The organism is Halomonas sp. HNIBRBA4712, from assembly GCF_043558675.1.
Lineage (GTDB): Bacteria > Pseudomonadota > Gammaproteobacteria > Pseudomonadales > Halomonadaceae > Vreelandella.
On sequence record NZ_JBIFXR010000009.1, the window covers coordinates 1 to 53,989 of the forward strand.

Annotated in this window: 56 protein-coding genes and 3 tRNA genes (1 of these 59 cut by a window edge); 25 read left to right on the forward strand and 34 right to left on the reverse strand. The window is 61.7% G+C overall.

All coding sequences use genetic code 11. The features are described 5' to 3' along the window. Nucleotides 1-237 precede the first annotated feature (237 nt). Nucleotides 238-1,299: a histidinol-phosphate transaminase gene (hisC, locus tag ACGK9R_RS15205; protein WP_394582780.1), complete on the reverse strand. Its 1,062-nt coding sequence runs from the start codon at nucleotides 1,297-1,299 to the stop codon at nucleotides 238-240. A gap of 213 nt (nucleotides 1,300-1,512) precedes the next feature. Here hisC and ACGK9R_RS15210 point away from each other — a divergent pair, with 213 nt between their 5' ends. From ACGK9R_RS15210 to mnmH, 4 genes are all read left to right on the forward strand, one after another. After that, complete coding sequence (locus tag ACGK9R_RS15210) at nucleotides 1,513-1,968, forward strand: copper resistance protein NlpE N-terminal domain-containing protein (RefSeq protein ID WP_394582782.1); 456 nt, start codon at nucleotides 1,513-1,515, stop codon at nucleotides 1,966-1,968. 98 nt (nucleotides 1,969-2,066) lie between these two features. Then, nucleotides 2,067-3,440, forward strand: a complete 1,374-nt coding sequence (radA, locus tag ACGK9R_RS15215; RefSeq protein ID WP_394582784.1) for a DNA repair protein RadA — start codon at nucleotides 2,067-2,069, stop codon at nucleotides 3,438-3,440. Between the two features lie 131 nt (nucleotides 3,441-3,571). Then, on the forward strand, nucleotides 3,572-4,609 hold the full coding sequence (gene selD / locus ACGK9R_RS15220) for a selenide, water dikinase SelD (protein ID WP_394582786.1): 1,038 nt from the start codon (nucleotides 3,572-3,574) through the stop codon (nucleotides 4,607-4,609). Continuing rightward, nucleotides 4,610-5,704, forward strand: coding sequence for a tRNA 2-selenouridine(34) synthase MnmH (gene mnmH / locus ACGK9R_RS15225; protein WP_394582789.1), 1,095 nt, complete (start codon nucleotides 4,610-4,612; stop codon nucleotides 5,702-5,704). Here mnmH and ACGK9R_RS15230 read toward each other — a convergent pair. Then, nucleotides 5,701-6,381 (reverse strand): type 1 glutamine amidotransferase, encoded by a 681-nt coding sequence (locus ACGK9R_RS15230; RefSeq protein WP_394582791.1) that lies wholly within the window; start codon nucleotides 6,379-6,381, stop codon nucleotides 5,701-5,703. The two genes, mnmH and ACGK9R_RS15230, sit on opposite strands and share 4 nt — an antisense overlap. A gap of 132 nt (nucleotides 6,382-6,513) precedes the next feature. Here ACGK9R_RS15230 and ACGK9R_RS15235 point away from each other — a divergent pair, with 132 nt between their 5' ends. After that, the gene (locus ACGK9R_RS15235) at nucleotides 6,514-7,107 is read left to right on the forward strand and encodes a YjaG family protein (RefSeq protein WP_394583035.1); all 594 of its coding nucleotides are present in this window, start codon (nucleotides 6,514-6,516) and stop codon (nucleotides 7,105-7,107) included. Between the two features lie 9 nt (nucleotides 7,108-7,116). Here the strand turns inward: ACGK9R_RS15235 and ACGK9R_RS15240 are convergent, their stop codons facing one another. The 5 genes from ACGK9R_RS15240 to hisB all read right to left on the reverse strand — a co-directional run bounded on the left by ACGK9R_RS15240 (nucleotide 7,117) and on the right by hisB (nucleotide 10,513). Beyond that, nucleotides 7,117-7,629 (reverse strand): hypothetical protein, encoded by a 513-nt coding sequence (locus ACGK9R_RS15240; protein WP_394582793.1) that lies wholly within the window; start codon nucleotides 7,627-7,629, stop codon nucleotides 7,117-7,119. 65 nt (nucleotides 7,630-7,694) lie between these two features. After that, nucleotides 7,695-8,474, reverse strand: coding sequence for an imidazole glycerol phosphate synthase subunit HisF (gene hisF / locus ACGK9R_RS15245; protein ID WP_394582795.1), 780 nt, complete (start codon nucleotides 8,472-8,474; stop codon nucleotides 7,695-7,697). Next, entirely contained in the window at nucleotides 8,471-9,217 is a 747-nt protein-coding gene (gene hisA, locus ACGK9R_RS15250) for a 1-(5-phosphoribosyl)-5-[(5-phosphoribosylamino)methylideneamino]imidazole-4-carboxamide isomerase (RefSeq protein ID WP_394582798.1), read from the reverse strand. Before hisA ends, hisF begins: the two co-directional genes overlap by 4 nt. Before the next feature lie 11 nt (nucleotides 9,218-9,228). After that, nucleotides 9,229-9,870: an imidazole glycerol phosphate synthase subunit HisH gene (gene hisH, locus ACGK9R_RS15255; protein ID WP_394582801.1), complete on the reverse strand. Its 642-nt coding sequence runs from the start codon at nucleotides 9,868-9,870 to the stop codon at nucleotides 9,229-9,231. A gap of 49 nt (nucleotides 9,871-9,919) precedes the next feature. Then, nucleotides 9,920-10,513 (reverse strand): imidazoleglycerol-phosphate dehydratase HisB, encoded by a 594-nt coding sequence (gene hisB, locus ACGK9R_RS15260; RefSeq protein ID WP_394582803.1) that lies wholly within the window; start codon nucleotides 10,511-10,513, stop codon nucleotides 9,920-9,922. Nucleotides 10,514-10,729: 216 nt separating this feature from the next. Here hisB and ACGK9R_RS15265 point away from each other — a divergent pair, with 216 nt between their 5' ends. From ACGK9R_RS15265 to ACGK9R_RS15295, 7 genes are all read left to right on the forward strand, one after another. Continuing rightward, complete coding sequence (locus ACGK9R_RS15265; RefSeq protein ID WP_394582806.1) at nucleotides 10,730-11,200, forward strand: acetyl-CoA sensor PanZ family protein; 471 nt, start codon at nucleotides 10,730-10,732, stop codon at nucleotides 11,198-11,200. Continuing rightward, nucleotides 11,200-13,527 carry an AsmA family protein gene (locus ACGK9R_RS15270; RefSeq protein WP_394582808.1) on the forward strand — a complete coding sequence of 776 codons (2,328 nt, stop codon included), beginning with the start codon at nucleotides 11,200-11,202 and terminating at the stop codon, nucleotides 13,525-13,527. The genes ACGK9R_RS15265 and ACGK9R_RS15270 overlap by 1 nt, the downstream gene beginning before the upstream one ends. An 80-nt stretch (nucleotides 13,528-13,607) precedes the next feature. Next, nucleotides 13,608-14,699, forward strand: a complete 1,092-nt coding sequence (gene mutY / locus ACGK9R_RS15275) for an A/G-specific adenine glycosylase (protein WP_394582811.1) — start codon at nucleotides 13,608-13,610, stop codon at nucleotides 14,697-14,699. Nucleotides 14,700-14,737: 38 nt separating this feature from the next. Continuing rightward, nucleotides 14,738-15,013, forward strand: a complete 276-nt coding sequence (locus tag ACGK9R_RS15280; protein ID WP_394582814.1) for an oxidative damage protection protein — start codon at nucleotides 14,738-14,740, stop codon at nucleotides 15,011-15,013. A gap of 145 nt (nucleotides 15,014-15,158) precedes the next feature. Beyond that, nucleotides 15,159-15,234, forward strand: a tRNA-Phe gene (locus tag ACGK9R_RS15285). 6 nt (nucleotides 15,235-15,240) lie between these two features. Further along, nucleotides 15,241-15,315 (forward strand) — tRNA-Gln (locus tag ACGK9R_RS15290). 70 nt (nucleotides 15,316-15,385) lie between these two features. After that, nucleotides 15,386-15,461, forward strand: a tRNA-Thr gene (locus tag ACGK9R_RS15295). Between the two features lie 116 nt (nucleotides 15,462-15,577). Here the strand turns inward: ACGK9R_RS15295 and ACGK9R_RS15300 are convergent. The 3 genes from ACGK9R_RS15300 to ACGK9R_RS15310 form a co-directional block, all read right to left on the reverse strand. Continuing rightward, nucleotides 15,578-15,877 (reverse strand): tyrosine-type recombinase/integrase, encoded by a 300-nt coding sequence (locus ACGK9R_RS15300; protein WP_394582817.1) that lies wholly within the window; start codon nucleotides 15,875-15,877, stop codon nucleotides 15,578-15,580. A 338-nt stretch (nucleotides 15,878-16,215) separates the two neighbouring features. Further along, nucleotides 16,216-16,527, reverse strand: a complete 312-nt coding sequence (locus tag ACGK9R_RS15305) for a hypothetical protein (protein WP_394582820.1) — start codon at nucleotides 16,525-16,527, stop codon at nucleotides 16,216-16,218. Continuing rightward, on the reverse strand, nucleotides 16,527-16,736 hold the full coding sequence (locus tag ACGK9R_RS15310; protein ID WP_394582823.1) for a helix-turn-helix domain-containing protein: 210 nt from the start codon (nucleotides 16,734-16,736) through the stop codon (nucleotides 16,527-16,529). The genes ACGK9R_RS15305 and ACGK9R_RS15310 overlap by 1 nt, the downstream gene beginning before the upstream one ends. A gap of 113 nt (nucleotides 16,737-16,849) precedes the next feature. On the opposite strand from ACGK9R_RS15310, the gene ACGK9R_RS15315 reads away from it, so the two are divergent. From ACGK9R_RS15315 to ACGK9R_RS15325, 3 genes are all read left to right on the forward strand, one after another. Further along, the gene (locus tag ACGK9R_RS15315; RefSeq protein ID WP_394582826.1) at nucleotides 16,850-17,134 is read left to right on the forward strand and encodes a hypothetical protein; all 285 of its coding nucleotides are present in this window, start codon (nucleotides 16,850-16,852) and stop codon (nucleotides 17,132-17,134) included. Nucleotides 17,135-17,340: 206 nt separating this feature from the next. Next, nucleotides 17,341-17,637, forward strand: coding sequence for a hypothetical protein (locus ACGK9R_RS15320; RefSeq protein ID WP_394582829.1), 297 nt, complete (start codon nucleotides 17,341-17,343; stop codon nucleotides 17,635-17,637). A gap of 22 nt (nucleotides 17,638-17,659) precedes the next feature. Next, nucleotides 17,660-18,580, forward strand: a complete 921-nt coding sequence (locus tag ACGK9R_RS15325) for a hypothetical protein (RefSeq protein ID WP_394582832.1) — start codon at nucleotides 17,660-17,662, stop codon at nucleotides 18,578-18,580. 316 nt (nucleotides 18,581-18,896) lie between these two features. Here ACGK9R_RS15325 and ACGK9R_RS15330 read toward each other — a convergent pair whose 3' ends face one another. The 5 genes from ACGK9R_RS15330 to ACGK9R_RS15350 all read right to left on the reverse strand — a co-directional run bounded on the left by ACGK9R_RS15330 (nucleotide 18,897) and on the right by ACGK9R_RS15350 (nucleotide 23,405). Continuing rightward, nucleotides 18,897-19,736: a metal ABC transporter permease gene (locus tag ACGK9R_RS15330; protein WP_394582835.1), complete on the reverse strand. Its 840-nt coding sequence runs from the start codon at nucleotides 19,734-19,736 to the stop codon at nucleotides 18,897-18,899. Beyond that, nucleotides 19,733-20,617, reverse strand: a complete 885-nt coding sequence (locus ACGK9R_RS15335) for a metal ABC transporter permease (protein ID WP_394582838.1) — start codon at nucleotides 20,615-20,617, stop codon at nucleotides 19,733-19,735. Before ACGK9R_RS15335 ends, ACGK9R_RS15330 begins: the two co-directional genes overlap by 4 nt. Next, nucleotides 20,614-21,567 carry a manganese/iron ABC transporter ATP-binding protein gene (locus ACGK9R_RS15340; protein ID WP_394582841.1) on the reverse strand — a complete coding sequence of 318 codons (954 nt, stop codon included), beginning with the start codon at nucleotides 21,565-21,567 and terminating at the stop codon, nucleotides 20,614-20,616. Before ACGK9R_RS15340 ends, ACGK9R_RS15335 begins: the two co-directional genes overlap by 4 nt. Beyond that, nucleotides 21,567-22,448 (reverse strand): metal ABC transporter substrate-binding protein, encoded by an 882-nt coding sequence (locus ACGK9R_RS15345; RefSeq protein ID WP_394582844.1) that lies wholly within the window; start codon nucleotides 22,446-22,448, stop codon nucleotides 21,567-21,569. The genes ACGK9R_RS15340 and ACGK9R_RS15345 overlap by 1 nt, the downstream gene beginning before the upstream one ends. A gap of 591 nt (nucleotides 22,449-23,039) precedes the next feature. Next, nucleotides 23,040-23,405: a nucleoside deaminase gene (locus tag ACGK9R_RS15350; protein ID WP_394583036.1), complete on the reverse strand. Its 366-nt coding sequence runs from the start codon at nucleotides 23,403-23,405 to the stop codon at nucleotides 23,040-23,042. A 368-nt stretch (nucleotides 23,406-23,773) separates the two neighbouring features. Between ACGK9R_RS15350 and ACGK9R_RS15355 the strand changes: the two genes are divergently transcribed. Then, on the forward strand, nucleotides 23,774-24,280 hold the full coding sequence (locus ACGK9R_RS15355) for a nucleoside deaminase (RefSeq protein WP_394582847.1): 507 nt from the start codon (nucleotides 23,774-23,776) through the stop codon (nucleotides 24,278-24,280). An 11-nt stretch (nucleotides 24,281-24,291) separates the two neighbouring features. On the opposite strand, the gene ACGK9R_RS15360 is transcribed toward ACGK9R_RS15355, so the two are convergent. From ACGK9R_RS15360 to ACGK9R_RS15395, 8 genes are all read right to left on the reverse strand, one after another. After that, nucleotides 24,292-24,621: a DUF4124 domain-containing protein gene (locus tag ACGK9R_RS15360; protein ID WP_394582850.1), complete on the reverse strand. Its 330-nt coding sequence runs from the start codon at nucleotides 24,619-24,621 to the stop codon at nucleotides 24,292-24,294. Between the two features lie 61 nt (nucleotides 24,622-24,682). Further along, nucleotides 24,683-24,997 (reverse strand): hypothetical protein, encoded by a 315-nt coding sequence (locus tag ACGK9R_RS15365; RefSeq protein WP_394582853.1) that lies wholly within the window; start codon nucleotides 24,995-24,997, stop codon nucleotides 24,683-24,685. Nucleotides 24,998-25,071: 74 nt separating this feature from the next. Further along, nucleotides 25,072-25,785 carry a phosphatase PAP2 family protein gene (locus ACGK9R_RS15370; RefSeq protein WP_394582856.1) on the reverse strand — a complete coding sequence of 238 codons (714 nt, stop codon included), beginning with the start codon at nucleotides 25,783-25,785 and terminating at the stop codon, nucleotides 25,072-25,074. Nucleotides 25,786-25,971: 186 nt separating this feature from the next. Next, on the reverse strand, nucleotides 25,972-28,818 hold the full coding sequence (locus ACGK9R_RS15375) for a valine--tRNA ligase (protein ID WP_394582860.1): 2,847 nt from the start codon (nucleotides 28,816-28,818) through the stop codon (nucleotides 25,972-25,974). Nucleotides 28,819-28,958: 140 nt separating this feature from the next. After that, entirely contained in the window at nucleotides 28,959-30,014 is a 1,056-nt protein-coding gene (locus ACGK9R_RS15380; protein ID WP_394582863.1) for a YhcG family protein, read from the reverse strand. Between the two features lie 17 nt (nucleotides 30,015-30,031). Beyond that, nucleotides 30,032-30,463: a DNA polymerase III subunit chi gene (locus ACGK9R_RS15385; RefSeq protein ID WP_394582866.1), complete on the reverse strand. Its 432-nt coding sequence runs from the start codon at nucleotides 30,461-30,463 to the stop codon at nucleotides 30,032-30,034. A 101-nt stretch (nucleotides 30,464-30,564) separates the two neighbouring features. Next, nucleotides 30,565-31,674, reverse strand: a complete 1,110-nt coding sequence (locus tag ACGK9R_RS15390; RefSeq protein ID WP_394582869.1) for a branched-chain amino acid aminotransferase — start codon at nucleotides 31,672-31,674, stop codon at nucleotides 30,565-30,567. A 139-nt stretch (nucleotides 31,675-31,813) separates the two neighbouring features. Next, entirely contained in the window at nucleotides 31,814-33,331 is a 1,518-nt protein-coding gene (locus tag ACGK9R_RS15395; RefSeq protein WP_394582872.1) for a leucyl aminopeptidase, read from the reverse strand. Between the two features lie 121 nt (nucleotides 33,332-33,452). Between ACGK9R_RS15395 and lptF the strand changes: the two genes are divergently transcribed. The 4 genes from lptF to bfr all read left to right on the forward strand — a co-directional run bounded on the left by lptF (nucleotide 33,453) and on the right by bfr (nucleotide 36,730). Further along, complete coding sequence (gene lptF / locus ACGK9R_RS15400; RefSeq protein WP_394582875.1) at nucleotides 33,453-34,529, forward strand: LPS export ABC transporter permease LptF; 1,077 nt, start codon at nucleotides 33,453-33,455, stop codon at nucleotides 34,527-34,529. Continuing rightward, nucleotides 34,529-35,608 carry an LPS export ABC transporter permease LptG gene (gene lptG, locus ACGK9R_RS15405; protein WP_394582878.1) on the forward strand — a complete coding sequence of 360 codons (1,080 nt, stop codon included), beginning with the start codon at nucleotides 34,529-34,531 and terminating at the stop codon, nucleotides 35,606-35,608. Before lptF ends, lptG begins: the two co-directional genes overlap by 1 nt. Nucleotides 35,609-35,820: 212 nt before the next feature. Next, nucleotides 35,821-36,027 carry a (2Fe-2S)-binding protein gene (locus ACGK9R_RS15410; protein WP_394582881.1) on the forward strand — a complete coding sequence of 69 codons (207 nt, stop codon included), beginning with the start codon at nucleotides 35,821-35,823 and terminating at the stop codon, nucleotides 36,025-36,027. A 211-nt stretch (nucleotides 36,028-36,238) separates the two neighbouring features. Further along, complete coding sequence (gene bfr, locus ACGK9R_RS15415) at nucleotides 36,239-36,730, forward strand: bacterioferritin (protein ID WP_263585047.1); 492 nt, start codon at nucleotides 36,239-36,241, stop codon at nucleotides 36,728-36,730. A gap of 70 nt (nucleotides 36,731-36,800) precedes the next feature. On the opposite strand, the gene ACGK9R_RS15420 is transcribed toward bfr, so the two are convergent. From ACGK9R_RS15420 to sodC, 3 genes are all read right to left on the reverse strand, one after another. Further along, nucleotides 36,801-37,637, reverse strand: a complete 837-nt coding sequence (locus ACGK9R_RS15420; RefSeq protein ID WP_394582886.1) for a manganese catalase family protein — start codon at nucleotides 37,635-37,637, stop codon at nucleotides 36,801-36,803. Nucleotides 37,638-38,103: 466 nt separating this feature from the next. Continuing rightward, nucleotides 38,104-39,570: a carbon starvation protein A gene (locus tag ACGK9R_RS15425; protein ID WP_394582889.1), complete on the reverse strand. Its 1,467-nt coding sequence runs from the start codon at nucleotides 39,568-39,570 to the stop codon at nucleotides 38,104-38,106. Between the two features lie 222 nt (nucleotides 39,571-39,792). Further along, on the reverse strand, nucleotides 39,793-40,368 hold the full coding sequence (sodC, locus tag ACGK9R_RS15430) for a superoxide dismutase [Cu-Zn] SodC (protein ID WP_394582892.1): 576 nt from the start codon (nucleotides 40,366-40,368) through the stop codon (nucleotides 39,793-39,795). A 156-nt stretch (nucleotides 40,369-40,524) separates the two neighbouring features. Between sodC and ACGK9R_RS15435 the strand changes: the two genes are divergently transcribed. After that, nucleotides 40,525-41,283 (forward strand): pseudouridine synthase, encoded by a 759-nt coding sequence (locus ACGK9R_RS15435; protein WP_394582895.1) that lies wholly within the window; start codon nucleotides 40,525-40,527, stop codon nucleotides 41,281-41,283. A 62-nt stretch (nucleotides 41,284-41,345) separates the two neighbouring features. Continuing rightward, complete coding sequence (gene tcdA, locus ACGK9R_RS15440) at nucleotides 41,346-42,155, forward strand: tRNA cyclic N6-threonylcarbamoyladenosine(37) synthase TcdA (protein ID WP_394582898.1); 810 nt, start codon at nucleotides 41,346-41,348, stop codon at nucleotides 42,153-42,155. 55 nt (nucleotides 42,156-42,210) lie between these two features. Here the strand turns inward: tcdA and ACGK9R_RS15445 are convergent, their stop codons facing one another. Both ACGK9R_RS15445 and ACGK9R_RS15450 read right to left on the reverse strand, forming a co-directional pair. Continuing rightward, on the reverse strand, nucleotides 42,211-43,722 hold the full coding sequence (locus tag ACGK9R_RS15445; protein ID WP_394582901.1) for an AbgT family transporter: 1,512 nt from the start codon (nucleotides 43,720-43,722) through the stop codon (nucleotides 42,211-42,213). Between the two features lie 27 nt (nucleotides 43,723-43,749). Beyond that, complete coding sequence (locus ACGK9R_RS15450) at nucleotides 43,750-44,931, reverse strand: M20 aminoacylase family protein (RefSeq protein WP_394582903.1); 1,182 nt, start codon at nucleotides 44,929-44,931, stop codon at nucleotides 43,750-43,752. Between the two features lie 143 nt (nucleotides 44,932-45,074). Here ACGK9R_RS15450 and ACGK9R_RS15455 point away from each other — a divergent pair, with 143 nt between their 5' ends. Together ACGK9R_RS15455 and ACGK9R_RS15460 are read left to right on the forward strand one after the other, a co-directional pair. Then, on the forward strand, nucleotides 45,075-46,031 hold the full coding sequence (locus tag ACGK9R_RS15455; RefSeq protein WP_394582905.1) for a LysR substrate-binding domain-containing protein: 957 nt from the start codon (nucleotides 45,075-45,077) through the stop codon (nucleotides 46,029-46,031). Continuing rightward, a complete protein-coding gene (locus ACGK9R_RS15460) occupies nucleotides 46,028-46,249 on the forward strand; it encodes a DUF1653 domain-containing protein (protein WP_394582907.1) in 222 nt (73 codons plus the stop codon). The genes ACGK9R_RS15455 and ACGK9R_RS15460 overlap by 4 nt, the downstream gene beginning before the upstream one ends. Nucleotides 46,250-46,427: 178 nt before the next feature. On the opposite strand, the gene ACGK9R_RS15465 is transcribed toward ACGK9R_RS15460, so the two are convergent. Further along, nucleotides 46,428-47,114, reverse strand: a complete 687-nt coding sequence (locus ACGK9R_RS15465) for a DUF2946 domain-containing protein (protein ID WP_394582909.1) — start codon at nucleotides 47,112-47,114, stop codon at nucleotides 46,428-46,430. A gap of 214 nt (nucleotides 47,115-47,328) precedes the next feature. Here ACGK9R_RS15465 and ACGK9R_RS15470 point away from each other — a divergent pair, with 214 nt between their 5' ends. After that, nucleotides 47,329-48,696, forward strand: coding sequence for a PepSY-associated TM helix domain-containing protein (locus ACGK9R_RS15470; RefSeq protein WP_394582911.1), 1,368 nt, complete (start codon nucleotides 47,329-47,331; stop codon nucleotides 48,694-48,696). Nucleotides 48,697-48,801: 105 nt separating this feature from the next. On the opposite strand, the gene ACGK9R_RS15475 is transcribed toward ACGK9R_RS15470, so the two are convergent. From ACGK9R_RS15475 to ACGK9R_RS15495, 5 genes are all read right to left on the reverse strand, one after another. After that, complete coding sequence (locus ACGK9R_RS15475) at nucleotides 48,802-49,917, reverse strand: metallophosphoesterase (RefSeq protein ID WP_394582913.1); 1,116 nt, start codon at nucleotides 49,915-49,917, stop codon at nucleotides 48,802-48,804. 93 nt (nucleotides 49,918-50,010) lie between these two features. Beyond that, entirely contained in the window at nucleotides 50,011-51,426 is a 1,416-nt protein-coding gene (locus tag ACGK9R_RS15480; RefSeq protein WP_394582915.1) for an FAD-dependent oxidoreductase, read from the reverse strand. Continuing rightward, on the reverse strand, nucleotides 51,426-52,397 hold the full coding sequence (locus ACGK9R_RS15485; protein WP_394582917.1) for a polysaccharide deacetylase family protein: 972 nt from the start codon (nucleotides 52,395-52,397) through the stop codon (nucleotides 51,426-51,428). The genes ACGK9R_RS15480 and ACGK9R_RS15485 overlap by 1 nt, the downstream gene beginning before the upstream one ends. A gap of 3 nt (nucleotides 52,398-52,400) precedes the next feature. Continuing rightward, the gene (locus tag ACGK9R_RS15490) at nucleotides 52,401-53,354 is read right to left on the reverse strand and encodes a polysaccharide deacetylase family protein (protein ID WP_394582919.1); all 954 of its coding nucleotides are present in this window, start codon (nucleotides 53,352-53,354) and stop codon (nucleotides 52,401-52,403) included. Nucleotides 53,355-53,364: 10 nt separating this feature from the next. After that, nucleotides 53,365-53,989: the 3' portion of an isochorismatase family protein gene (locus tag ACGK9R_RS15495; RefSeq protein ID WP_394582921.1), read on the reverse strand. The gene runs 41 nt beyond the window's last position; 625 of the gene's 666 nt are visible here — the last part of the coding sequence; the start codon falls outside the window, past its right edge; it ends in the stop codon at nucleotides 53,365-53,367.

Consider the following 53,989-nt stretch of genomic DNA (forward strand, 5'->3'; position numbering starts at 1 on the left):
TCACGCCGCGGGGGATTTTTCTTGTGCGTGGAAAGGGGGCGTGGAAGGCAGGTACGAGAAAGAGGGCATGCGGGTCGTGGGAGGGCGCTTCAGCGGTGGTCCGACATGTCGGCGATGACGGTGGCACGGCCGTTCGCGCGCTGAAGCGCCCTCCCACAACCCCTCCCTGTCAGCCCGGAGCTCATTACGGGCCCTGACGCCTCGGCCCGCCCCGGCAGCCTTCTCACGATTCACGCCTCAGCGACAAATACTCTCCAGCGCTTCCAGCAGGCTATCCATTTCATCGTCGGTGCCGATGGTGATACGCAAAAAATTGGCCAGCGTATCGGTATTGAAGTGGCGCACCAGAATGCCGCGTTCGCGCAAGCCGGCGAACAGCTGCGCGCCTTCGAACTCGGGATGCTGTGCCAGTACGAAGTTGGCCTGGGAAGGCAGCACCTCGAAGCCCAGCGCTTCCAGGCGCTGCCGGGTGCGCTCGCGGGTGGCGATCACGCTGTTACGGCAGGCCTCGAAGTGGGCCTGATCCTTGAGAGCTGCAATGCCCAGAAGGCTCGCCAGGCTATCCACCGGGAATGAGTTGAAGGAGTCCTTGACGCGCTGTAGCCCTTCGATCAGCTCCGCGGAGCCGATCGCGTAGCCCAGCCGCAGCCCGGCGAGGCTTCTGGACTTGGAGAACGTGCCGGTAACCAGCAGGTTGGGATAGCGCTTCGTGAGCGCCACCGCGCTATCGGCGCCGAAATCGACGTAGGCTTCGTCGACCAGAACGACGCGATCCGTCACGCGCTGTAAAAGCGCCTCGATCGCTTCGAGCGGGTGGGCGTGGCCGGTAGGCGCGTTGGGATTGGCGAATATCACGCCGCTGCGTGGCGTATCGACACTCATCGCCTCGAGATCGACTTCCCACCGCTCGTCGAGCGGGTGCTGGCGAAGCTCGACGCCGTACAGTTTGGCGTACACCGGGTAGAAGCTGTACGTGATGGCCGGGGCATCCAGCGGTGCGTCATGGCAGAAGAACGCTTGAAAGGCGAAGGCCAGCACTTCATCGGAGCCGTTGCCGACAAACGTCTGCTCGAGCGCGACGTCGAACGTGTCGGCAAGCGTTTGACGCAGCGCGCGGGAGCTCGGGTCCGGGTAGAGACGCAGATGGTCGGTGGCGTAGTCGCGCAGCGCCTGACCCACGCCGGGCGCCGGCGGATAGGGGTTTTCGTTGGTGTTGAGCTTGATCAAGCGCTCAACGGGCTGCTCGCCGGGCACGTAAGGGGTCAGCGACCGAATGGCGGGGCTCCAGAATGGGCTCATGGGGATCACCTGGCTTGAGGACACGAGCCGTTATGTTCACCTGCGCCGTAAACGCGTGCAAGCGCTAACGGCACAATTGCATTATGCTGTTTTGGTTGACGATTGTTTGGCGCGAATAGAGCCGCCCAAGGGGTGGGCGCCGCACTTTGTAGCGGTTATGCTGTCACAAGCGCACGACACGAACGTATGCCCAACACGATAAGGAGAGATCCAATGCAACTCAGGAGTTTGCTAGCCGGTTCGGCCATGTTGGCACTACTGGCAGGCTGCGCGTCTGGCCAAACCGACCAGCAGGGTGCCGATTCTCCGGCCATGAGCGCGTCACAAGCGACCTACCAGGGCACGCTTCCGTGCCGCAACTGCGACGGCATCGACCTGAACGTCAGCCTGGAAGGCGAAGAGACCAGCGCCCCGCAGGAGCGTACCTTCGATTTGACGGCCAGCTATCGCAACCACCCCCAGACCCCGCCGGACGAAAACTACAGCGGTAACTGGGAAGTACTCAACGGCACGCCGTCGGACTCCAACGCCACCGTGTACGAGCTTACGCCCAACGGCGATGGTCAGATCTACTACTTTCTGAAGATCAGCGACAGCACACTCGAGCTGATCGACCCGGAGCGTCGTCGTTTCGAAAACGGCGAAATGCTGCGTCTGCAGCGCCGCTAACCCAGCGCAGGTAGTAGAAAGGTAGAAAGGCGGCCACGAGCCGCCTTTCGTGTTTTTACCCGGCGACCGGGCGAACGGCAAGACAGGAGCAGTGCGGCGTGGCCAAAGTGAAAAGCGCTTTTGTATGTACCGAGTGCGGGGCCGAGTACCGTAAGTGGCAGGGGCAGTGTTCGAGCTGCCAGGAGTGGAACACGCTGACTGAAGTGCGCTTGGCCAGTGCGCGCCCTGGCGCCTCTGCGCCGGCCCAGGGGCGAAGCGGTTACGCGGGGGATCTGTCTCGCGACGTGGTCGATTTGAGTAACGTCGACTTGAGCGAAGTACCGCGCCTGAGCTCCACCTTTGCCGAGTTCGACCGCGTGCTCGGCGGCGGCCTGGTGCCCGGCTCGGCGGTGCTGCTCGGCGGCAACCCCGGCGCCGGTAAGTCGACGCTACTGCTACAAACCGCCTGCAAGCTCGCCCAGCAGCGGCGTATCCTGTACGTGACCGGCGAGGAGTCGCTCTCCCAGGTCGCCATGCGCGCTCACCGCCTGCAGCTACCCACTACCGGTCTCAAGATGCTGGCCGAAACCAGCGTCGAGACGATCCTCGCCGTCGCCGAGCGCGAGAAACCGGAAATCCTGGTGATCGACTCGATCCAGACCATGCACCTCGAAGACATCAGTTCCGCCCCTGGCGGCGTGGCCCAGGTGCGCGAATCCTCGGCTGCACTCACCCGCTTTGCCAAGCAGAGCAACACGGTGCTGCTGCTGGTCGGCCACGTGACCAAGGATGGAACGCTTGCCGGCCCGAAGGTGCTCGAGCACATGATCGACGCCTCGCTTCTGCTCGAGGGCGGCGCCGACTCGCGCTTCAGGACCCTGCGTGGGCAGAAGAACCGCTTCGGTGCGGTGAACGAGCTGGGTGTGTTCGCGATGCTCGAGCAGGGCATGAAAGAGGTGAAGAACCCCAGCGCGATCTTTCTCTCGCGCCAGGAGGAGCAGGCGCCGGGCAGTCTCGTCATGGTGGTGTGGGAAGGTACGCGACCGATTCTGGTCGAGGTGCAGGCGCTGGTGGACGAGTCGGCGCTCGGTAACCCGCGCCGCGTGGCGGTCGGGGTCGACCAGAACCGGCTGGCGATGCTGCTCGCTGTGCTCAACCGCCACGGCGGACTTTTCACCGGCGACCAGGACGTCTTTCTGAACGTGGTCGGCGGGGTCAAGGTGCTGGAAACCAGCGCCGATCTCGCGGTGCTGCTGGCGGTGGTCTCGAGTCTGCAAAACCGGGCGCTGCCCAAAGAGCTCGTGGTGTTCGGCGAAGTCGGCCTTTCCGGCGAGATTCGCCCGGTGCCCAGCGGCCAGGAGCGCATTTCCGAGGCGGCCAAGCACGGCTTTCTACGTGCCATCGTGCCGCGGGCTAACGCGCCCAAGCAGGCGCCCAAGGGGATGGAGGTCATTCCCGTGGATAAACTCAGCGACGCGTTGGAAGCGCTATAAAGCGGCGCTTTATCCAACAGTGCGTTGCACGTTACACGGCGGGCTGTGCCAGACTCAGGAAAACGGTCCGCAAGCGGGGCCGATTCTCGAACGCCGATACGCGGCCACCCCCATTTTCAAGGAGAGATGCGATGAGCACCATTCGACTCACCCAGTACAGTCACGGCGCCGGCTGCGGCTGCAAGATCGCCCCGGACGTGCTCGACAGCATTCTGGCCAAGGCCGGTCCCAGCGCCAGCCATAAGCAGCTGATCGTCGGCAACCAGGGGCGCGAGGACGCCGCCGTATATGACCTCGGCGACGGCCGGGGCATGATTTCGACCACCGATTTCTTCATGCCCATCGTCGACGACCCGTTCGATTTCGGCCGTATCGCCGCGACCAACGCCATCAGCGATATCTACGCCATGGGCGGCACACCGGTCATGGCGCTGAGTATTCTCGGCTGGCCGGTGGACAAGCTCGCCCCCGAGATCGCCGGCGACGTGATCGCCGGCGCTCAGGGCGTGTGCCGCGAGCTCGGCGTGGCGCTGGCCGGCGGCCACTCCATCGACGCGCCGGAGCCGATCTTCGGCCTTGCGGTCAACGGCTTGATCGAGCTCGAAAAGCTCAAGCTCAACAGCAGCGCTAAACCCGGCGATCTGCTCTTTTTGACCAAGCCGCTGGGCGTGGGTCTTCTGACCACCGCCGAGAAGCGCGGCCTGCTGGAAGCCGGCCACCACGGCCTGGCCCGCGAAACCATGCTCAAATCCAACCGCATCGGCGTCGAATTTGCCGGGGTGAAAGGCGTGAACGCCATGACCGATGTCACCGGCTTCGGTCTCGCCGGCCACTTGAGCGAAATCTGCAGCGCCAGCAACGTCATGGCCGAGATCGATTTTCGCCGCCTGCCGCGTCTTTCCGAGGCCGAAGCCTACCGGCGCCAGAGCGCGGTACCCGGCGGCACGCTCAGAAATCGCGACGCGCTCGGCGCTCAGCTCAAGCCGATGGACGAGACCCACTGGCAGTGGCTGTGCGACCCGCAAACCTCCGGCGGTCTTTTGATCAGCGTCGACCCGGCCTGGGAGGATGACGTCGAGCGTATCGGCCGCGAACACGGGCTCGACCTTAAACCTTTTGGCACGCTGAAAGCGCGCGAAGGCGATGCGCTGATCGAGGTAATCGGATAGATGAGTCACGATATAACGGCGTCGCTCGAGCTGATCGCTCGGGGTACGCCGCTGATCGACGTGCGCGCCCCGATCGAGTTCGCTCAGGGAAGCCTTCCGGGCGCGGTCAATCTGCCGCTGATGGTCGACGAGGAGCGCCACCAGGTCGGCATCGCCTACAAGCGCCACGGCCAGGCGGCGGCCATCGCGCTCGGCCACGAGCTGGTCAGCGGCGAGGTCAAGGCGGCGCGCATCGCGGCCTGGCGTGACCACCTGGCGCACTATCCGAACGCGCTGCTTTGCTGCTATCGCGGTGGGCTGCGCTCGCAAATCAGCCAAGCGTGGCTTCAGGAGGCCGGGCTTGACGTGGCGCGTATCGAGGGCGGCTGGAAAGCCATGCGCCGCGCGCTTTGCCAGCGTATCGACCGTGGCGCCGAGCAGCCCATGCTGGTGGTGGCGGGGCTGACCGGCGCGGCCAAAACGGTGCTGATCAACCGGCTGTTCAACGGGCTGGATCTCGAGGCCTGCGCCAACCACAAGGGGTCGGCGTTTGGCCGTCAGGTCGACGCGCCCACCACCCAGATCGACTTCGAACACGCGCTGGGTCAGCGCCTGTTAGGCTTGAACGACCGGCTGGTGATGGAGGATGAGTCGCGCCAGATCGGCAACGCCAACGTGCCGCTGACCTTCTGGAACGCGATGAGTCAGGCGCCGCGCATTCGTATCGAAATGCCGCTGGACTGGCGCCTGGAGCAACTGCGCTACGATTATATCGAGGCGCTACAGGCGGCCTTCGTCGAGCGCTTCGGCTTTGATGAGGGTTTTCGGCGTATGCAGGAGCAGCTCGCTAATAGCTTGAAGCGCCTGGGCAAGCGCCTGGGCAATGCGCGGTTACAGCGGATCCAGCGTCTACAGCGCCTCGCCTTTCAGGCTCATGCAGACGGCAATACCCAGGCCCACGAGGCCTGGCTTGGCCCGCTTTTGACCGAGTACTACGACCCGCTCTACCGCTACCACCTGGAGCGGCGGGACAACGCCCCGCCGGAGCTACACGTGGGCGACTGGGAGAGCTGCCTGGACGCCGCCCGGGCGTGGAGCGGCGCTCAAGAAGATTAAGTCTTGGCCAACCACTGCAGCATTACCCGGTCGAGCAGCGGCGCCAGGCCGTGAAAACGCCCGGGCGCTTCCAGAATCGCCTCTTCGCTTTGCAGGTAGCGGGTGGCGCTGCTTGGCTCTGGCGGGTGGTTGAATAACCCGGCCACACTCTGGGCAGTGACCTCCAAATGGCACAAGAGCCCCACCACGCGGCCCGCATCCCAGGCAAAGCCCTGCAGCGGCGCGGCGTCGCTGCCGCCCAAAGGCAGGGCGTTCTCCGGCAGGCTGAACACCAGGCGGTGCCACATGAATGCCTCGAAGCGCTCGGGCAGATCGAACGGGCTTTCGGGGGCGAGTGTCACGCTGTGCCAGCCGGTTTCCGGGTAGGTGCCGGGTGCGATCACCGCCTCCAGCGCCTGGGCGATCAAAAGCGCCCCCAGGCCGATGCCGAGCACCGGGCGCTGGCCGTCCAGGTAGCGGTTGAGGAGTTTTTGCTCCGCTTTGAACCAGGCGGGCGGCGTCTTGAGCATCGCTTCCGGGCCATCCAGTATGATGAGCGCATCGCACTCACCCGGGCGCGGCGTCAGTTCGCCGTCGAATAGGTGAAAGACCGTGTAGCTGTGCCCCATGCTTGCAAGCCAGTCGGTGAGACGCGCGGGGCCGTGGTCCGGGCCGTGCTGTAGCAGATGAATATGCATGGTAATCTCCTCGCCGGCCGTCATCGCTTTCAAAGTCGCTTGCGCGAGTGTGCGACGATAACGCATCGCCCTGTTTTAACCAATATCGTTTCAACCTTATCGTTTCACCCTACAAAGGCTCAGGAAATCAATATCGTGGCCAAACCGTCCGGATTTTATCAGCTCCTTCAAACGCTCCCGCTGACCGCCCAGCAGGCCTTCATGGCCGCGCTTTGCGAGCGGTTGATTCCCAACTACACGCTGTACGAGCAAACCACCGGCCACGGCGATAGCCACACGCTCAAGACGGTGCTGAGCCTGGTCTGGGAGCGGTTGCAGGTGCCCGGCGCGAGTATCGACTTCGCCCGCCAGGCGGAGAAGCTCGCCGAGTGCGAGCCGCTGCCGGAGGATGAAAGCTTCGGCGCCCGGCGCGCGCTCGATGCGGTGGTCGCGGTGAATGCGCTGCTCGATACGCTTCAGGGCGAAGCGGGGGAGGCGGTGCTCGACGTCAGCCGCACCTCGCGCGCCGGCGTGCGCGCCTTCATCGAGCTCACCGAAGGCGAAGTGGATGCCAAAAAGCTCGCCCTGATCATCCGCGACCATCCGCTCATGGAGGACGAAAACGATTTTCAGGACGCGGTGCTCGAAGCGGTCAGCGGCCCACTCGACAAGGCTGCACTCAAGGAGCTACGCCGGCTTGGGCGCAACGGCGGCGTGAGCAACCTGGGGCTGAGTCTCGAGGAGTGAGGCTCGAGGTTAGAAGCGTACGCCCGCGGTGATCATCATGCCCGCGGTGCCGAACATGATCAGGTCGGTTTCAAGACGGCGCCACTGAAGACCAATGCTCGGCAGCGCCGCCGGGGCGATCTCGTAGTGGTTGAAGGGGATCTTGTCGCGATACTCGCTCTTGTACCCCTTGAGCGCCCCCGCGGTCAGCTTGGCGCGCAGGTGCACGCCGCTTTCAAGCGTTGCCAGCGGGAACTCGCGCCCGGCGTAGACGTACCAGGTGGGCTGATCGAACGAGTTCTTGAACCAGGCCGCCCCCAAAAGCCAGCGCTCGGGATTGTGAAGCTCGAGGCTGATCAGATCCTGCTGCTCGGTATGCTCCGGGTCGGGGCTGAAGTGGCGGGTCAGCAGGCTGGTTTGCACCAGGCCGTGGTCGAAGGCGAGCGCCGGCGGCCAGTCGGCCTGGGCCGTCGCGCACAGCGCAATGCTTACTCCCAATCCCAGCCCCAGCGCTTTCGCCGCCCGCGCAGGTGTGCATCGCATGAAAAGCCCCAGAGGCGCAAAGGGGAGAGGAGCGCCGACGCGGTCGCGCCGGCGCCTTCGAGCCGTCATGCCTGGAGGCGCATTTCGATACCGCGCTCGGCCATGAAGCGTTTGGCTTCGGGAATGGTGTATTCGCTGAAGTGGAAAATGCTCGCTGCCAGCACCGCGTCGGCGCCGCCTTTCAGCACGCCGTCGACCAGGTGCTCGAGATTGCCCACCCCGCCGGAGGCGATGACCGGCACGCTCACCGCCTCGGAAATGGCCCGCGTCACGCCTAGATCGAAGCCGCTTTTGGTGCCGTCGCGGTCCATGCTGGTCAGCAAAAGCTCGCCAGCGCCAAGCTCCACCATCTTCTTCGCCCACTCGACGGCGTCGAGCCCGGTGGGCTTGCGCCCACCGTGGGTGAAGATCTCCCAGCGCGGCGGCTCGCCCTCCTTCGACACCTTCTTGGCGTCGATCGCCACCACGATGCACTGGCTGCCGAAGCGCTCGGCGGCCTCACGCACGAACTCCGGGTTGGTCACCGCAGCGGTATTGATCGACACTTTGTCGGCGCCGGCGTTGAGCATGGTGCGAATGTCCTCGCAGGTGCGGATGCCGCCGCCCACGGTGAGCGGGATGAACACCTCGCCAGCAATGCGCTCGACCATCTCGACGGTGGTTTCGCGCTCGTCCGAGCTTGCAGTGATGTCGAGAAAGGTGATCTCGTCGGCACCCTGCTGGTTGTAACGTTTGGCGACCTCCACCGGGTCGCCGGCGTCACGGATGCCAACGAAATTGACCCCCTTGACCACGCGGCCGGCGTCGACGTCGAGACACGGAATGATGCGTTTGGCCAGGGTCATGCGCGGCCTCCGCGCAGCTCGTCGCTCAGGCGCTGGGCCTCGCGCACGTCCAGGCTGCCCTCATAAATGGCGCGGCCGGTGATGGCGCCGAGAATGCCGCTGTCGGCTACCTTGCAAAGCGCCTCGATGTCATCAAGGTTCGTCACCCCGCCGGAGGCGATCACGGGTAAGCCGCCTTCGCGGGCAAGTGCGGCAGTCGCGTCGACGTTGACGCCCTGCATCATGCCGTCTCTTGCGATGTCGGTGTAGACGATGCTCGACACGCCGTCATTGGCGAAGCGCTTGGCAAGCTCGGTGGCTTTTACGGTGGAGACTTCCGCCCAGCCGTCGGTGGCAACGAACCCGTCTTTCGCATCGAGGCCGACGATGATGTTGTCCGGGAACGCGCGGCACATTTCGCCGACGAACGCTGGCTCCTTGACCGCTTTGGTGCCGATGATCACCCAGGAGACGCCGGCGCTGAGGTAGTGCTCGATGGTGTCTGCGCTTCGAATGCCGCCGCCGATCTGGATCGGCAGGTTCGGGTAGGCGCGGGCGATGGCGGTGACCGCCTCGCCGTTGACCGGCTTGCCTTCAAAAGCGCCGTTGAGATCGACCAGGTGCAGGCGGCGCGCGCCGGCCTCGACCCAGCGCCCGGCCATGGCGACCGGATCGTTGCCGTAGGAGGTCGAATCCTCCATGCGGCCCTGCTTCAGGCGCACGCACTGGCCGTCTTTGAGATCAATGGCGGGAATGACTAGCATGTAAAATCCTCTCAGGGCGTCCAGGTGACGAAGTTTTCGAGCAGGCGAAGGCCGGCACGAGCGCTCTTTTCCGGGTGGAACTGCACGGCGAAAGTGGCGTCGCGCCCGATCGCCACGTGGGCGTTGACCCGGCCATACTCGGTGGTGCCGTAAACCTCTGCATCGTCGCTTGCGTTGACGTAGTAGCCGTGGACGAAGTAGAAGCGCTCGGCGTCGTCGATACCTTCCCACAGCGGGTGGTCGTGGTGCTGATGGAGCCGGTTCCAGCCCATGTGCGGCACCTTCAGGCGCTGGTCGTGTTCATCGCGCATGTCCTGGGGGAAACGGTCGACGCTGCCTTGGAAAAAGCCCAGGCAGTCGACGCCGCCGTTCTCCTCGCTTTTTTCCATCAGCATCTGCTGGCCCACGCAGATGCCCAGAAGCGGCTTTGCCTGGCGGGTGAGAATGTCGTCGACCAAACCGCGAAGTTCGGTGCGCTCGAGCTCGCCCACGCAGTCGCGAATCGCACCCTGGCCGGGCAGCACCACGCGGGTGGCGCCCAGAATACGTCGCGCGTCGCGGGTGATGACGACGTTTTCGTGGGTGACGTGTTCAAGCGCCTTGGCCACGGAATGCAGGTTGCCCATTCCATAATCGATGACGGCGATGGTCATGTCGCGCTCCTTGTGGTGAGTGGCGAACGGCCTGGGCCTTGTAGCGGCCTCACAGCGTTCCCTTGGTGGAGGGCATCTGCCCGGCCATGCGCGGATCCTCGGCAAGCGCCATGCGCAGCGCCCGGCCAAAGGCCTTGAAGATGGTTTCCGCCTGGTGGTGGGCGTTGTCGCCTTTCAGGTTGTCGATGTGCAGCGTTACCCGGGCGTGATTGACGAAGCCGTGGAAGAACTCGCTGAATAGCTGCGTATCCATCGTGCCGATGGTATCGCGGGTAAAAGTGGCGTTCATGAAAAGCCCAGCGCGGCCGGAAAAATCCACCACCACGCGGGAGAGCGCTTCATCCAGCGGCACGTAGGCGTGGCCGTAGCGAACGATACCACGCTTGTCGCCCACCGCTTCGTTGAACGCCTGGCCCAGGGTGATGCCTAAATCCTCGACCGTATGGTGGTCGTCGATGTGCAGGTCGCCCTTGACCTGCATCGAGATGTCGATCATGCCATGGCGCGCCACCTGATCCAGCATGTGATCGAGAAACGCAACGCCGGATTCACCCTTTAAATGACCCTTACCGTCAAGGTCGATCGTCACGGTGATCTGCGTTTCGTTGGTGTCACGGCTGACCGTGGCAGTTCGCGCTGACATGTTGCATCTCCTGCGCCTTTGCGCATCGTAAGCCGGGCGGCGTTTTACCCCACTCCGGGCGTGACATAATAGCGAGCCAAACGGGCATTATAGAGAATCGGTGACCCCATCCGCTACAATGCACGAAAGGTCGCTGTTTCAAAGGCCTTGATTCGGCGGCGCACGTAAGGTGGGCGCTTTCGAGCGAGAGGCGAAACGCACGGCGAGGAGGTCAGCATGGCGGTGACACTGGTATACGTCGACCGCTCCCGCTGGGGGCAAAGCGCATCGATACGCCAGGATCTGACGCGTATCTACGACGACGCCTTCGCCGAGCGGATAGGCGGTCAGGCGGCGGCTCCTTTTATCGAAGATCATCTGGCCGAAAAGCAGTTCTTTGCCTGCGCACGCTTTGATGCACGCCTGCTGGGCGCAGTGGCGATTTTCGAGGCCGATGATCGCGCCTGGTGGCTTTCAGAGCTTTGCGTGCGCGAAAGCGCCCGGCGCCGCGGCGTCGGCTCGCGGCTGATGGCGCTGCTCGCCGAGCAGGCCGGCGAGCAAAAGCGCACGCTGCGTATCGACACCGCAGCGCTGCCGCTTGCCGATCGTATCCTGCTTTCTCGAATCGGCTACCGGCCCCGCACTGGCGAGACGGGAGAGCACGGTTTTCACGAGTATGTCGAGCTAGACCCACAAGGGAACGGTTGATGAAACAGTTATTGCGTATCCTGCTGGCCGCGGTCGGCATTCTGGCCATGGTGGCCGTGGCCGCCGTGGTGTACGTCACCACCTTTCTCGACCCCGAGGACTTCAAACCGCGGCTGGTCGAAGTGGTCGAGGAGCAGACCGGGCTGAACTTGGCGCTGGAGGGGCCGATCACCTGGTCGTTCTATCCGCGTATCGGCGTCAGCGTCTCCCAGGCCCGCGCCTGGCTGCCCGATCAGTCCGTGGACGAAACCTCCTTCGCGGCAATCGACAGTGCTGAGGTCAGCGTCGCCTTCGCGCCGCTTCTGCGCGGCGAGATCGCCGTTGACGGGCTGACCCTGGACGGCCTGCGCCTGAATCTGGAGCGCGACGCGCAGGGCGAGGGCAACTGGCAGCTTCTCATGGAGCGGCTGGCCGAGCAGAACAGCGAAAGCGCTGAAACCGTGCTGGCGCCGGCCAGTGCCGGGCCTCACGTGGATGCAGGGAGCCTCTCGGTGGTGCTCAACATCGCAAGCGTCGAGGTCAAAAACGCCGATATCCGCTACCGTGACACCCCCAACCAGGCGCTGTGGCGGCTGCAGTCGCTCGATATCAACGGCAGCAACGTCAACCCGTCGCGGGCGTTTCCGCTCAAGGCGATGTTCACCCTGACCCGGCATAACCGGCTCGACGCTGAAGCGCTCGAACGCGCGCCGGCTTTCACCAGTGAGATGAACCTTGAAACCCGGGTGCTGCTGGGCCTGGACGACGAACGGGTGACGCTCGAGAACTTCCAGCTCTCGACCCGCTCGACCACCACGGCCGAAGGCGAGCCGCAGCAGGTCAATCTCAAGGCCGCGGAAATGATCGCCCGGCTGAACGAAGAGCGCCTGAGCGTCACCGGCGGGGTGATCGAAACCGGCCTGCGCCATCCGGAAAACTGGCAGGGCGGCCTTGCGCTGACGCTCGGCTTCGCGCTCGAAGGTGACTGGCGCGCCGAGACCGCCCAGCTACGCGATGTCCAGCTCACCGGGCCGGACGGGCTACGCCTGAGCGGCCAGCTCAACGTCGAGCAGTTTTTAAGCGATCTTCAGTATCAGGGTCAGATCAACGCCGCCCCCTTTACTCTGCGCCCCTGGCTTACGCGGCTGGGCGTATCGCTCAATACCGCCAGCGAAGCTGCGCTGAGCGAAGTCGCCATGACCAGCCCGGTCCAGGGCGATCTGACCCAAATCACGCTGCCGCAGCTTTCGCTGGTAGTGGATAGCAGTACCTTCACTGGCGAACTGGCCGCTGAGCTTGATGGCACTGCCGTGCAGTTTGATTTAAGCGGCGACCGGCTCAACCTGGATCACTACCTGCCGGGGCCGGTCACGTCGCAGCAGGCCGGGCTCGGGTTCGGCTTCGTTCGCCGCGCCGTGGCCCAGGCGGAAAACCCGCTGCTGCCTCAGGCCTGGCTCTCCACGCTCGATCTCGAAGGCGATTTGGCGCTCGACCAGCTCGAGCTTGGCGGGCTTTCCTTCGACGATACGACGCTATCGCTTCGCGGCGAGCAGGGCCTGCACCGGCTAACCGGCTTCGAGTCGCGCTTTTACGACGGCACGCTCAGCGCCACCGGCGAGATCGACGCGCGCGAGCCGGTGCTACAGTGGCAGTTCGCGCCAGAGGCTAGCGGCGTGCAGATCGCACCGATGATCGAGGCGCTTGGTGAAGAGCAGGCACCGCTTCGCGGGCGCTTCAACCTCGACGGCGAGCTCACCACCCGCGGCAACAGCCGCGACGTGCTGACCAGTAACCTCAACGGCACGCTCGATGCGCGTATTGAAGACGGCGCGATCTTCGAAACCAACGTCTCCCAACAGGTATGCGAGCTGGTGGCACAGCTCGAAGGCGAAGGCACGCTGCGCGACTGGCAGCCGGATACCCGCTTCGAGCGCTTCGGCGCCACGTTTAACGTGCGCAACGGCGTGGTGACCAGCGACGACCTGCTTATCACGCTGCCGGGTATCGATGTCGAAGGCGGCGGCGAGTTCAACCTCAACAGCATGAACTTCATCACCCGCGCCAACGCCCGGCTGGTAGACACCGCCGACGCCGCCTGCTCGGTCAATCCGCGCCTTCAAGCGCTGGCGCTACCGGTGCTTTGCGAGGGCCATATCGACGACGACAAATCCCAGTGGTGCCGGCTCGACCGCGACGCCTTCCAGGCCTCGCTGGTCGGGCTACTGCGCGCTGAGGCCGGCACCCAGGTCGAAGAGCGCCTGGGGGATACGCTCGACAACCTGAACGAACAGCTGGGTGACGAGAACGTGCGCCAGCTGCGCGAAGGGATTCGCAATCTGTTCGACTAAGCCCTTCACCGGATGACCCGCGCCGGCCTCGCGCCGGCGCTTTTTTTGCTACTCGTTTATCTTCGGAGCTTTAACGCCCCATGGCCGATACGCCCACGCCGTGCCTGACGGCGCCCGAATTCCAACGCCGGCTGCTTGCCTGGTTCGACCAGTACGGCCGCCATGACCTGCCCTGGCAGTCGCCGCGCAGCGCCTATCGTGTATGGGTGTCGGAAATCATGCTGCAGCAGACCCAGGTGACGACCGTGATTCCCTACTTCGAGCGCTTCATGGCGCGCTTTCCCACACTTTTGGCGCTGGCCAACGCCGACCAGGACGAGGTGCTGCACCTGTGGACCGGGCTTGGCTACTACGCCCGCGCGCGCAACCTGCACAAGGCCGCGCAAACCGCCCGCGACGAGCACGGCGGGGCGCTTCCGGTCGAAAGCGTCGAAGCGCTCACCGCACTACCGGGCATTGGCCGCTCGACCGCTGGCGCCATCATCGCCCAGAGCCAGGGCGCGCGCGCCGCCATTCTGGATGGCAACGTCAAACGCTCGCTGACACGGCTTCACGCCGTTCCCGGCTGGCCCGGCAGGCCAGCGGTAGAGCGCGTTCTTTGGCAGCTTGCCGACTACTTTACGCCCGATGAACGCCTGGCTGACTACACCCAGGCGATCATGGATTTTGGCGCCACGCTCTGCACCCGCGCCCGGCCGGACTGCGTGATCTGTCCGTTCAACGATGTATGCGCCGCCTATAAAGAAGGCGCGCCCCAGCGCTACCCGGAATCCAAACCGAAAAAGACGCTGCCTACCCGCGACACCCTGATGCTGGTGCTGCGCGATGGGCAAGGGCGCGTATGGCTCGAACAGCGTCCTCCGACGGGCCTCTGGGGCGGTCTCTGGAGCCTGCCGCAGTTCGACGACCGTCAGGCACTCAGCGACTGGCTGCAGGACAACGTCGACAGCGCCATCATCGAGCCGGTACTTCCGGACTTCACCCACACCTTCAGCCACTTTCGGCTTTCGATCACGCCGCAGCCGGTGCGCTGCGAAGGGCTTTCCGGGGTGCGCGAGAAGGGCGTTTGGGCGGACCCCGCCGACCCGCCGGCGCTGGGTCTGGCCGCGCCGGTCAAGTCGTTACTAGCGCAGCTGGCACCGTTTTCGCTTGATCCCACCCCGGGGCCGTGACCCATACTCTGGGCTACTCACATTCAAGGAGCACGTTCATGAGCAACACCGTTTTTTGCCGCAAGTACCAGCAGGAGCTGCCTGCACTCGCCTTCCCCCCCTTGCCCGGCGAGAAGGGCCAGGAAATTCAGGCCACGGTCTCCCAGCAGGCTTGGCAGGAGTGGCAGGCGCTGCAGACCCGCCTGATCAACGAAAAGCACCTCAACATGCTCGAGCCCGAGTCGCGCCAGTACCTGATGGCGCAGATGGAGCGCTTTTTCGATAACGAAACCACCGACCAGGCTGAAGGCTACGTACCCCCGAGCCAGCCCTGAACCCCCGTAGGGCGGGCGTTTGAGGTGGCAAAGCCTGACAGGGCGAGATGGCCGAGGTGTGTCATAACCTCGTGAACAGAAAGAAACTTTCACAAAGGTGTTGACGAAAAGCGAGGTTTTTAGTTTAATACGCACCGTTGGCAGCGGCCAGATAGCTCAGTTGGTAGAGCAGGGGATTGAAAATCCCCGTGTCGGCGGTTCGATTCCGTCTCTGGCCACCACACTGCTGGGGTATCGCCAAGTGGTAAGGCACCGGTTTTTGGTATCGGCATTCCCAGGTTCGAATCCTGGTACCCCAGCCATTGCCAACAAGATTTCTTGTTGACTGACTCGCTTGACGAAAGCAGTCAATTGTTCAAGAAAACGCGATGCGCCGACATAGCTCAGTTGGTAGAGCAACTGACTTGTAATCAGTAGGTCCCGGGTTCGACTCCTGGTGTCGGCACCATAAAAAATGGTTAAAAGCAGAAGCGTTCAAGAACATGATCAAGCCGCCTTCAAAGGCGGCTTTTTCGTATGTGTCCACAAAGTCTCCAACCGTTGGACACTCTGAAGTATCCCACCTCAAGCATTTATAGCTATTGGGTTGAATCTGGTAGCTTCTTCCAAATGATCCGGTGCGAAGTGTGCATAGTAGATAGTCATGGTGATCGGGTGACCGAGTATCTGCTGTAGCACCTGCATATTATCGCCATTCATCATAAAGTGGATCGCGAACGTATGGCGTAGCAAATGGGTAAGCTGACCCCCTGGTAGCTCGATTTTGAGGTCCTGGACCGCCTTGGCGGACGCTTTGCAACGATTATCCAAGAGGCTACCGAGCTTGCGCCGGGCACCGTAGCTGCTTGGCCAAGTCGGTGGCAATGGAGATTGTAAGGCTCTTGCCTGATTTCATGCCTACGAAGACGATACGACTCTTGCGCACGTTCTCGACTCGAAGCGACTGAGCTTCACTTCAGCGAGCGCCAGTTGATAAACATATTAGGGTGATCCAGTAGCGATCGTCTGATTCTTGAGCACTAAGGTGATCAATCAGCAGAGGGATTTGGTAGCCATCAAGGTATCCCTTCTCGCTTTCGTCGATGCGTACCTTTCGCACTTTCAAAAGGGGGTTAACATGGAGGTGTGAATAGCTGCTCGACGTTCACCGGGTTAGGGAAGGCGGTAGGTATCGAGGCGCTGTCGTTGGACTGGGTCAGGCCCTAGTGCTTGATGAGGTACGCCAGAGCGTGCCGCTCGCTATTGAAAGCGATGGTGTAGCGTGAATGATCGTCATCAGTTGCCTGATGGAGTCGGGCAATCGTGGTGTCGTCAAGATCGAGAACGAGCAGGTGGTCAGCAGGGACGATAATGAAGGCAAAAACGCCGCGAGGGGCTACGCGACGATGCAGGAGAACACCAGCAGATAGGCTTTGACCGTCGAACAGAAGCTTTTGGTAGCTGATAGTCACGCGGTCGGTTTCCAGCAACGTGCAGGGCTCAGCGAGCGTCACAACGGGGGCGATAGCGGTCATTAGTGCCAGTCCTCCGAGTTCAGGCATTCAGCGGTAAAGAGTGCGACGTTCACCAGCCGGCGGCGGCCGATCTTGATCAACGGGAGGTTGCCCTGGTTGAGTTGGCCGCGAACGGTGTCGGGGCTCAGGCCAGTGAGCTCGGAGAACCGCTCGACCGTCATAGCGGGCACCTGGGGTGCGGGGACGTGGGGCGTGTTGCTCGTTTCCATGCTGTACCTGCTCGCTGTGGCATGTTTCTGTTTTCTGGTATCGTGTATATGAAACCAGAAAGTGTACTCGTAATTGAGTATACTCATAAACAAGGTTACTCAGAGTTGAGTATATGTCAAGCGAGCTTGCCAGAAAAATTCGTGAAATTCGTGAAGTGGAAACTTCAGGGAGAGGCGAGTTTTCGCAACTAATTGGAATTGCTAAGAAAACGCTAGAGGGCATCGAGCAGACAGGGAGGGTACCGAAAGGGGATCTTCTGGAAGCTATTTGTCAGCAGTGGCCGAAGTACACGCTTTGGTTAATGACCAGTGAGACAAATGAGGAATGTGGCCAGGTAAGCCCCGAGATAGAGAGGGCGCGCCGCACGTTGAAGAAAACGGGGACGGATACCGACTAGCAAAGCGGGCTGTGAATAGCTGGTTTCACAGCGGCAAGGGTTGTGGGTAAGGGGGTAAGGGGAATGGGGGCAGGAGGAGCAGCACAAGAGGTATTCAGTCATCTAATGAAATTGGCCATCCTGTTCGCCGGGGTGGCCATTTTGTATGTATGGCTTGAGAATAAACTATTTAAGAAGCTCAAAAAGAAGAAAAGGGGTAGGAGATAATGCAGGGGATCGACAGAGGTTTTGCTAACGCATGGCGAGAGCTTGAGGCTGGCATGCAGCAGGCCATGTACTACGCGCTGCTAAGTGACATTTTTATGTTTATAGCAATATCAGTTTTTGTTGGTTGCTGTTGTGTAATAGCAGTTAACTTTAAACGATATGTTAATGAAAGCTCTAAAGTTAAAAGGGTAGAGAAGCAGTATTATTCAATTCGTGCTGAGCGTGAAAGGCTTGAGGCTAAAAAGCTAGAGCTTGAGCTTGGGCTAGTGGATGAGATAAATAAATTAGTTTCATGAATAAGAAAATAGGGAAGTAGCTATGAATGACAAAGACGTAGTTGTTGTTGAAGAATCTAGCCAAACTGAAAACAAGAAAGCCTTTATAGTTACACCTATTGGTAACGATAATACGAACATAAGGAGAGCAACAGATGGTTTAATAAAGTCAGTTCTGGAGCCAATTCTTTTTGAGTTCAATTATGAGCCAAAAGCTTCACATCAAGAAAATGATTTAGGTTCAATATCTATAAAAGTAATAAAACATTTGCTTGAAGATGACTTGGTAATTGTAAATCTATCTCACTTGAACGCCAACGTTATGTATGAATTGGGTATCAGGCACGCTACTGGAAAACCAGTAATACTTATTTGCGAGGAGAATACTGAACTACCATTTGATACGCGGGATCAAAGAACCATATTTTATAATAACGATATGATGGGCGGCATTGAGCTAGCCAAACGTTTAAAGGCAGTTCTTAGTGATGAGAAGAAGCTGTTAAGTAACGAGAGTAATCCCATATACATGGCAGCATATGATAGTGTTATTACTAAGTCTATAATGGAGAGAGTTAATAGGGCTAGTGTTAGTACCGAAGAAAAAAATCTAGTGGAACTAGTTTTAGGTAAAATGGAAAAAATAGAAAAGAATCTTTATAATAAAAACGCTAACCACTCAATGATTGAAAGTAAGTTTGATAATATTTTTTCAGCTTTCGTTATTTATATTAAGCACTCAATAGATAATATAGGCTTTATTCGTTATAAAGACTATTTATATGCAGGCTATGACAGTTCATTCTTACTAGAAATATCAAGGAAAGAGCTGATAAAAGAAGGTTTTATTGTTGAAGAAATATATGAAAAAGAAGGTGTTCATGTAATGAGAGTAAAAAACTCAGATATTCAAGAGGCATACAAGTTTGAAAGTATCATTAGAAACAACCTTCTTCCATTTTGAAGACAAAAGTGTCCAAAGAAACATGACAGAACGTGCCAAAATGATTTTTAAAGTGTGCATAAGTGCCTGAAAGTTGTGTTTTCATGCCAGTGCCTGACGCTAGGAGAAGTTCTTGTAATCAGTAGGTCCCGGGTTCGACTCCTGGTGTCGGCACCATAAAAAATGGTTAAAAGCAGAAGCGTTCAAGATCATGATCAAGCCGCCTTCAAAGGCGGCTTTTTCGTGTGCGTGATATTTGCCTGATGGTCGTCAAGCGTGGTTCAGGGGCGATTGTTTCTTATGCCCGCAAGCCCGGCCGGGCTTGCGGGGCTTGGGGCTATATTGCTGCTTCGCGCTTGGCCGTCTGGCGCACGGAGTAGATGAAGGTGATCACGAACACCAGTGTGTAGAGGAGTACGATGGTGGGGGCCGGGGCACTGTCGATGAAAAACGATAGATAGACGCCGAGAAAGGCGATCACGGTCGACATTACCACGGCGACGAGCAGCATGACGCTGAAACGGCGCGTCAGCAAAAACGCTACGGCGCCGGGGGCGATCAGAAGCGCGATGGCCAGGATGATGCCCGCGGCCTTGAGCGCACCGACGATGGTCAGCGAGATCAAGCACAGCAGGCCATAGTGCAGCCACCGGGTGGGCAGGCCTACGGCGCGCGCCTGGGTCGGGTCGAAGGCGTGTAGCAGAAAGTCCTTCCACTTCAGGCTAATCACGCCTACCGTCACCAGGGCAATGAGAGCGGACTCGAGGATATCCCCCCAGCCGACGCCGAGAATGTTGCCGAACAGGATGTGATCCAGATGCACCGTCGATTGAATCTCGACGTAGAGCACCAGCCCCAGCCCGAACATGCCAGAGAAGACGATGCCCATCACCGTATCCTGCTTGATACGGCTATTCTCCTTCAAAAAGCCGGTGGCCAGCGCGCACACCATGCCCGCCGTAAAAGCGCCGATGGCCAGCGGAATGCCAACGATGTAAGAGATTACCACGCCGGGAAACACCGCGTGCGAGATCGCATCGCCCATCAGCGCCCAGCCCTTGAGCACCAGAAAGCAGGAGAGCAGCGCCATGGGGATCGCGACCAGCACGGCGATGATCATCGCATTGAGCATGAAATCGAACTGGAAGGGGGCGAGTAGCCACTGACCGAGACTCATGACGCCTCCTCTGGTTGGGCCGGTGAGGGCGCGCGCAGGGCAAGTGCGGCTCGGCGGCGGGCGGCCAGCATGCCGTGCTTGGGCGCGAAGACGAACACCACCAGAAAGATCAGCGTTTGCAGCACGACGATGATGCCGCCGGTCGCGCCATCGAGGAAATAGCTGATATAGGCGCCGAAAAAGCTGGTCAGCGTGCCGATGGCCACGGCAAGCATCAATACTCTCGAGAAGCGATCCGAAAGCAGATAGGCGGTTGCCCCCGGCGTGACCACCATGCAGATCACCAGAAAAGCGCCGACGGTCTGCAGTGCGGCCACGGTCGAGGCCGAGAGCAGAGTAAAAAAGAGCACCTTGAGCGCCGTGGGGTTGAGGCCGATGGAGCGGGCATGGTTTTCGTCGAAAAACGTGACCATCAGGTCTTTCCACTTGATGAGCAGAACCGATAGCGATACCACACCGATGATACCCAGCTGTAGGGTATCGGACGGCGTGATCGCCAGCACGTTACCCAGCACGATCGACTGAATGTTCACCGAGGCCGGGGAGAGCGACACCATGAAGAGCCCCAGGCCGAAGAAGGCGCTGAAGGTCATGCCGATGATCACATCTTCCTTGAGCTTGCTGCGCTGATTGAGAAACAGCATCGCGGCGGAGGCGAGCCCGCCGGCAAAGAAGGCGCCGAGCGAAAACGGCAGCCCAATCATATAGGCGCCGGCGACGCCGGGCACGATCGAATGCGACAGCGCATCGCCGATCAGCGACCACCCCTTGAGCATCAGATAGCAGGAGAGAAAGGCGCAGACGCCGCCCACCAGCGCCGACACCCACATGGCGTTCTGCATGTAGCTGTAATCGAAGGGCTGGAGCAACAGGTCGATCATTGGCGGCGCTCCGGTTCTGCTGGACGGGTCGCATCCTCGCTGTGGCTTGTCAGCGTTTCAGGTGAGCGCCGGGTGGCGATGCCGTTTTGCAGCACCAGCGCCCGCTCGTCGTCGGTGAAAACGCCCACCGGATGGCGCGGTGCTTCGTCGTCGTGTTCGAGCATGAAGTGGCGCAGCACCCCGCCAAAGGCCCGCTCGAGGTTGTACTGCGTGAAGGTTTCATCCGTCGGGCCATAGTCGAGCACGGTGCCCTTGATCAGCACGGTGCGATCGCAAAATTCCGGCACCGAGCCAAGGTTATGGGTCGACACCAGCATGACCCGGCCTTCGTCGCGCAGCTCGCGCAAAAGCGCGATGATCTGATCCTCGGTCCTGACATCGACGCCGGTGAAGGGCTCGTCGAGCAGAATCACCCGGCTGTCCTGGGCCAGCGCACGCGCCAGGAAGACGCGCTTGCGCTGGCCGCCGGAGAGCTCGCCAATCTGACGTTTTCTGAACTCGCCCATGTTGACGCGGGCCAGCGCCGCCTCGACCGCTTCATGGTCGGCCCGTTTGGGGATCCTGAGCATTCCCATCCGGCCGTAGCGGCCCATCATGACCACGTCTTCGACCAGTACCGGGAACTGCCAGTCGACCTCTTCGGACTGCGGCACGTAGGCGATGAGGTTGCGCTTGAGCGCGGCGTTGACCGGCATGTCGAGCACCCGGATTTCGCCTCTGGCCAGGCGCACGAAGCCCATGATCGCCTTGAACAGAGTCGACTTGCCCGAGCCATTGACGCCGACCAGCGCAGTGATGGTGCCGGTCGGCGTCAGAAAGGTGGCATCGCGCAGCGCGGTGTGGCCGTTGCGGTAGGTCACCGTCGCACCGTTAACGGCGATACCGCCGCCCGGTGGCCGGGCGGCGGTATCGGGTGCGACGCTCGAGGTTCGAGAGTCGGTATCTGGCATTATTGCATTCCTTCGGTCAATCCATCGGCGATGGTTTGAGACGTCACCTTGAGCAGGTCGATGTAGGTCGGCACCGGGCCGTCGGCTGCGCTCAGCGAGTCGACGTAAAGAACGCCACCGTAGTGGGCACCGGTTTCACGGGCGACCTGCTGCGCCGGGTTGGCAGAGACGGTGCTCTCGCTGAACACGACCGGAATATCGTGGGCGCGAACCTCGTCGACCACGTGGCGCACCTGCTGAGGCGTGCCTTGCTGATCGGCGTTGATCGGCCAAAGGTAAAGCTCTTTCATGTCGAAGTCACGGGCCAAATAGGAGAAGGCGCCTTCACTCGAGACCAGCCAGCGCTGCTCTTCGGGAATTTGCGACAGCACTTCACGAATCGGCGCGATTGCGGCTTCGATCTCCTCCTTGTACGCCTCGGCGTTGTCGCGATAGGCGTCGGCATTGTCCGGATCGTAGGTAACGAAGGCATCACGAATATTGTCGACATAGATCAGCGCGCTTTCCGGCGACATCCAGGCGTGCGGGTTGGGTTTGCCGTCGTAGGGGCCGCTGGTGATGCTGATCGGGTCGATGCGCTCGGAGGCCACTACGCTCGGCACGTCGTCCAGGTGCTGGAAGAAGCGCTCGAACCAGCGCTCGAGATCCAGCCCGTTCCAGATGATCAAATCGGCGCCCTGGGCGCGCATGATGTCGCCCGGCGTCGGCGAGTAGTCATGAATTTCGGCACCGGGTTTGGTGATCGACTCGACCGTCGCGGCGTCGCCGGCCACGTTCTGCGCCATGTCCGCGATGACCGTAAAGGTCGTGACCGCCTTGAATGGCTCCTGGGCACTGGCGGAAGTGCTGGCGATAACGCCCATGGCCAGTGTCGTCGTCAACGCAAGTCTGGAAAACCCTATCTTCCGATTCATCATGAACCCTTTAGGTGTGTGAATATTAGGCGGCTCTTTACTCTATAGCACGGCGAAGACATCATCGGTCGATCAAACTTAGCCTTGGTTCATTTTTGTTCTTTATGGAAACTTTTATAGCAATGACTAAATGAGATGTAAAGGGGCAATTGGCGGTGATCGCTTACCCGGTTAAGAGCAGAGTAGGGCGCTAGCTGCGCCTCGCGTGTCGCCAAGCCGTGGCGAGCGCGAGTAGCAGACAGGCCAAAGCGGGTACGAGAACGTCGAGCACCGAGTCCAGATGACAGCGGGTATAAGCGCCTTCAAGCGATCCAGAAAGCTATTGAAGGGGGGATCGCAACAAGCGGTAAGGTCAGACGTTCGACGCGAACGGGTGGATTGTCTCAAGTAGGCCCAGGGTGCCACCGCCGGAAGAGCCTGCCGAATCGCTGACATCAGTGGCTCCGTGTACCGGAATCGGCCACACGACTCGTTGGAAGACCTGACGGCAGGGAAATGCCTGGCGAAATACCAACGGATGGAAAACCCCAATCAGCGATGCCACTAAAACCGGGATGTTTACAATGCCCGCTCACGATACCGACAGTGCAACTGATAAACCGCCCGAGCCAGCGCCTCGTCCGGCCCGCTAACGGGCACTTTTGGCGCCACCTGCTCAATGGTAAGCGGGGCTACCGGCGGGTTCTCGAGCCCCCACTCCCTGTGCCAGTCGGCAAGCTGCTTCGAGGAGCTGGCGTAAACGATCGGCCCAAGGCCCGCCCAGGCATGGGCGGCGGCGCACATGGGGCAGTGTTCGCCGGAGGTGAACACAGTCGCTTCCTGCCGCGCCTCGGCGTCCAGATGCTGTGCGGCCCAGCGCGCCAGCTCGAACTCCGGGTGTTGGGTCGCATCGCCGCTGTTGATGCGGTTTCGGGCCTCATGCAGTACGACGCCCTAGGCGTCGGCGAGTACCGAGCCGAAGGGCTCATCGCCGGCAGCAAGGGCGTGCTCGGCGAGGGCGACGGCGCGCTGGAGTAGCTGATGGCGCTGGGTGGCATTCATGGAAAGCGCTCCTGTGTGAACGGGCAGTCAAACCAAGCGTAGCACCTGAGGGTCGGCCTGATGAGAAGGTGTCGATCTCGACCCGCGCGCTGGGATATTTCAACTATCTTTCATGTTCCATCGCGAGCCTGACGTTGACCCTCCTGCCGTGTGGTGAAGGCTCCCAAGTCACCTGGCTACACGTGGGCCAGGTCGTTGAAAGCAGGTAGCGAACAGGACGCTCATCTCGATTATAAGGAATCGAATAACTCATGACTCAAACACCTACTCCCGAAACCCTTATCCAGCGTAGCGTCGAGCTGGCACTGAACAACGTCGAAGCGGGCGGCAAACCCTTCGCCTGTATCGTGGTGGATCGTGAATCCGGCGAGATCGTGCATGAGGCGACCAATCAGGTATCGCAAAGCGGGGATCTGACGGCGCATGCCGAGATCACCGCCATCCGTGAGCTGGCCGCCAAGGGGAGAACCGACCTTCACGGGTGCGATGTTTATATTACCGCTTACCCGTGCCCCATGTGCCTCGGGGCGCTCTACTACGCGGCGCCGGAGCAGGTGTACTTTGCCGCCACGCGCGAGCAGGAAGGCGAACACTACGAAGATGGCGGCCGCTACATGAAGCTCGCTACGTTCTATGACGAGTTTGCCAAACCGATCGCCCAGCAGAACCTGCCCTTGTCTCAGTTGAACGTCGAGGACCCCACGGCGCCGTTTCGGCTCTGGACCCACCGTCACAAGAGCCAAGGGGCCATGCAGTAGCCAAGGGTGATTCAGCGCCGCTTTCTACCAAAGCGCAGCGGAACGCGGGCGCGCGCTTTCACTTCGGCGTTACGCCGCTGAAGGGAGTGCTGATGCTGGTTGCTGGCGGGAAGGTAAATGACGCGAGGCGGCGCCACCGTTTGAAGCGAGGGCGCGCGGGGTCTTGCCGGCGGAGCCTGGATGATGCTCAGGCCGTTGGGGTTGACGGTTCTCGATGCGCCGCCTGCACAGGGAGCGTCCTGATAGGTCGTATGGCCATTGGGTGCGGTACAGCGAAAGAGCTCGGCATGGACAGGCAAAGCGGGAAGCGCCAGCGTGACCAGCAGGAGTATTTTTTTCATTGTGAGTCGGCGCTAAGCAAACATTGGTATGGCAAGAGTACCAACAAACCTGCCGGCGGCGCTACTGGCTGCGCTTGCGAATGATCGACACCGCCAGCGCGAGAAGAAAACAGGCCACCGCCGGCGTGAGCACGTCCAGCACCGAGTCCAGGTGCCAGCCCTTGTAAACGCCTTCGAATAGGCCGACCGGCTGGGTCTGACCCCATTCCCAGCCGCGCTGGATGGCGAGCTTGTACTCATGCTGGGCGATCTCGCGGCCAAGAAACACCGCCACGGCGAGCGAGCCGGAGACCCACAGGCTCACGCGCGGCAGCAGCGCGAGCAGTAGCTGAGCGCCCAGCGCGATCAGCACGTGTTCCAGATGGCTCATGTTCATGTGGGTATCGGTGGTCTCCCTGTCCGAATCGACGCGCGATACAAAAACGGCCGCATTCGAGCGGCCATTTGGCGTTAAAGATAGCGGGGCAGCAGCCGGTGGGCCGTGGCTTCGAAAAAGCGCGCCATGCGCTCGATGAGCCGTGAAATATAGGCGTTGCACAGAATCCACGGCAGCACCACCAGTGCAATGGCAAGTGCCCCGAAGTAAACGTCGCTCACCCAATGGCCGCCCACCAGAATGCGCGGCATGGTGACGAACACGGCTAGCGCCACCGCGAGTGAAGCGATCAGCCGGTCGGCAAAGCGCAGCATGAAGCTTGCGAACACCATCGCTAGCAGGCCGTGGTCGCTCGGAAAGCTGTTGGAGGCGGTCGCCTTGGCGTTGAGAAAGGTGTAGTTATTGAGAATGTTGACCTCATCGTGCCATACCGTGGGGCTGGGGCGGGCGGCAAGCAGGTCCATGTGCAGCATCTCGCCCAGAAGCGCCCCGACGGCGGACATGATCAGGCCGATCGCCAGCCACTTCGGCCAGCTGCCGTTCTTGTCGCGCACCATGGCGAAAAACAGCATGATCACCAGCACGCCGAACATCACCTTGTCGAAGGCGCGGGTGTTGAGCAGCGCCATCGCCTCGACCCAGCGCGGATACATGGGGCTAATGAACTGGTTGAAGAAAAAGAACACATCGTCGTCGAGCTTCGTCCAGAACAGCACCGACGGCAGCCACCAGCTGGCGATCAGCGCAAAGCCCAACAGGTTGTAGAAGAGAATTCGACGAGTATGCATGACAATTCCTGGCTATCGGTTTTACGTGAGGCCTGTAGTCTAGTTTGTTAGCGGGTTAATGAACAGTGTTCGGTATCGAGAAGTGACCCATCGCCGCGCCCCTTCCGATAAAAGTAACTATCTGTGATCAGCAAATGCGCCAGCGCCACCCGAAGGTGGCGCTGGCGCTCGATCAAGAAGACGCGGTTAGAGCGCTTCGATCTTGGCCTTCTGCTCCTGAAGGAGCTTTTTGGCGGACTGGAACTCGGCGAGCTTGCCGCGCTCTTTCTCCACCACTGCTTCCGGCGCCTTGGCGATGAAGCCTTCGTTGCCGAGCTTCTTCTCGATGCCGCCGATCAGCTTCTCCTGCTTCTCGATCTCTTTATTCAGGCGGGCAAGCTCGGCGTCCTTATCGATCAGATCCGCCATCGGCACCAGCACTTCCATGTCGCCAACCAGCTGGGTCGCGGACAGCGGCGCCTCGCTCGGGTTGGCAAGCCAGGCCACGCTTTCGAGTTTGGCCAGTTTCGACAGGAACAGACGGTTGTTCTCCAGGCGCTCGGCGTCCGTCGGCTGGCCCTTGGTGAGCAGCACGTCCAGCGGCTTGCCCGGAGCGATATTCATCTCGGCGCGGATGTTGCGCACGGCGATGATCACGCCCTTGAGCCATTCGATGTCGCGCGTCGCCTGATCGTCGATCTTGCTCTCGTCCGCCACCGGCCAGGCCTGGGTCATGAGCGAGGCGTCGCCGCCCGGATGACGGCCCGCCAACGGCGCGACGCGCTGCCAGATCTCCTCGGAGATATAGGGCATCATCGGGTGCGCCAGGCGCAGGATAGTTTCGAGCACGCGCACCAGCGTGCGGCGGGTACCGCGTTTTGTCTCGGCGTTGGCGGCGTCGTCCCAGAGTACCGGTTTGGAGAGCTCCAGGTACCAGTCGCAGTACTCGTTCCAGACGAACTCGTAAAGTGCCTGGGAGGCGTGATCGAAGCGGTACTCGTCCAGCGCTTTGGTGACCTGGGCCTCGGTCTTCTGCAACTGGGAGATGATCCAGCGATCGGCGAGCGAAAGCTCGACCGGCTCGTCCTGGGCGCCGCAATCCTCGCCTTCGGCGTTCATCAGCACGTAGCGCGAGGCGTTCCACAGCTTGTTGCAGAAGTTGCGGTAGCCGTCCAGGCGGTTCATGTCGAACTTGATATCGCGCCCGGTGGTGGCTTGCGAGAGAAACGTGAAGCGCAGCGCGTCGGTGCCGTGGGGCTCGATGCCGTCCTTGAACTCTTCCTTGGTCGCCCTGGCGATCGCCTTGGCTTTTTGCGGCTGCATCATGTTGCCGGTGCGCTTTTCCAAAAGCGCCTCCAGGCTGATGCCGTCGATCAGGTCGATCGGGTCGAGCACGTTGCCCTTGGACTTCGACATCTTCTGGCCCTGGCCGTCGCGCACGAGACCATGCACGTAAACGGTCTTGAAGGGCACTTCACCGGTGAACTTGAGCGTCATCATGATCATCCGGGCGACCCAGAAGAAGATGATGTCGAAACCGGTCACCAGCACGCTCGACGGGTGAAAGGTCTCGAGTTCCGGCGTCTTCTCCGGCCAGCCCAGCGTACCGAAGGTCCAGAGGCCCGAGCTGAACCAGGTGTCCAGCACGTCCTCGTCCTGAGTCAGCGTCACATCTGCGCCCAGGCCGTGCTTCTCGCGGGCCTCTTCTTCGGTGCGCGCCACGAACACATTGCCGTCCGCGTCGTACCAGGCGGGAATGCGGTGGCCCCACCAGAGCTGGCGCGAGATGCACCAGTCCTGCAGGTCGCGCATCCAAGCAAAGTACATGTTCTCGTAGTTCTTCGGCACGAACTGGATGTCGCCGTTCTCCACCGCTTCGATGGCGGGCTTGGCGAGCTGATCAACCGCGACGAACCACTGGTCGGTCAGAAGCGGCTCGATGACATCCCCGGAGCGGTCGCCATAGGGCAGGGTGTTGTTGACAGTTTCGACTTCGACCAGAAGGCCAAGCGCATCCATGTCGGCAACGATCTGTTTTCGCGCCTCGAAGCGGTCGAGCCCGGCGTACTTCGCGGGCAGGCTCGCGTCTTCATCGGGCTGGGGTTGGCCCTTGAGGTCGAAGATCTCGGCGCGCTCGAGGATCGTGGCGTCTTTCGAGAAGACGTTGATCAGAAGGTGCCCCTGGCGTTTGCCGACCTCGTAGTCGTTGAAGTCGTGAGCCGGGGTGATCTTCACGCAGCCCGAGCCCTTTTCCATGTCCGCGTGCTCGTCGGCGACGATCGGAATGCGCCGGCCCACCAGCGGAAGTTCGATGAACTGGCCGATCAGGGAGGCGTAGCGGGCGTCGTCCGGGTTCACCGCCACGCCGGTATCGCCCAGAAGCGTTTCCGGGCGGGTAGTGGCGACGACGATATGATCCTTGCCGTCGGCGGTTTGCACGCCGTCGGCGAGCGGGTAGCGGAAATGCCAGAAGCTGCCCTGCTGCTCCTTGTTTTCCACTTCCAGATCGGAAATCGCGGTATGAAGCGTCGGGTCCCAGTTGACCAAGCGCTTGCCACGGTAAACGAGCTTCTCCTCATGCAGGCGCACGAATACTTCCTGCACCGCCTTGTAGAAGCCGTCGTCCATGGTGAAGCGCTCGCGGGACCAGTCGACGCTGGCGCCCATGCGGCGCAGCTGGCGAGTAATATGTCCGCCGGACTCCTCCTTCCACTCCCAGATCTTGTCCGTGAACGCCTCGCGGCCAAGATCGTGGCGCGTCTTGCCCTCTTCCGCAGCCACCTTGCGCTCGACCAGCATTTGCGTCGCGATACCCGCGTGGTCGGTGCCTACCTGCCAGAGCGTGTTGTTGCCCTGCATTCGCTTCCAGCGCGTCAGGGTATCCATGATGGTGTCCTGGAACGCGTGGCCCATGTGGAGGCTTCCGGTCACGTTCGGCGGCGGAATCATGATCGAGAAGGGCGCGCCCTGGCCCGACGGCGCGAAGCGGTTGTCCGCCTCCCAGCGCTGGTACCAGCGGGTTTCGATCTGTTCGGGTTGGTAGGTCTTTTCCATGGAGCGGCTCACAGACGACGATGCTTTTTGCAAAAAGCATGCAATTCAAAAGAGGTTCGAAAAATGGCGGCCAGTATAGCGCGATATGGGGGAGGGCGTCAGGCGCGCGTTCGAGGCGCTGCCGCCTTCATTGGGCTGGCTTACGCTTCGTCAGGACGACGTTTTATCTCGGCGAGCTCCTGTTCGAGGCGCTCGATACTGGGTAGGCCAGTTTGTAGCTCGGTGGGTAGCGACTCCAGCAATTTGTACTCGGCAATACCCATCGGCTGCGACTTGTCGCTCAGGGCGTACTCGGCAACAACGCTGTTTTTACTCTTGCAGAGCAATAGGCCGATGGTCGGCGCATCCAGCTCGGTTTTTACCTGGCGGTCGACCGCGGCCAGGTAAAAGCCGAGTTGCCCCAGATGCTCCGGTTTGAACTTGCCGGTTTTGAGCTCGATGACCACGTAGCAGCGAAGCTTCAGATGGTAAAACAGCAAATCGAGGAAGAACTCTTCTCCGCCGACATCGAGCAGCACCTGACGCCCCACGAAGGCAAAGCCCGCGCCCAGCTCCAGCAGAAATTCGGTGACATGGCGCACCAGCGCCTTTTCGACGTCGCGCTCCTGGGATTCTGCCGAGAGACTGAGAAAGTCGAAGCGGTAAGGGTCTTTCAGCGATTCGCGGGCCAGGTCCGACTGCGGCTTGGGCAGATTCGCGTCGAAGTTGGTCACCGCCGCGCCCTGGCGCTCGAGCAGGCGGGTTTCGATTTGCATGACGAGAACGTTGCGCGACCAGCCGTTTTCCACGGCTGCCTGGGCATAGGCCAAACGCTCAGCGGGCGCTTTCAGCTTGCTTATCAGTACAAGATTGTGGCCCCAGGGTAATTGTCCAACAGCCTGTTGGACAATTTCATCGTTGGTCCAGGCGTCGGCAAAGGCACGCATGTACATCAGGTTGGCTCTGGAGAAGCCCTTTATTTCCGGAAACGCCGTGCGCAGATCAAACGCCAGGCGTTCGATCACCTTGGCCCCCCAGCCTTGCTCCACCTGGCGGTCGAGAATATCCCGGCCGATCTGCCAATAGAGCAGAATCAGCTCGCGATTGACCGCCAGCGTCGCCCGTTGCTGCGACGCGTGAATACGCTGCTTAAGTTCGGCGAGCCAGTCGCCGTAGCCGTCGGGCGGTGTGATCAGGGAAGCGGGCTTGTCGCTCATGACTTTTCTCTCCGGACTTAGCCAATCTTGTGCGGCACCACCTCATGGCCAAGCTCCTTGTAGCGCTGCCAGCAGGCGCGCTTGGCCAGCAGCACCTGCTGGTGCTGGTTGATGATTTCGGCCACGCGCACGAAGCGCTCGATGCCCTCGGGGATCTCCGGGTGCAGGTTCAAAAGCGCCGTTTCTTCGCTGGGCGCGGGCAGCTCGCCAAAGCCGAGCGTGATGGGGACGCTGTCGGCCAGGTCGCTGCCTTCGATCGCGTGGGGCAGGTAAGCGTCGTCACGAAAACTCCAGAGCGCTTCGTCAGCCTGCTCGGCAAGCGCCTGGTCCTCGCAGTGCAGGTGCAGCCGGTAGCCCTTGCGGTGGATGGTTTCGGCCAGCTTGCAGGCAAAGGCGAGCCGCCCCTCCAGGGTGGTGTCCTGAAGAATGTAGAAGTCGATTCGCGCCATGGGTCTGCCCTGGTTTATGAAAAATAACGCCATGAAAAGCAACGTTATGAACATCAACGCTATGAAAAAAAGCCGCCGCCGGAAGGCGGCGGCGGAGGCGATCACACCAGCCGGGTCAACCAGCCGTGCTTGTCTTCACTGCGCCCGTACTGGATGTCCAGCAGCGTCTTGCGAATGCGCATGGCTACCTCGGTGCTTTCGCCCTGAGCGCGGATGCGCTCGTTCTCGGTGACCAGCTCGCCCACCGGGGTGATGACCGCCGCGGTGCCGCAGGCGAACACTTCGCTGATCTCGCCGTTGGCGGCCCCTTCGCGCCACTCGTCGATGCTGATCGGGCGCTCCTCCGGCGTCAGTCCCATGTCCTTGGCCAGTGTCAGCACCGAGTTGCGGGTCACGCCTTCGAGGATGGTGTCGGTCAACCGCGGGGTGACCAGGCGGCCATCCTTGTAGACGAAGAAGAGGTTCATGCCGCCGAGCTCTTCGATCCACTTGTTCTCGGCAGCGTCAAGAAACGCGACCTGGCCGCAGCCGTGGCCCTCGGCCTCTTTTTGCGCGGCAAGCGAAGCGGCGTAGTTGCCGCCGCACTTGGCAAAGCCGGTGCCGCCGGCGGCGGCGCGCTTGTAGGTCGATGAGAGCCAGATCGAGACCGGCGAAATGCCGCCCTTGAAGTAGGAGGCCGCCGGCGAGGCGATGACGTAGTAGTCCACCTCGTGGCTCGGGCGCACGCCGAGAAACGCCTCGGAGGCGATCATGAACGGGCGCAGATACAAGCTGCACTCGTCGGCGTCGCTTTTGGGCGTGGGCACCCAGGCGTGGTCCTGGGCGAGCAGCGCCTGGATCGAGCCGATGAAGTCCTCGTCACTGAGTTCCGGCAGGGCAAGGCGGCGGGCGCTACGGCGCAGGCGTTCGGCGTTCTTCTCCGGGCGGAAGGTCCAGACCGAGCCATCCTCGTGGCGGTAGGCCTTGATGCCCTCGAAGATTTCCTGGCCGTAGTGCAGCACCGCCGCCGCCGGGTCCAGAGTCAGCGGGCCGTAGGGGCGCACCTGGTGACCGTGCCAGTCGGCGTCCACGGTCCAGCGCACGTGGGCCATGTGGTCGGTGAAGTAGCGGCCAAAGCCGGGATTCTGGAGAACGCTTTCGCGAATGTTCTCCGCCGTGGGCAGGTTGGAGGGCAGGATCTCGAAACGGTTGGCTGAACTGGCACTGGGCACGGCGTGTGGTCTCCGCAAAAATACCCTCGAAGGGGTAAACATCAAAAAAAGGGGAAAGGCGCCCGCGAGCGGGGCGCCTTGTGGTTTCAGGTTTAACGGTTGTGGTCGCGAAAGGCAACCGCTTCGCCGCCTGACCGCGCTATTTTGTCTCGGTTTCGATCTCGGCGTCGGTTTCCCGGTCGAGCAGGTACTGGGTCAAAAGCCCCACTGGCCGGCCGGTGGCGCCTTTCTGTTTGCCCGAGTGCCAGGCGGTGCCGGCGATATCCAGATGCGCCCAGGGGAAGTGCTCGGCAAAGCGCGACAAAAAGCATGCCGCGGTGATCGTCCCCGCCGGGCGCCCGCCGATATTGGCAAGGTCGGCGAAGTTGGAGTCGAGCTGCGGCTGATACTCGTCCCACAGCGGCAGCTGCCAAGCACGGTCCCAGGCGCCTTCGCCGGCTTCCAGCACATCGAGGGCCAGGTCGTCGTCGTTGGAGAGCATTCCGGTGGCGTGGTGGCCGAGTGCCACGATGGCGGCGCCGGTGAGCGTGGCGATGTCGATCACGCTGGCAGGCGTAAAGCGCTCGGCGTAGGTCAGCGCGTCGCACAGCACCAGTCGGCCCTCGGCGTCGGTGTTGAGCACTTCCACGGTCAGGCCCTTCAAGGTCTTTATGATGTCGCCGGGCTTGGTGGCGGCGCCATCGGGCATGTTCTCGGCGGCGGCGACGATGAACACCGCGTTGATCTTCGGCTTGATCGAAAGCACCGCCTTGACGGTGCCGAACACGCTGGCGGCGCCGCCCATGTCGAACTTCATTTCGTCCATGCCTTCGCCGGGCTTGAGCGAAATACCGCCGGTATCGAAGGTAATACCCTTGCCGATCAGTACGTGGGGCGCTTCACTCGGATCATCGGCGCCCTGGTACTTCATCACGATCAGCCGCGAGGGCTCGACGCTGCCCCGGCCCACGCTGAGAAGCGACCCGGCGCCGAGCGCCTCGAGCGCTTCTTCATCGAGAATCTCGACTTCGAGTGCGCCCTGGGACTCGCGGCCCAGGGTGTCGGCCTGCTCGGCCAGGTAGCGCGGCGTGCAGACGTTGCCCGGCAGGTTGCCAAGCGTACGGGTGAAGTTGATGCCCTGGCCGATGGCGATACCGACCCGGGCGCCGTGCTCGGCGCTCCTTGCCTCATTGGCATCAGAAAGCATCAGATTGAGCCGGGTCAGCGTGGCCGCGGGCGCCGGGGTGGACTTGAACTGATCAAAGCGGTAGAGCGCGCGCTCGGCGGCCTCCAGCGTTTTGCGCGCCTTCCAGGCGGTGTCGCGCTCGAGCGGGATATCGGTGAAAGCGGTACTCGCCTCGCGGATCGGCAGCTTGACCAGCGCTTCCATCGCGGCGTCCATCGCCTTGAGCGCCGCCGCCTCCTGGCACTTCTCACGCTCGCCCAGGCCCACCAGCAAGAGGCGATCGGCGCCCAGACCCGGGGCGTAGGGAATAAGCTGAACGTTACCGAGCGCGGCGTCGAAATCGCCGCGCTCCAGGAGTTGACCGATCAGCCGCTCGCTGGCGTCGTCGAGTTTCGCCACGGCGGGCAGCAACTCGCTATCTTTATAGACGGGCAGCACCAGGCAAGCCGTTTCAAGCCTGGCGGGGTTGGCCGTCTGAACGGAAAATTCCATGAGGTCTCCAACAAGACAAGCATCGAGGGATTCGCGATAATACCGCGATCATTGATTGGTTTAGTGTACCCAGGCCATCCGCGTATTGCATGGCCCCTTGCAGCACTGGGCGGAGAACGCGTTGATTTTATTTCGGTACTTGACTCGTGAAGTGTTACTCACCATGTCGGCGGTCGCCGGCATTCTGCTGTTGGTCATCATGGGCAGCCGTTTCATCCGCTACTTCGCCTCCGCGGCCGAGGGGGATTTTCCGGTCACCATTCTGGGCAGTCTGATGTTCTATCACCTGCCGGGCTTTCTCGAGCTGATCCTGCCGCTGGCGTTTTTTCTCGGCATTCTGCTCGCCTACGGCCAGCTCTACATGAACAGCGAAATCACCGTGATGGTGGCCTGCGGCATGAGCCCGACGCGGCTTCTGCGCGTCACGCTCTTGCCGGCGTCGATCGTCGCTCTCATGGTGGGGCTTTGCAGCCTGTGGCTCACCCCGGCAGGCTCGCTTTTGACCGAGGCCACCATCGAAGAGCAGCAAAGCCGCCTCGATGTCTCGGTGCTGGCGCCGGGGCGCTTTCAAAGCTTTGGCAGCGGGCGCACCGCCTATATCAGCGGCTTCAGCGACGACGGCACGCGCATGCAGGAGGTGCTGGTCCACGAGCAGGCCCAGGGTAATGAGCCCGGGCACAGCTATATCACCCGGGCGCGTTCGGGCTACCAGGAGAGCCGCATGGAGACCGGCAGCCGCTTTCTGGTGCTGGAGGAGGGCGAGCGCTACGGCGTCACCCCCGGCGCGCGCGAGGCCGAGCGGCTGATATTCGACCGCTACACGCTGCGCCTAGGCCTGAGCCGCGACCGCCAGGAGCTCGATTCCCTCGAGTTCGCCACTACTGCGGAGCTGTGGCGCGATGAAAGCCCCCGCGCTCAGGCGCAGTTTCAGTGGCGCGCCGGGCTTCCGCTGATGGTGTTCGTGCTGGCGCTACTGGCCCAGCCGCTCTCACGGGTCAACCCGCGCCAGGGGCGCTTTGCACGGCTTCTGCCTGCGGTGTTTCTCTACGTGGCCTACTTGAGCCTGCTGCTCGCCGCGGTGGATGCCATCGGCAGCGGCGCGCTTGCCACCGCGATCGGCGTGTGGCCCATCCACGCGCTCTTTTTACTGCTGGGCGCTCTTTTGATCTGGCGCTCGCAACGTAAAGGAATGCGTTAATGTTCGGTGCTTTCAATCCCTTCGATCAACTGGATCGCTACATCGCCCGCAACGTTCTGGGCGCGATCATCGTCGTGCAGTTCGTGCTTTTGGGGCTCGATATCACCATTGCCTACATTGGTGACCTGGGCGACACCCAGGGCAACTACTCGGCGCTCGATGTGCTGCTGTATCTGGGGATGCGCCTGCCCTGGCGGCTTTACCAGTACGCGCCGGTGGCGGTATTGATCGGCGCGCTGATCGGGCTTGGCACCATGGCCTCGAGTAACGAGCTGACCGTGATGCGCGCCGCCGGGCGCTCGCTCGGGCGCATTCTTTGGGGCGTGATGAAGCCGGTGCTGCTGGTGGTCGCCATACTATTGCTGGTGGCCGAGTTCGTCAGCCCAAGAACCGAGCAGTTCGCCGAAGCCTGGCGGCTGGAGCAGCGCCAGGGCGAAGGCGCAATGCTACAAAGCCGCAGCGGCTGGCAGTTCGAAGGCGACAGCGTCTATCGCTTCGGCGCCATTCGCGCTGACGACGTGGTGCTCGATTTGACCCGCTACCGCTTCGAGGAGCGCCGCCTGGTCGAGGCCACCCGCGCCGCCAGCGCGCGCTGGGAAGAGGGCGCCTGGCAGCTCGATCAGGTCAATATCACGCGTATTTTCGAGGATCGCACCGAGTCCGAATACCGCGAGCAAATGGCGTGGGAAACCGAGCTCACGCCGACCCAACTCGAGCGCCTTCTGCGCGACATCGAAAGCCAGGCGCCCAGCGAGCTTTGGGCCTACGCCAACTTTCTGAAAAGCCAGGGGCAGAGCGCCGAGCAGCCGCTGCTCTACTTCTGGCAGAAGATGTTGATGCCGCTGACCATGGGCTCGCTGGTGCTGATCGCCGCTTCCTTCGTGTTCGGCCCGCTGCGCACCGTGGCCGCCGGCACACGGGTATTCTACGGCGTGGTCACCGGGCTGATGTTCAAATACGTGCAGGATCTGCTGGCGCCGGCGTCGAGTCTGTTCGGCTTCTCGCCGGTGTGGGCGGTGCTGGTGCCCACGCTTGCCTGCGCCGCCGTGGGGCTCTACTTTTTGCGTCGAAACGGTTAGCAGAAAGCCGCTTCCCCATGGCCGGGCCGCTTTTTAGAGCGGCCCAGCTTTTTTTTTGGAAAAAATGGGTTGCTGCTCGGTGTCTAACTGGCTGACTCGCCAACAGAAAAAATCGACAGGTTAAAAACCGCTACTAAAGGACATTGAATGGCACTTGATAAATCTTATGCGAATCATTTACATTAACTTCAGCCATTTTCTGAGGTGATGTCATGTACGTGTGTGTGTGCAAGGGTGTAACCGACCACCAGATCCGTCGTGAAGTAAACGAGGGCGCTCGCAGCTGGCGCGACGTGCGCGAGGCAACCGGCTGCGCGACCCAATGCGGCAAGTGCGCTTGTCTTGGTAAGTCGATCACCCGTGAAGCGGTGCAAGAGGCGCGCGCTCAGCACGATATGGGACTCTCTTACGCTGTATGATGCGAATCTCTATTGTTTGATTTGCTTTTAGCAAGCATCTGATTTTCTTGTATTTTTCGATCTCTTCTCTATACTTTCAGTCACCCGGGAAGTAGAGCCCATCGTGGCTACTTCTTTATCAACGTAACTGCTTGATTGTTCGAGTACCGGCGACGACACGATGTCGATCTCATGCGGTCCTACAAAAGCGGTTTTACAGCAAAGGTGACACATGAAAGGCGATCCGAAGGTCATTCAGCATCTCAACATCGCACTCGGCAACGAGCTGGTCGCGATCAATCAGTACTTCCTCCACGCCAAGATGTACAAGGATTGGGGCCTCAAGGCGCTGGCCAAGTGGGAGTACGATGAGTCCATCGAAGAGATGCAGCACGCCGACAAGATCATCGAGCGCATCCTGTTCCTCGAAGGTATCCCCAACCTGCAGGACCTGGGCAAGCTGCACATCGGTGAGAACGTCAAGGAGATGCTGGAGTGCGATCTCAAGATCGAGCACGACGGCCGCAACGACTACATCGAAGCGATCACCTACTGCGAAAGCGTCAAGGACTACGTGACCCGCGACATGCTGCGCGATCTGCTTGCCGATGAAGAAGAGCACATCGACCACATCGAAACCGAGCTCAGCCTGATCGACAAGGTCGGTATCCAGAACTACATCCAGCGCCAGATGCACGTAGCCGGCGATCAGTCCTACGAATGAGCGCCGCTTTTATCAAGCGCTGAGCATGAAAAACCCCGAACCTGGTTCGGGGTTTTTTGTGCGAAGTTATCTACTTCGAGGGGTCGATCTGCTCGGTTTGCGCACCCGAGTTTGGCTTGGCACCGCCCAGCGACGGCTCTTGGCCCAAAGGTTCAGGGGTATTCTTGATCGAGTACTGGCTGCGGCCGTCCAGGGATGGGCCTTCACCCCAGCGCCCCTTGGGCGCGTCCTTATCGAGCAAGGTGTTGAGGTAGTAGTAGGAGTGCTCCGTCGCCTCGTGTTCTTCCGGCGTCGAGTTGGGAATCGGCAGCTGCGCTTCCATGCCGCCCAGCTCCTCAATGATCGCCAGCCACTGCTGCTGGTGGTAGGTGTCCCGGGCAATCAGAAACGACAGGAAGTCCTTCATGCCGTGATCGTCGGTCCAGTTGTAGAGCCGGGTGGCGAGTACGCGACCGCCGGACTCCGCTGCCACGTTAGCCATCATGTCCGCGCCGATGTTGCCGGTGGCGTAGACATGGCTCATATCGAAAGGCACGCCGTTGGCGTTGACCGGCATGGCGGAAAGCCCGGAAGAGAGCAGGTGGCGTGGGTTGGCGCCACCCAGAATGGCGTTCATGACCGGGTCCTTGGCGGTCTCTTCCTGATAGGAGACCGGTGCGCCTTCAAGATTGAGCGCCACGGCGTGGCCGAGCATCTCGATATGCGAAAGCTCTTCGGTGGCGGTGGACATCAGCATGTCGCGGATGCGGTCATCGCCCCGCGCGCCCATCGCCTGGAAGAAGTACTGCATGGCCACGCGAATCTCGCCTTCGATCCCGCCGATCGCTTGCTGCAAGAGCATGGCGAACTGCGGATTGGGTTTGTCGACCTTGACCGGGTATTGAAGTTTCGACGAGTGATGAAACATTTTTACTCTCCATAGTAATGAACCGGGAACCCCGGGTGTCACTTCTCCAGCAGCGCAAGAGCGCCAACAACGCGCAATTGCGCATTCACCAAAGAAGCCATTGACGTTAGCGTTTCGTCTTGAAGCGAGCGCTCGCTTCGCTGTCGATACTGGCAGGTTGGACTCGGTAAGTTGATAACCTGCATCAAGCGCTTATTGGGAGAGTGGAAATTTTGCGTTTGATAAATTGCTGCCCGGCACTACGCATGATGTAAATCAAACGGCGTAAGTAGACCTGTTGATAAAAGTTGAGAAGCACGTCTGGCGTAGCTTGCAAGCTGGCGCTTGGCAAACGCTATTGCGTGAATATAAAGAAGGGAAAACAGAGCAAGAAAACGATAGCGGCAGCCGTTGACGCTAAAAAAGCAGGCTTAAAAGGCGGGAAGAAAAACTGCCCGGCGCGATGGCCGGGCAAAGACTTTACGACTTACCGCTCGCCGGCGTATCCGGCAAAGCCGTGGCTCGATTCAGGTACCGGCTCGTCGACGGTAAAGGTGGCGCGGCTCAGGCGGCGCACCCGCTTCATGAACAGCGCGATGCACACCAGTGTGCCGAGTGCCGCCACCACGTAGCTCATTTGCAGCGGCAGGCCGAAGCCAATGGGCGCGAAGGCGAGATAGGTGAAGGTCGCCATGGTCATGAACACCGCCGGAATCGCCGTGATCAGGTAGGGTTTGCGCGACAGCACAAGATACATGGTGCCTACCCACAGCGCGATGACCGCGGTGGTCTGGTTGGCCCAGGAGAAGTAGCGCCACAAGAGCGTAAAGTCCATGTAGGTCAGCGCGTAGGACATCACGAACAGCGGCAGGGCGATCATCAGGCGCTTGGCGATCGGCTTTTGCGCGATCTTCAGGTAGTCGGCGATGATCATCCGCGCACTGCGAAACGCGGTGTCGCCGGAGGTGATCGGTAAAACGATCACGCCAAGGATGGCGAGGGTGCCGCCGACCGCGCCCAGCATGGTCACGGAGACTTCGCTCACTACCGCGGCGGGGCCACCGGCGGCCAGCACGTCAGACAGCGACTGGTCGCCGTAGAACAGGCTCATGGCCGCAGCGGCCCAGATCATCGCGATCACGCCTTCGGTGATCATCATGCCGTAGAAAATGCGCCGGCCGCTGGACTCGTTCTCCGTGGTGCGCGAGATGATCGGCGTTTGGGTAGCGTGAAAGCCGGAAAGCGCGCCGCAGGAGATGGTCAGAAACAGCAGCGGGAAGATCGGCGCGCCGTCCGGGTGCATGTTCTCAAACGATAGCTCAGGAATTGGCGCGCCGGTGACCACCAGGCCAATACCGATGCCGGCGGCGCTGAACAGCAGCAGGGCGCCGAAGTAGGGGTAGATGCGCCCGATCACCTTATCGATCGGTAGCAGCGTGGCGATCAGGTAGTAAGCGAAGATCGCAAGCGTAATCAGTACCAGCGACATCGAGGTCATGTTGGCCAGAAGCGTCGCCGGCGAGGTGACGAACACCGTGCCCACCAATAGCAGCAGAAGCAGCGCGAAGCCGTTGACCACGTGCTTCATCGCCTTACCCAGAAACTTGCCCGCCAGCTGCGGCAGGTGGGCGCCGTGGTTGCGAATCGAGATCATGCCGGTCAGGTAGTCGTGTACGGCGCCGGCGAAGATGCAGCCGATCACGATCCACACGAACGCGACCGGGCCGTAGAGTGCGCCCAGAATGGGACCGAAAATGGGGCCGACACCGGCGATGTTGAGAAGCTGAATCAATGAGTTGCGCGTCGGGTTCATCGGCACGTAGTCGATGTTGTCGCGCATGCTGTAGGCCGGTGTAGGACGCTTGCGGTCAGCGACGAACACCCGGTCAACGAACTTGCCGTAGGTGAAATACCCTACTATCAGCAGCAGTATCGAAGCGATAAACGTGATCATTGGGAGTACCCGGTGGTCGGTGGCGGTGCAGGAGCGCGGCCAGGCTCAAAAGCCGTCCGCGCGGATTAACCCGCTGAATGTACCGGGTCACTCCTGAATTCTCTCTACGACTTTAGTTTCCCTTTGGCAATATGGACGGAGCTTTCTGGGGCCTCACACGGCAAAACGGGCAGCCGCTGGGCTGCCCGTTGGGTAAACGCTGATGCGTTCGAGCGTAGGCGGTTACGAAGTGGAGTCTGGCGTAACGCCGCACAGCATACGTGCGCCGCCGCCGCCCAGGTGCGGCTCGTCGGAGTAGGTATCGCCGCCTTCATGGATGATCAGGGCGCGGTCGGTCATATCCTCCATGCTCAAACGCGGCGCCAGTACTGGCAGGTTGGCTTCACCATCTTCGTTGACGGTCAGCACCGGTAGGTCACCCAGATGGCCGTCGCCGTAGGGGCCCTGGTGGGTGTCGGTGCCTTCCGGGTCATAGTGACCGCCAGCCGCTTGGGCTGCCGTCATTTCGCCGTCATCATTTTCAGCGGGCTCGCAGCTCGGGTTCTGGTGCAGGTGGAAGCCATACACGCCGGGCTCAAGATCGGTAATGGAGGGCGTGAGCATGACGCCACCAAATTCCGATGACTCAATGGTGACCGTGCCCAGCGCTTCTTGTACGCCATCAGCGGTGACTTCGTGCATGTTGACTTCCAGCGTGCCGCCGTCGGTCGTTGCCTCTGTGTCGTTGCTCTGGGCGTGGGCGGTGGTGGCCAGCAGTACGGCCGCGGCAATGCCGGTCAAGGGAGTGGCTAAACGCATGTTTCGTTCTCCTTTCCTGTTCCGTGGAATCCCTGAAGGGTGTTTACAAGGTAGCTGCTCAGCGTAAAGGGTGCCAATGTGATCGCGTGCGCGCAGGGAACGGATGACAAGCGCCGGTGAAGCCGCGACAATAGCGCCATTTTTTGCGGGGGTGGCATGGCGGCGCTACGCATTCTGTATCAGGACGAGTATCTGGTGGCGGTGCACAAGCCGGCGGGGCTTCTGGTTCATCGCTCCAAGCTCGCCCGTGGGGAGACCACTTTTTTACTTCAGACGCTGCGCGATCAGATCGATCGTCACGTTTACCCGGTGCACCGCCTCGACCGGCCCACCGCCGGGGTGATGGTGCTGGCGCTCGACCCTGAGACCGCCTCGCGCTTGAGTCTAGCGTTCAACGAGCGCGCGGTGGAAAAGCAGTATCTAGCGGTGGTGCGCGGTAAAGCGCCGGCGCGGGAGACGCTCGACTACCCGCTGCGCGAGGAGGATGGCCGCCGGCCCAAGGCCGAGATGCCCGCGCTCGAGGCGCGCACCTGCGTCCGGCGGCTCGATAGCGTCGAGCTGCCGGTGCAGGTCGACCGCTACCCGGTAGCGCGCTATTCGCTGGTGCAGGCGCGCCCGCACACCGGGCGCCGCCACCAGATTCGCCGCCATCTTTCCCGGCGCGGCTACCCAATCATCGGCGACGCCAAGCACGGCAAGAGCGTGCATAACCGCTTTTTCGCCGAGCAGCTCGGTACGCCCGGCCTGCTGCTCGCCGCCACACGGCTTTGCTTCGACCATCCGGCAGGTCCTGGGCACCTGCAGCTCGAGTGCGCGCTGGAGCCCGCCATGGCGGCGCTTTTCGATCGGCTCGGCTGGGCGGGGCATCTGCCGCGCGACCGGGTGACGCGCGCCGATGCGCCGCTTCCCGCGTGACGCTCGCGCCCCCTTATAACGCGTCCGTTTTCCAGAGCCCGTTTTTTAGAGAGAGAGTTCCCATGTCAATCGACGCTTCCAGCGACTACGACTTTCGCTTTGGCGGCATCCGCCGCCTATACGGCCAGCGCGCGGCGGCAGCCTTTCGCCAGGCCCATGTGGTGGTGGTCGGCGTGGGCGGCGTGGGCAGCTGGGCGGCGGAGGCGCTGGCGCGCTCTGGCATAGGCAGGCTCACCTTGATCGATCTCGACGACGTCTGCGTTTCCAACGTCAACCGCCAGCTGCACGCCCTCGATGGCACCATCGGTAAGCCCAAGGTCGAGGTGCTCGCCGAACGCTGCCGGTTGATCAACCCAGGCATCGAGATCGTCGCCGACGCCGCCTTCGTTACGCCGACGAATCTCAGTGATCGCATTCCACAGAGCGCCGACTACGTGGTCGACGCCATCGACAGCGTGATCGCCAAGGCCGCGCTGATCAGCTGGTGCAAGCGCCAAAAGCTTCCGATCATCGTGACCGGCGCGGCGGGCGGGCAGACCGATCCGACTCGCATTCAAGTGGCGGATCTGACCCGCACCGAGCACGACCCACTGCTGGCCAAAGTGCGCTCGCGGCTGCGCCGCGACTACGGCTTCTCGCGCAACCCCAAGCGGCGCTTCTCGGTGGCCTGCGTCTACTCCGACGAACAGCTCGTCTACCCGGGCGCCGACGGCGAGGTGTGCCTGCAAAAACCGGGCCGCGGCGACGCCACAAGGCTCGACTGCGCCTCGGGCTTTGGCGCGGCCACCTTCGTCACCGGCACCTTCGGTTTCGTCGCCGCCTCTAAAGTGCTCGAGCGGCTGGCCAGAAACGCCGCCCAGAGCGAGGCGTGAACGCAAAGCGCCACCCGAAGGTGGCGCCGTGCGTGAGCCTTATGAGCCTGACGGCTTAAAGACCGAAGGGTAGTCCAACGGCGTACCAGATAAAATAAAGCAGCGTCCAGCCACTCAGAATTGCCAGCGAGTAGGGCATGGCCGTGGTCAGCAGGTGGCCCAGGGTGAACGAGCGGTTATAGGTGTGGATTACCGCCAGGATCAAGGGCAGGTAGGGGTTGATTGGCGAGATCGGGTTGGTGGCGGAGTCCGCGATGCGATAGGCCGCCTGGATCGCCTCGGGCTCGAGACCCAACAGCATCAGCATCGGCATGAAGATCGGCGCCATGAGCGCCCACTGGGCCGAGCCGCTGTAGAAGAACAGGTTCACCACCGCCGCCAGCAAAATGAAGCCCAGAATCACGAGCATCGAGGGCATGTTGACGCTCAAGAGCCAGTCGGCGCCGTTGACCGCGGTGACGATCGCCAGGTTCGACCAGTTAAAGATGGCGATGAACTGGGCCACCATGAACACGATCACGATGAAGCCGCACATGTCGCGCATCGCCTCTTCCATCAGTTGGGGCACGTGGCTAGGCCTGGTGATCTTGCCCACCGTCACCCCGTAAACGATGCCGCACAGGCTGAAAAAGAGCACGATGACTGGCACCAGCCCGCTCATGAAGGGCGAAGGCAGAAGGCCGCCCTCGGCGTTTCTAAGCCCGGAGCCTTCCGGCAGGATCAACACCAGCACCGCCGTCACATAGGCCAGCGCCGCGATACCGGTGTAACGCAGCGCCCGGCGCTCGGTCGCACTCAGCTCGGTGCTCTGCTGCGGGGCGTCGCTATCGGCTTGCGGGCGAAAGCGTTCGAGCATCGGCTCGGTGTAGCGGTCGTTCATCACCGTGATGATCAGGGTGATCAGGGGCACCGAGGCGCACATGAAGAACCAGTTCGCCACCACGCTCACTTCATAGCCCGGGCGCACGCTCTGCACCACTTCGGTCGAGATGCCCGAGAGCAGAAGGTCGGTGCCAGCGATGAAGAAGTTGGCGCTGAAACCGGCAAAGATCGAGACGAACGCCACGATGATGCCCGCCACCGGGTTGCGTCCTACGGTCTTGAACATGATCGCGGCCAACGGCGGAATGAGAAATACCGCCGCATCCGAGACCAGGTTGCCGATGATCGAGGTGAAGATCACCGCTGGGGTAATGAAGCGCGGCGACACGCCGCTGAGCATGCGCTTGATCGCCGCGTCCGCTAGGCCCGTTTTCTGAATCAGGCCAAGGGCCAGCACCATCACCAGCACCAGGCCCAGCGGGCGAAAGCTCGTGAAGTTGGTCACCGCGCCGGTCAGCATGAAGCGCAGGCCGTCCCAGCTCAACAGCGAACGCACCTGGATCAGCTCCTGGGTCGCCGGATCGACGACCGGATCGAGCCACACGCTCATCAGCGCCGAAAAGCCCAGCGTCACCACAAACAGCGCGAAGAACATGATGAAGGGGTGGGGCAGCGCATCCGCCAGACGCGCGACGTGGTGCATCACGCCGCCGTTGCCGGCGCGCGAATCGGAGGTCTCTTTCATTGTCATCTCCCGAAAGGTCGTCGGCGCTCAGCGCGGTGCGAGTTCGCGTTGCACCATGGCAACGAAGAAGGACGCCCCGGTGGGGATGATCGCGTCGTTGAAGTCGTACTGTGGATTGTGAACGCTTACGCCGCCTTTCTCGCCTTCGAGGCCGTTACCCAAAAACAGGTAGCAGCCCGGCACGGCGCGCAGCATGAACGAGAAGTCCTCGCTGCCGGAGAGCGGCTGGCAGTCGGTGTTGACCTTCTCCTCGCCGACCAGCCCCTTGGCCACGTCGCAGGCAAGCTCAAAGGCATCCGAATCGTTGACTGTGGCCGGATAGCTGCCGGGGCGAATGGTCAGCGTGGCGCGGGCACCGTAGGCCTCGGCGCTGCTTTCCACCAGCGTCCTGAAGCGCGCCAGCGCGTGCTCGCGAACGCCTTCGTCGAAGGTGCGAACGCACCCCATCATGCGGGCATCATTGGGGATGACATTGAACGTGCCGGAGCCCGCGTGCAGGTCGGTGAACGACAGCACCGCGGAATCGAGCGGCGAGGTGTTGCGGCTGACGACGGTCTGGGCGCTACTGATAATGGAGGCGACTACCGGCATCGGATCGACGGTGTGTTGGGGCATGGCGGCGTGGCCCCCCTTGGCCTGGATGTCGATAACGAAACGATCCGAGCCCGCCAGCAGGGCGCCGTTGCGCACCCACAGCTCGCCGGCGGGAATGCCCGGCATGTTGTGAAGCCCGTAGACCCGATCGCAGGGGAAGCGCTCGAACAGACCGGCGTCGATCATCACCTGGGCGCCGGCCAGCCCCTCTTCCGCTGGCTGGAAGATGAAGTGCACGGTGCCGGCGAAATCCCGGTGCTCGGCCAAGTACCAGGCCGCCGCCAGTAGCATGGTGGTGTGGCCGTCGTGGCCGCAGCCGTGCATTCGGCCTTCGGTTTGGGAGGCGTAATCGAAGGTGTTCTGCTCGGTCATCGCCAGCGCGTCCATGTCCGCGCGCAGGCCGATGGTGCGTGTGCCGGGCTTGCTTCCGCGCAGCACCCCGACCACGCCGGTGCCGCCGATGCCGGTGTGGACTTCATCGAAGCCCCAGGCGGTGAGTTTGTCCACCACCAGCTGGGCGGTTCGCTGCTCTTCGAAGCCCAGCTCCGGGTGGCGGTGAATATCCTGGCGCCAGCGGGTGAATTCGTCGTTATTGGCGATGATGGCATCTATCATGAGGAAAGTTTCCTGAATTCTATTTTGTAATGGCTGAGTCGTTACTGAAAGCGCCATGGCGCTTTTTAGGCCACCAGAAACTTTATACCGGCGCTTCGCGCGGTTTATAGTGACTTGTCACTATCACTCCATGAGTAAATGTTATGGCCCATCGCGGCTTCACCGACGCCCAGATCGAAGCCTTTATGTGGATCATGAAAACCAGCAGCGCCACCGAGGCAGCCAACCGGATGCTGGTCTCCCAGCCCGCTATCAGCCGCATGATCAAGCAGCTCGAAACCCGGTTGGGCTTTGCGCTGTTCGAGCGCCACCACAATCGGTTGATCCCCACCCGACGCGGCACGCTCTTTTATGATGAGGTGGAGCGGGTTCACCTGGGCCTGAACCACCTGCGCCAGTTCGCCGAGCGGCTCAAGCACCGCGCCGCCGGTCAGCTGCGCATCGTCAGCATGCCCTCCTTTGCGATGGCGGTGTTCCCGGCGGTCTCTGCTGCTCTGGCCGAGCAGTTTCCCGAGCTCGAGATCAGCCTCTACTCGTTTCGCTCCCAGCAGATTCCTGAGGACATGATCGCCCAGCGCTTCGACGTCGGTATCACCACCGACACGCGCCCGGACCCGCGCTACCAGAGCCGCCACTACCGCCTGCCCGGAGTCTGCCTGCTGCCCGCCGGCCATCCGCTCTGCGCCAAGCGCGTGATCGACCTTCATGATCTACAGGACGAAACCCTGGTGTGCGGCGAGCCCGACGAGCAAACCCGGCGGCTCATCACCCAAGCCCTCACCGAGCACAGCGTCACGCCGCGCAAGATATGGACCGTCTCGCTGGGGGAAATGGCTACCCGGCTGGTGGCCAACGGCACCGGCCTTGCCATTCTCAACAGCGTCTCCGCCTTCGATGCGCTCCGCTACGCGGTCGAGGTGCGCCCCTTGAGCTTCGACATCGACTACACCTTTCAGGTTATCCTGCCGCTGGAGAAGAACGTCGAAGCGACCATCGCCCCGGTCACGCAGCGCTTGATCGAGCTGGTCGAGGCGAGCATCCAGCAGAGCATCGACACCTTCTCTTTCAACCCTGACGCGACTCGACAAGGAGCCCCATGACCCCACCCGTTCCCGGCATCTACCGCCACTATAAAGGTGCGCTTTACGAAGTCACCGGCACCGCCCATCACAGCGAAACCGAGGAGCCGCTGGTGGTCTACCGCGCGCTCTACGGCGAGTATGGGCTCTGGGTCCGGCCGCTTGCCATGTTCAGCGAAAGCGTCACGCTCAAGGGCCAAACCCAGCCGCGTTTTGTACTGGAAAAAGCGTTCGGCTAAGCCGTAACTGGAAGTATGGCGCGATAGCCGCATCTTTCGAGGTGCGGTTTTTTTTATGCAACAAAAGCAAGTAAACGTTAAAGGTAGAGGCGATTTTAACGCTGTGACGATATAAAAGCGTTCTTTTATGCCGAGTTTAAAGCGCACTAAAGCCGAGTCTTTTATGCTCGTTTAAAAGTTAAAAGACCCTCTTGGTTTTCTCGAATAACGCTTTAAACTCCAGAGCGTTATCCAGGTTTTTCGAAAGCATCGGTCGAGTAAGTGCGGGCGGCCCACGGGTCAGGGCGTGAGGGTAGTTGAGCAGACGAGGCGCTTTGATCGCGGGTGCGATAAAGCGGCCTGAGCGAGCAGCGACCGCCTCCCGGGCAATGACCGGAAGGCTGAGAAACAGCGTCGGCGTGTGCTGCCAGAGCTCGCAGTAGCCGCACAGCACGTGCCAGTGCGAAAGATCTTCGGCGCCGTCGGCGTGGCGATGCTCAGCCATCTCGTGATGCGCCGCCGCGTGATCATGGTGAGCGTGGATCTGTTGATCAGCGTGATGATCGGACGCGTGATGATGCTGGCGCGCATGGTGCTGACCATGGCCGTGATCACCGGCCTGAAACTGCGAGATCAGCGGGCCCACGAACAGCAGTGTCATCGCCAGGTACGCAAACGCCAGCGTCCAACGGTAGCGCAGCGAGCGTGAGGGGCAAAGACGCAGCATCGGCACGGGGTGGCATCCGCCAGTGACAGGAAAACGCCAGTTTAGCATCGGCTCGCCGCCTGGCGTGAAGGGACGCAGCGGCTTATCGTCGCGGCGCCGGTCCGAGCGTGCTGGCACCGGTGATATCGCTTTACCGTTACCGCCGTTTATTTGTTCCATGTCGTTACCGCTGTTTCGGAAAGTAAGTGTCAATACGCCGCTTTAAAACCATTTTCAGAGCGTTTATTGATGCCTCTTTGACGCTTTTTATAACGCTGTCGAAAACATCAAGAGGCGGCTCATGTGTGTCGAACTTCGGGCTAATCGGGCTCGTTAAATAACGGCTGTGCTCTTTTTTTAACCGTAAGTTTTTAGCCGTAAGGGAGAGGGGATCATGGAATCAAAACAAGTCAACTCGGCGCGCGGGCGAACGGGCAAGGTGCTGTTTGCGCTGCTCATGCGCATCCATTTTTATATCGGGCTATTGGTCGGGCCGTTCATTCTCGTCGCCGCGCTCAGCGGTATCGTCTATGTGCTGACGCCCTCGGTGGAGGAGTGGCTCTACCGCGACGCACTGACCGCCAGCTCCCAGGAGGCCGGCGAGCCGCTGGCGCGCCAGATCGAGGCGGCGCAGGTCGCCTCCGGCCAATCCGGGCTTCCGGCGGCGGTGCGCCCGCCCCCGCAAGCGGGCGACACCACGCGGGTCATGTTCGCCGACCCCTCACTCGGGCCTTCGGAGCACCGTGCTATCTTCATCGACCCGGCCACCCTCGAGGTGCGCGGCGATATGACGGTGTATGGAACCAGCGGCATACTGCCGTTTCGCACCGCTATCGACCATTTTCATCGCCACCTTCTGCTGGGGGATGTCGGCCGGTTGTACAGCGAGCTGGCGGCCTCCTGGCTTTGGATCATCGCGCTTCTCGGGCTCGTGCTCTGGGTCGCCCGGCGCCGGGCACTCAAGGGGGCCAGCCCGCGGCTGGCGCGGCGGCGTCACCACGCCACGGTGGGCGTTCTGGCGCTCGTCGGGCTGTTGTTCTTCTCCGCCACGGGGCTGACCTGGTCGCAATGGGCCGGGGGCAATATCGCCGAGCTGCGTAACGCCTGGGGCTGGGGCACGCCCAGCGTCTCGACCCAGCTCGAGGTGCCGGCTGAGCCTGCCAACGCCGACCCTCATGCCGAACATGGCACCAGCCACGCGCCGGTGGCGGGGGCTGCCAGCCGCGAAGGGTTCGACCAGGCGCTGGCGGTGGCGCGCGGAGCGGGCCTGATGGCCGAACGCATCCAGATCGAACCGCCGGTCAGCATCGATCGCGCCTGGCGGGTGGCGGAAATCGACCGCCGCTGGCCGACTCAGGTCGATCAGGTCGCCCTGAACCCGAGCGACATGCGCATCCTCGATCAAACCGATTTCACCACCTTTCCGCTCGCCGCGAAGCTGACGCGCTGGGGAATCGATCTGCACATGGGCGTGCTGTTCGGGCTGGCCAACCAGCTGGTACTGGCGCTGTTTGCCGGTGCCCTGGCGTTTCTGGTGGTGTGGGGGTATCGCATGTGGTGGCTGCGCGTCAGAAGCACCACGGTCAATCAGGCCCAGACCATGACCGCGCTGTTCATCATGCTGCCGCTGGTGGCAAAGCTCGGCCTGGTCGTGATTCTGGTGCTGCTGGGACTCGCGCTGCCGGTGATGGGGGGAAGTCTCATTGCCATCGTGGCGATCGATCTTCTGCGCTGGGCATTCTCCCGGCATCGGCGCGCGTAGAGCGCTGTTTGGGCCTGCTTTATCAGATCGATAAGCTCGACCGGTTCGACCTGGTGATCGTCGAAGAGCCGACGCAGGCGGGCGACGCCGATAAGACGTAACGCCTCAGCGCCCGCGCAGCGTGATCAGGGTAAGCTCCGGCTCGGTGCCCAGGCGCAGCGCGAAGCCCGGCCACAGCGCGGTGCCGCTACTAAGGTAAAGCGTCATCGCGCCGAGCTCGTAGACCCCGGAGACGAAGCCCTCGTTGGCCCGCGCTACGAGCCGATCGAACCCCACCATCATGCCGCCGTGGGTATGGCCGGAAAGCTGCAAATCCACCCCCTGGGCCGCTGCCGCGCGGGCGTTGCGCGGCTGGTGATCGAGCAGGATCAACGGCGCGTTTGGCGGCGCACCTGCAAGCGCCGCCGCCAGGTTCGGCCCCGGATAGCCGGCGCCTACCGCCGAGACGTCCGCGACGCCGGCCAGCACTAGCTCGGCGCCATCTCGCTGGATCACCGCGTGGGCGTTGTCGAGTATCTGCATGCCAAGGGTCTCAAAGTGGGCAAGCCACTGACCGGCGCCGAAGTAGTACTCGTGGTTACCGGGGCTTGCGAACACGCCGTCTGCCGCAGTGAGCGAGGCGAGCGGGGCGACATCGCCGCGGCGCGCCTCGAGATCACCGTCGATCAAGTCGCCGGTGATCAGAATGACGTCGGCCTCCAGCGCGTTGGTTTTCGCCACCACCTCCTCTACCCAGGGCCGCTCGAACAGCCGGCTGATGTGCAGATCGGTCAGGTGAACGATTCGGTAGCCCTCGAACGCCTCGGGCAGATCGTCGATGGCAATCTCGACCTCCTTGAGCGGTGGCACTTTGGCCGCCTGGTTCACGGCAAAGGCAGCTATGCCTAACGCCAATGCCCCCAGTGCGTAGCGAAGCGCGGCGGGAATCTTCAACCTTCGCCGCTTGATAACGGCCAGCCCCAGCGTCACCGCATCCACCGCAAGCTGCATCAGCGCCAGAAAGATCATCGCCCCGAACAGCAGATTGACGACCAGCACCATGGGCCTTGGCACTTCCGGCGAGAACATGCTGCCGAAGGCGAGCTGAGTCAGCAGATGGTGCTGGGAAACGAGCAGCAACAGCGTCGAAAGCGCCACTTTGCTCCACCGCGGCCAGCCAAGCGGCGCCAGCACGCGCAGAATCACGATCAAACAGGGCAGTGAAACCAGCAGGTGAAACATGAAAACTCTCGCGGTAGGCGTCGGGGCGGGCAGCAAACCACGAAATCAAGGGCTAGGCAAAGCCCTTGATGGATATCGTATCAACGCCGTGGATCAGGCATCGGTTGCGGTAGCGTCCAAAAGCGCCGCCGCGTTTTCCCCGGCGACGGCGCCCAGCACCACGGCGCTCAAGAGCCCGTTGCCCGAAAGGTAGCCGCTGTCGCCGGCGCCGGATACGCCACGCGCGGCACCGCCGGCGGCAAACATGTTGGGCAGAGGCTGGCGCTGGCGATTCATCACCCGCGCCTGAGTATTCACCTCGAGCCCACCCTGGGTATGAAAGAGCGCCCCGGTCACACGAACGGCGTAGTAGGGCGGCGAGAGCAGGTTGGCAGGTTCGAAAGTGCGGCCAAACGCATCCGGCGTTTGCGCTCGGGCGTGGCGATGCATGTCGTCGAAGGTGGCCTCCAGCGCATCGAGCGGTATATCAAGGCTCTGGGCCAGCGCGTCGAGGGTGTCGAAGGCGCGCACTGCGCCCGCCTCGAAGGCGTTGCGGTAATCCTCGAACTCGAGGGCGTTGTCATGAATACGCCCGTCGAAAATATTCCAGGCGACGCCCTCGGGCTGGGCGAGTACGTTGGCGGCCTGCTCGGAGTAGCCGCCGTGTTCGTTGGAAAAGCGCTCCCCCAGCAGATTGACCTGCATACCGCCCTGCATCATCAGTGCCCAACTGATCAGGATTTGATGCGGGGTAGCAAGCGACCCATGCCCCTGGCAGGCGGCCAGGTCCTTCGTGCTCGCCCCCATGGCTTCGCCCCACAGCAGCGCATCGCCCTGGTTGCCCTCGTGGCCGTAGTAAAGCGCCTGTTTGAGCGAGGGGATATGGCGCTGAACCAGCGCGGCGTTGCCGCCATAGCCGTTGCAGGCTAAAACAACGGCGTCGCAGCCGATGCGCTCGAGGCTTCCATCCGGTCGTATGATCGTCACGCCGCGTACCCGCTGGTGATCGTCAACGTACAAGTCGATGACCCGGGCTTTCATGAGAATATCCACCCCGGCGCGTTCGGCGGCGCTCAGGAGTGCTCCCATCAGCTCCTCGCCGGTGCGCCGGGGCGTGGCGTGCATGCGAAGCCGCCGGTGGCCGGGGTAGAGAAAGCCCTCGACCAGCTCGAAAGGTACTTCATGGGTGTCCGCCAGCCACTCTATCGTCGGCCCGGACTCGCTAGCCAACAGCTCGACGATCGCCGGGTCGGCCTGAAAGCCGTTCTTGCGCTGGATGTCTTCGGCCATGAGCGCCGGGGTGTCTTCCACCTCCAGCGCTCGTTGAAAACGGGTATTGGCGGCGGGAATGAAGCCCTGGGACATCGCGGTACTGCCGCGGGGGAGCGCATCACGCTCGAGCACGGCAAGCTCGATGCCCGCCTCGCGCGCCTTGAGCGCGGCCACCAGGCCGCAGGCGCCGGCACCGATGATGATAAGCGGCAGATGGAAATCGAACTCATCGGCTTGGGTATAGGAATGAACGGCCATCAGCGCCCTCCTTCGTGACTATCCGGGTCAGTTCCCGGCGCCACCGTTGATGCTGACGCCTGGAAGGCGTCGACGATCTCGCCTGCCGTCGCCTGCCACACCTCTTCGCAGCCGCTGATGTGGGACAGCACTTCTTCGAGACAGGCGATACGGTGCGGCTGGCCGACGAGCCAGGGGTGCAGGTTCAGCGCGAATAGTCGCCCGCCCGCCGTGCGCGACTCCTCGAGCAGAAAATCGAAGGCATCCTTGACCTGCGCGACCCAGGCATCCTCGGAGTGCAGGTTCTGGCTCATGACGAACTGATCCTCGATCTCGGTGGCAAGCGGCATCATGGTGAGCGCGCCCGAGGCGGTCTCGAAGGCGTAGGGCAATTCGTCGTTGACCCAGTCGGCGCAGTACTCGATGCCGCTGTCGGTCAAAAGATCCGGCGTGTTGAAGCTCTGGTGCTTGGCCGGGCTGAGCCAGCCGCGAATGGTTTGGCCGGTCACGCGGCCAAGAGTGTCCACCGAGCGTTTGACCAGCTCCGTCTCTTGTTCGACAGGCTGGCCGCCGTAGTGCAGGTGATCCATGTTCCAGCCGTGGGCGATGAACTCACCGCCGTGTTCCTGCAGGCGCTTGACCAGATAAGGCGTCTGCTCGGCAAGCTGGGCGTTGATCGCGTAGGTCGGCGTGATGGCGTACTTCTCGAGGGCCTTGAGCACCCGATAGATGCCCACCCGGTTGCCGTAGTCGCGCAGCGAAAAGTGGCGCAGATCCGGGTAGGGCATGGTCATGCCGTTGGGTACCTTGAACGGCTCGCCGCGCTGGTTGAGCGGATAGAACTGCAGCGACACGTTGATCCAGACCGCCAGCGTCTTGCCGCCAGGCCAGGTAATAGGCGCGCGTTCGTCGAGCATCGACCAGGCATAGCGGTCGTGGTCGTAGCCGTAACGGCGCAGGGGGTAGTCGAGGTAATCGTCGTTGAGCGCCATGGGTCAACCCTCCCTGCTGGCAGTGGTGGACTGGGCCTGGATGCTTTCGAGCGCGGCATCGAAATAGTGCGCGCGGTAGTACTCGGCGATTTCCCGGCCGGTGGCGACCCACACGTCGGAATGGCCGGTAATGTACTCGAGCGCCTCCTCGAACGCCTTGATACGGTGCGGGCAGCTCACTTGGTAGTTGTGGGTGGGAATGCACATTACCGTGCCGGACTCGGCGCCTTCCTCATACAGGCGGTCGAAGTGGCGCTTGAGCATGGTGGCGTACTGGCGCGGCTCGACCTTGTTCACCGCGTAGACGATGGTGTCGTTCATTTCCATGGAGTAGGGCAGCGAGATGAAGCGCTTACCAGAGCGCACGCGCACCGGCGTAGGCTGGTCGTCGTGGAAAAGATCGCAGGTGTAGAGCCCGCCGCGGTCACCGAAGAGCTCCTCGCCCACTTCGGCGAACAGATCCAGCGTATGTTCGGAGTGCGATAGCGCTGGCGCGAGATAACCGGCGCAGGCCTGGCCGGTGTGGCGGTGGATGGTTTCCATGCTGTCGCGGATCATCGCCCGCTCCTGAGTCTCGCTCAGGCCGTAGGTGTAGCGCGTGTTGTAGATGCCGTGGCTGAAGAACTCCCAGTCGCGCTCGCGGCACATCTGGATGATCTCCGGATGGTGCTCGCAGAGCGCCGTCGACAGCGACACCGACCCGCGCACGCCGTACTTGTCCAGCAGCTGCATCTGGCGCTGGTGGCCCACCCGGTTGCCGTAGTCGCGAATGCTGAAGCCGGGTACCGACGGGTGCGGGTGCGGCCAGGGTTTGCGGCTCGGGTTCTGGGGCGGGTCGAGCTCATAATATTCGATGTTGGGCGCGACCCAGAAAGCGACTTTTGCGCCCCCGGGCCAGGTGATTTTCGGGCGCTGGTCGTAGGCCCAGTAGTCGTAAACGTCCAGGGATTCCTTCATTGCTCGCTCCTTACGCCTCGCCTTCGAGCCACGCCAGCACATCATTGACGGGCAGCACGTCGGCGTATTTCAGGTGCAGATCGGTCAGGTTGGCGTAGTGGTAGCTCTCGTGCTTGTCGGCCACGCACTCCATCGGCACGATCGTGCGATAGCCGCGGGACAGGCTGTCGACGGCGGTGGCGCGGATGCAGCCCGAGGTCGAGCCGCCGGTGATGATCACGGTATCCACCTGATGCCAGACCAGAAGCGACTGAAGCGGCGTTTCGAAAAACGCAGACGGCATGCGCTTGGTGTAGATCACGTCACGCGAGCGATCGATCTCGGCGCGCTCGTCGAACTCGGCGCGTTCGGAGCCGTACTTGATGTTCTGCAGCGAATCCGGGGTATCGGTGCGCGTGCCCCACACGCCGGCGTCTTCGGCGGAGTCGAGAAACGCCACGTGGGTCCAGACCACAGGCCAACCCTTGGCGCGAAAGCCGCGGGCCAACTGATTGGTGTACTCGAGCTGTTTCGGGTCGGTCTCGTAGGCGGTCTTGAAAAGATCCGTGCGGGTGTACGCCTTCTGCGGGTCGACGTTGACCAGCACCGCCTTTTTGCCAAAGCCGAAAGGCACCCGCTGCGGGTTGGCCATGACG

What these genes read in the sequence shown, in the direction of transcription:
- ACGK9R_RS15465 (WP_394582909.1), bottom strand. Translation starts at nt 47,114, where the DNA reads ATGGAACAAATAAACGGCGGTAACGGTAAAGCGATATCACCGGTGCCA.
- ACGK9R_RS15450 (WP_394582903.1), bottom strand. Translation starts at nt 44,931, where the DNA reads ATGATAGATGCCATCATCGCCAATAACGACGAATTCACCCGCTGGCGC.
- ACGK9R_RS15460 (WP_394582907.1), top strand. Translation starts at nt 46,028, where the DNA reads ATGACCCCACCCGTTCCCGGCATCTACCGCCACTATAAAGGTGCGCTT.
- ACGK9R_RS15385 (WP_394582866.1), bottom strand. Translation starts at nt 30,463, where the DNA reads ATGGCGCGAATCGACTTCTACATTCTTCAGGACACCACCCTGGAGGGG.
- lptG (WP_394582878.1), top strand. Translation starts at nt 34,529, where the DNA reads ATGTTCGGTGCTTTCAATCCCTTCGATCAACTGGATCGCTACATCGCC.
- ACGK9R_RS15305 (WP_394582820.1), bottom strand. Translation starts at nt 16,527, where the DNA reads ATGACCGCTATCGCCCCCGTTGTGACGCTCGCTGAGCCCTGCACGTTG.
- bfr (WP_263585047.1), top strand. Translation starts at nt 36,239, where the DNA reads ATGAAAGGCGATCCGAAGGTCATTCAGCATCTCAACATCGCACTCGGC.
- hisA (WP_394582798.1), bottom strand. Translation starts at nt 9,217, where the DNA reads ATGCTAGTCATTCCCGCCATTGATCTCAAAGACGGCCAGTGCGTGCGC.
- ACGK9R_RS15310 (WP_394582823.1), bottom strand. Translation starts at nt 16,736, where the DNA reads ATGGAAACGAGCAACACGCCCCACGTCCCCGCACCCCAGGTGCCCGCT.
- ACGK9R_RS15355 (WP_394582847.1), top strand. Translation starts at nt 23,774, where the DNA reads ATGACTCAAACACCTACTCCCGAAACCCTTATCCAGCGTAGCGTCGAG.
- ACGK9R_RS15240 (WP_394582793.1), bottom strand. Translation starts at nt 7,629, where the DNA reads ATGCGATGCACACCTGCGCGGGCGGCGAAAGCGCTGGGGCTGGGATTG.
- ACGK9R_RS15435 (WP_394582895.1), top strand. Translation starts at nt 40,525, where the DNA reads ATGGCGGCGCTACGCATTCTGTATCAGGACGAGTATCTGGTGGCGGTG.
- ACGK9R_RS15480 (WP_394582915.1), bottom strand. Translation starts at nt 51,426, where the DNA reads ATGGCCGTTCATTCCTATACCCAAGCCGATGAGTTCGATTTCCATCTG.
- ACGK9R_RS15485 (WP_394582917.1), bottom strand. Translation starts at nt 52,397, where the DNA reads ATGGCGCTCAACGACGATTACCTCGACTACCCCCTGCGCCGTTACGGC.
- sodC (WP_394582892.1), bottom strand. Translation starts at nt 40,368, where the DNA reads ATGCGTTTAGCCACTCCCTTGACCGGCATTGCCGCGGCCGTACTGCTG.
- ACGK9R_RS15410 (WP_394582881.1), top strand. Translation starts at nt 35,821, where the DNA reads ATGTACGTGTGTGTGTGCAAGGGTGTAACCGACCACCAGATCCGTCGT.
- ACGK9R_RS15330 (WP_394582835.1), bottom strand. Translation starts at nt 19,736, where the DNA reads ATGAGTCTCGGTCAGTGGCTACTCGCCCCCTTCCAGTTCGATTTCATG.
- ACGK9R_RS15420 (WP_394582886.1), bottom strand. Translation starts at nt 37,637, where the DNA reads ATGTTTCATCACTCGTCGAAACTTCAATACCCGGTCAAGGTCGACAAA.
- ACGK9R_RS15340 (WP_394582841.1), bottom strand. Translation starts at nt 21,567, where the DNA reads ATGCCAGATACCGACTCTCGAACCTCGAGCGTCGCACCCGATACCGCC.
- ACGK9R_RS15230 (WP_394582791.1), bottom strand. Translation starts at nt 6,381, where the DNA reads ATGCATATTCATCTGCTACAGCACGGCCCGGACCACGGCCCCGCGCGT.
- ACGK9R_RS15365 (WP_394582853.1), bottom strand. Translation starts at nt 24,997, where the DNA reads ATGAACATGAGCCATCTGGAACACGTGCTGATCGCGCTGGGCGCTCAG.
- ACGK9R_RS15265 (WP_394582806.1), top strand. Translation starts at nt 10,730, where the DNA reads ATGGCGGTGACACTGGTATACGTCGACCGCTCCCGCTGGGGGCAAAGC.
- ACGK9R_RS15360 (WP_394582850.1), bottom strand. Translation starts at nt 24,621, where the DNA reads ATGAAAAAAATACTCCTGCTGGTCACGCTGGCGCTTCCCGCTTTGCCT.
- tcdA (WP_394582898.1), top strand. Translation starts at nt 41,346, where the DNA reads ATGTCAATCGACGCTTCCAGCGACTACGACTTTCGCTTTGGCGGCATC.
- ACGK9R_RS15210 (WP_394582782.1), top strand. Translation starts at nt 1,513, where the DNA reads ATGCAACTCAGGAGTTTGCTAGCCGGTTCGGCCATGTTGGCACTACTG.
- mnmH (WP_394582789.1), top strand. Translation starts at nt 4,610, where the DNA reads ATGAGTCACGATATAACGGCGTCGCTCGAGCTGATCGCTCGGGGTACG.
- ACGK9R_RS15320 (WP_394582829.1), top strand. Translation starts at nt 17,341, where the DNA reads ATGCAGGGGATCGACAGAGGTTTTGCTAACGCATGGCGAGAGCTTGAG.
- hisF (WP_394582795.1), bottom strand. Translation starts at nt 8,474, where the DNA reads ATGACCCTGGCCAAACGCATCATTCCGTGTCTCGACGTCGACGCCGGC.
- ACGK9R_RS15380 (WP_394582863.1), bottom strand. Translation starts at nt 30,014, where the DNA reads ATGAGCGACAAGCCCGCTTCCCTGATCACACCGCCCGACGGCTACGGC.
- selD (WP_394582786.1), top strand. Translation starts at nt 3,572, where the DNA reads ATGAGCACCATTCGACTCACCCAGTACAGTCACGGCGCCGGCTGCGGC.
- ACGK9R_RS15455 (WP_394582905.1), top strand. Translation starts at nt 45,075, where the DNA reads ATGGCCCATCGCGGCTTCACCGACGCCCAGATCGAAGCCTTTATGTGG.
- ACGK9R_RS15425 (WP_394582889.1), bottom strand. Translation starts at nt 39,570, where the DNA reads ATGATCACGTTTATCGCTTCGATACTGCTGCTGATAGTAGGGTATTTC.
- ACGK9R_RS15270 (WP_394582808.1), top strand. Translation starts at nt 11,200, where the DNA reads ATGAAACAGTTATTGCGTATCCTGCTGGCCGCGGTCGGCATTCTGGCC.
- hisB (WP_394582803.1), bottom strand. Translation starts at nt 10,513, where the DNA reads ATGTCAGCGCGAACTGCCACGGTCAGCCGTGACACCAACGAAACGCAG.
- ACGK9R_RS15470 (WP_394582911.1), top strand. Translation starts at nt 47,329, where the DNA reads ATGGAATCAAAACAAGTCAACTCGGCGCGCGGGCGAACGGGCAAGGTG.
- ACGK9R_RS15315 (WP_394582826.1), top strand. Translation starts at nt 16,850, where the DNA reads ATGTCAAGCGAGCTTGCCAGAAAAATTCGTGAAATTCGTGAAGTGGAA.
- hisH (WP_394582801.1), bottom strand. Translation starts at nt 9,870, where the DNA reads ATGACCATCGCCGTCATCGATTATGGAATGGGCAACCTGCATTCCGTG.
- ACGK9R_RS15370 (WP_394582856.1), bottom strand. Translation starts at nt 25,785, where the DNA reads ATGCATACTCGTCGAATTCTCTTCTACAACCTGTTGGGCTTTGCGCTG.
- ACGK9R_RS15335 (WP_394582838.1), bottom strand. Translation starts at nt 20,617, where the DNA reads ATGATCGACCTGTTGCTCCAGCCCTTCGATTACAGCTACATGCAGAAC.
- ACGK9R_RS15490 (WP_394582919.1), bottom strand. Translation starts at nt 53,354, where the DNA reads ATGAAGGAATCCCTGGACGTTTACGACTACTGGGCCTACGACCAGCGC.
- ACGK9R_RS15375 (WP_394582860.1), bottom strand. Translation starts at nt 28,818, where the DNA reads ATGGAAAAGACCTACCAACCCGAACAGATCGAAACCCGCTGGTACCAG.
- ACGK9R_RS15395 (WP_394582872.1), bottom strand. Translation starts at nt 33,331, where the DNA reads ATGGAATTTTCCGTTCAGACGGCCAACCCCGCCAGGCTTGAAACGGCT.
- ACGK9R_RS15325 (WP_394582832.1), top strand. Translation starts at nt 17,660, where the DNA reads ATGAATGACAAAGACGTAGTTGTTGTTGAAGAATCTAGCCAAACTGAA.
- ACGK9R_RS15445 (WP_394582901.1), bottom strand. Translation starts at nt 43,722, where the DNA reads ATGAAAGAGACCTCCGATTCGCGCGCCGGCAACGGCGGCGTGATGCAC.
- mutY (WP_394582811.1), top strand. Translation starts at nt 13,608, where the DNA reads ATGGCCGATACGCCCACGCCGTGCCTGACGGCGCCCGAATTCCAACGC.
- hisC (WP_394582780.1), bottom strand. Translation starts at nt 1,299, where the DNA reads ATGAGCCCATTCTGGAGCCCCGCCATTCGGTCGCTGACCCCTTACGTG.
- ACGK9R_RS15280 (WP_394582814.1), top strand. Translation starts at nt 14,738, where the DNA reads ATGAGCAACACCGTTTTTTGCCGCAAGTACCAGCAGGAGCTGCCTGCA.
- ACGK9R_RS15475 (WP_394582913.1), bottom strand. Translation starts at nt 49,917, where the DNA reads ATGTTTCACCTGCTGGTTTCACTGCCCTGTTTGATCGTGATTCTGCGC.